Source organism: Qipengyuania sp. L-5Y (assembly GCF_056859455.1).
On record NZ_JBSXOM010000032.1, the window covers coordinates 451457 to 509127 of the forward strand.

Annotated in this window: 55 protein-coding genes and 1 other RNA gene (2 of these 56 running past the window's edge); 33 read left to right on the forward strand and 23 right to left on the reverse strand. The window is 61.9% G+C overall.

The genetic code is table 11. From position 1 onward, the window contains the following. The 3 genes from AC13F2_RS15910 to AC13F2_RS15920 all read left to right on the forward strand — a co-directional run. A protein-coding gene (locus tag AC13F2_RS15910) for a hypothetical protein (protein WP_482964873.1) crosses the window boundary here: on the forward strand, window positions 1-600 show its 3' portion. The gene continues 174 nt to the left of window position 1, outside the view; 600 of the gene's 774 nt are visible here — the last part of the coding sequence; its start codon lies off the left edge, out of view; its stop codon occupies window positions 598-600. Between the two features lie 247 nt (window positions 601-847). Beyond that, entirely contained in the window at window positions 848-1060 is a 213-nt protein-coding gene (locus AC13F2_RS15915; RefSeq protein WP_103024320.1) for a cold-shock protein, read from the forward strand. A gap of 90 nt (window positions 1061-1150) precedes the next feature. After that, a complete protein-coding gene (locus tag AC13F2_RS15920; protein WP_196845741.1) occupies window positions 1151-1366 on the forward strand; it encodes a hypothetical protein in 216 nt (71 codons plus the stop codon). A gap of 81 nt (window positions 1367-1447) precedes the next feature. Here AC13F2_RS15920 and AC13F2_RS15925 read toward each other — a convergent pair whose 3' ends face one another. Further along, a complete protein-coding gene (locus AC13F2_RS15925) occupies window positions 1448-3544 on the reverse strand; it encodes a malate synthase G (protein WP_482964872.1) in 2097 nt (698 codons plus the stop codon). A gap of 134 nt (window positions 3545-3678) precedes the next feature. Between AC13F2_RS15925 and AC13F2_RS15930 the strand changes: the two genes are divergently transcribed. The 4 genes from AC13F2_RS15930 (at window position 3679) to AC13F2_RS15945 (ending at window position 7546) form a co-directional block, all read left to right on the forward strand. Beyond that, on the forward strand, window positions 3679-4887 hold the full coding sequence (locus tag AC13F2_RS15930) for a hydrolase (RefSeq protein ID WP_482964871.1): 1209 nt from the start codon (window positions 3679-3681) through the stop codon (window positions 4885-4887). Beyond that, window positions 4884-5900 carry an arginine N-succinyltransferase gene (locus AC13F2_RS15935; protein WP_482964870.1) on the forward strand — a complete coding sequence of 339 codons (1017 nt, stop codon included), beginning with the start codon at window positions 4884-4886 and terminating at the stop codon, window positions 5898-5900. Before AC13F2_RS15930 ends, AC13F2_RS15935 begins: the two co-directional genes overlap by 4 nt. Beyond that, the gene (locus AC13F2_RS15940) at window positions 5897-7150 is read left to right on the forward strand and encodes an N-succinylarginine dihydrolase (protein WP_482964869.1); all 1254 of its coding nucleotides are present in this window, start codon (window positions 5897-5899) and stop codon (window positions 7148-7150) included. The genes AC13F2_RS15935 and AC13F2_RS15940 overlap by 4 nt, the downstream gene beginning before the upstream one ends. Window positions 7151-7294: 144 nt before the next feature. Beyond that, window positions 7295-7546, forward strand: a complete 252-nt coding sequence (locus AC13F2_RS15945; RefSeq protein WP_482964868.1) for a hypothetical protein — start codon at window positions 7295-7297, stop codon at window positions 7544-7546. Between the two features lie 54 nt (window positions 7547-7600). On the opposite strand, the gene ssrA is transcribed toward AC13F2_RS15945, so the two are convergent. Further along, window positions 7601-7944, reverse strand: a transfer-messenger RNA (tmRNA) gene (gene ssrA / locus AC13F2_RS15950). Window positions 7945-8023: 79 nt separating this feature from the next. Then, on the reverse strand, window positions 8024-8500 hold the full coding sequence (mscL, locus tag AC13F2_RS15955; protein ID WP_103024313.1) for a large conductance mechanosensitive channel protein MscL: 477 nt from the start codon (window positions 8498-8500) through the stop codon (window positions 8024-8026). A gap of 151 nt (window positions 8501-8651) precedes the next feature. Between mscL and AC13F2_RS15960 the strand changes: the two genes are divergently transcribed. The 5 genes from AC13F2_RS15960 to AC13F2_RS15980 are packed head-to-tail and all read left to right on the forward strand — an operon-like array spanning window position 8652 to window position 12136. Further along, window positions 8652-9275, forward strand: a complete 624-nt coding sequence (locus AC13F2_RS15960) for a LemA family protein (RefSeq protein ID WP_103024312.1) — start codon at window positions 8652-8654, stop codon at window positions 9273-9275. 11 nt (window positions 9276-9286) lie between these two features. Continuing rightward, complete coding sequence (locus AC13F2_RS15965; RefSeq protein WP_482964867.1) at window positions 9287-10129, forward strand: TPM domain-containing protein; 843 nt, start codon at window positions 9287-9289, stop codon at window positions 10127-10129. Beyond that, window positions 10129-10803, forward strand: coding sequence for a TPM domain-containing protein (locus tag AC13F2_RS15970; protein WP_482964866.1), 675 nt, complete (start codon window positions 10129-10131; stop codon window positions 10801-10803). The genes AC13F2_RS15965 and AC13F2_RS15970 overlap by 1 nt, the downstream gene beginning before the upstream one ends. 2 nt (window positions 10804-10805) lie before the next feature. After that, window positions 10806-11351 carry an NUDIX hydrolase gene (locus AC13F2_RS15975; protein WP_482964865.1) on the forward strand — a complete coding sequence of 182 codons (546 nt, stop codon included), beginning with the start codon at window positions 10806-10808 and terminating at the stop codon, window positions 11349-11351. 2 nt (window positions 11352-11353) lie between these two features. Continuing rightward, on the forward strand, window positions 11354-12136 hold the full coding sequence (locus tag AC13F2_RS15980) for an SDR family oxidoreductase (RefSeq protein ID WP_103024308.1): 783 nt from the start codon (window positions 11354-11356) through the stop codon (window positions 12134-12136). Between the two features lie 105 nt (window positions 12137-12241). Here AC13F2_RS15980 and AC13F2_RS15985 read toward each other — a convergent pair whose 3' ends face one another. The 3 genes from AC13F2_RS15985 to AC13F2_RS15995 are packed head-to-tail and all read right to left on the reverse strand — an operon-like array spanning window position 12242 to window position 12730. Beyond that, the gene (locus tag AC13F2_RS15985; protein WP_196845731.1) at window positions 12242-12463 is read right to left on the reverse strand and encodes a PspC domain-containing protein; all 222 of its coding nucleotides are present in this window, start codon (window positions 12461-12463) and stop codon (window positions 12242-12244) included. Then, window positions 12460-12576: a recombination protein F gene (locus AC13F2_RS15990; protein ID WP_196845730.1), complete on the reverse strand. Its 117-nt coding sequence runs from the start codon at window positions 12574-12576 to the stop codon at window positions 12460-12462. The genes AC13F2_RS15985 and AC13F2_RS15990 overlap by 4 nt, the downstream gene beginning before the upstream one ends. Window positions 12577-12610: 34 nt before the next feature. Continuing rightward, window positions 12611-12730: a recombination protein F gene (locus AC13F2_RS15995; protein ID WP_103024306.1), complete on the reverse strand. Its 120-nt coding sequence runs from the start codon at window positions 12728-12730 to the stop codon at window positions 12611-12613. Window positions 12731-12961: 231 nt separating this feature from the next. On the opposite strand from AC13F2_RS15995, the gene recF reads away from it, so the two are divergent. Then, window positions 12962-14041, forward strand: coding sequence for a DNA replication/repair protein RecF (gene recF, locus AC13F2_RS16000; protein WP_482964864.1), 1080 nt, complete (start codon window positions 12962-12964; stop codon window positions 14039-14041). Here recF and AC13F2_RS16005 read toward each other — a convergent pair. Beyond that, window positions 14038-14739, reverse strand: coding sequence for an arylesterase (locus AC13F2_RS16005; RefSeq protein WP_482964863.1), 702 nt, complete (start codon window positions 14737-14739; stop codon window positions 14038-14040). The two genes, recF and AC13F2_RS16005, sit on opposite strands and share 4 nt — an antisense overlap. Window positions 14740-14786: 47 nt before the next feature. On the opposite strand from AC13F2_RS16005, the gene AC13F2_RS16010 reads away from it, so the two are divergent. Together AC13F2_RS16010 and AC13F2_RS16015 are read left to right on the forward strand one after the other, a co-directional pair. Further along, entirely contained in the window at window positions 14787-15476 is a 690-nt protein-coding gene (locus AC13F2_RS16010) for an ABC transporter ATP-binding protein (protein ID WP_482964862.1), read from the forward strand. After that, window positions 15473-17980, forward strand: coding sequence for an ABC transporter permease (locus AC13F2_RS16015; RefSeq protein ID WP_482964861.1), 2508 nt, complete (start codon window positions 15473-15475; stop codon window positions 17978-17980). Before AC13F2_RS16010 ends, AC13F2_RS16015 begins: the two co-directional genes overlap by 4 nt. A gap of 209 nt (window positions 17981-18189) precedes the next feature. On the opposite strand, the gene AC13F2_RS16020 is transcribed toward AC13F2_RS16015, so the two are convergent. Further along, window positions 18190-20856 carry a TonB-dependent receptor gene (locus AC13F2_RS16020; RefSeq protein ID WP_482964860.1) on the reverse strand — a complete coding sequence of 889 codons (2667 nt, stop codon included), beginning with the start codon at window positions 20854-20856 and terminating at the stop codon, window positions 18190-18192. A gap of 258 nt (window positions 20857-21114) precedes the next feature. Here AC13F2_RS16020 and typA point away from each other — a divergent pair, with 258 nt between their 5' ends. Continuing rightward, complete coding sequence (gene typA / locus AC13F2_RS16025) at window positions 21115-22935, forward strand: translational GTPase TypA (protein WP_482964859.1); 1821 nt, start codon at window positions 21115-21117, stop codon at window positions 22933-22935. A gap of 127 nt (window positions 22936-23062) precedes the next feature. On the opposite strand, the gene AC13F2_RS16030 is transcribed toward typA, so the two are convergent. Then, window positions 23063-23905, reverse strand: a complete 843-nt coding sequence (locus tag AC13F2_RS16030; protein WP_103024302.1) for an outer membrane protein — start codon at window positions 23903-23905, stop codon at window positions 23063-23065. Between the two features lie 211 nt (window positions 23906-24116). Here AC13F2_RS16030 and putP point away from each other — a divergent pair, with 211 nt between their 5' ends. Both putP and ggt read left to right on the forward strand, forming a co-directional pair. Next, on the forward strand, window positions 24117-25598 hold the full coding sequence (gene putP, locus AC13F2_RS16035; RefSeq protein WP_482964858.1) for a sodium/proline symporter PutP: 1482 nt from the start codon (window positions 24117-24119) through the stop codon (window positions 25596-25598). A gap of 40 nt (window positions 25599-25638) precedes the next feature. Continuing rightward, the gene (gene ggt / locus AC13F2_RS16040; protein WP_482964857.1) at window positions 25639-27420 is read left to right on the forward strand and encodes a gamma-glutamyltransferase; all 1782 of its coding nucleotides are present in this window, start codon (window positions 25639-25641) and stop codon (window positions 27418-27420) included. Between the two features lie 30 nt (window positions 27421-27450). On the opposite strand, the gene AC13F2_RS16045 is transcribed toward ggt, so the two are convergent. Genes AC13F2_RS16045 through AC13F2_RS16055 form a run of 3 tightly spaced genes read right to left on the reverse strand, consistent with a single transcriptional unit; the run spans window position 27451 to window position 31006 of the window. Beyond that, the gene (locus AC13F2_RS16045; protein ID WP_482964856.1) at window positions 27451-29637 is read right to left on the reverse strand and encodes a TonB-dependent receptor; all 2187 of its coding nucleotides are present in this window, start codon (window positions 29635-29637) and stop codon (window positions 27451-27453) included. 20 nt (window positions 29638-29657) lie between these two features. Next, a complete protein-coding gene (locus AC13F2_RS16050; RefSeq protein ID WP_103024298.1) occupies window positions 29658-29852 on the reverse strand; it encodes a hypothetical protein in 195 nt (64 codons plus the stop codon). After that, entirely contained in the window at window positions 29849-31006 is a 1158-nt protein-coding gene (locus tag AC13F2_RS16055; protein WP_482964855.1) for a PepSY-associated TM helix domain-containing protein, read from the reverse strand. Before AC13F2_RS16055 ends, AC13F2_RS16050 begins: the two co-directional genes overlap by 4 nt. Window positions 31007-31171: 165 nt before the next feature. Between AC13F2_RS16055 and AC13F2_RS16060 the strand changes: the two genes are divergently transcribed. Continuing rightward, window positions 31172-31840, forward strand: a complete 669-nt coding sequence (locus AC13F2_RS16060) for an extensin family protein (RefSeq protein WP_482964854.1) — start codon at window positions 31172-31174, stop codon at window positions 31838-31840. Here the strand turns inward: AC13F2_RS16060 and AC13F2_RS16065 are convergent. The 7 genes from AC13F2_RS16065 to AC13F2_RS16095 form a co-directional block, all read right to left on the reverse strand. Further along, a complete protein-coding gene (locus AC13F2_RS16065) occupies window positions 31837-32505 on the reverse strand; it encodes a response regulator transcription factor (protein ID WP_482964853.1) in 669 nt (222 codons plus the stop codon). The two genes, AC13F2_RS16060 and AC13F2_RS16065, sit on opposite strands and share 4 nt — an antisense overlap. 106 nt (window positions 32506-32611) lie before the next feature. Further along, window positions 32612-33358, reverse strand: coding sequence for a proteasome-type protease (locus tag AC13F2_RS16070; protein WP_103024294.1), 747 nt, complete (start codon window positions 33356-33358; stop codon window positions 32612-32614). Between the two features lie 22 nt (window positions 33359-33380). Then, complete coding sequence (locus tag AC13F2_RS16075; RefSeq protein WP_196847940.1) at window positions 33381-34196, reverse strand: transglutaminase family protein; 816 nt, start codon at window positions 34194-34196, stop codon at window positions 33381-33383. After that, window positions 34196-35140, reverse strand: coding sequence for an alpha-E domain-containing protein (locus tag AC13F2_RS16080; protein WP_103024292.1), 945 nt, complete (start codon window positions 35138-35140; stop codon window positions 34196-34198). Before AC13F2_RS16080 ends, AC13F2_RS16075 begins: the two co-directional genes overlap by 1 nt. Before the next feature lie 16 nt (window positions 35141-35156). Then, on the reverse strand, window positions 35157-36584 hold the full coding sequence (locus tag AC13F2_RS16085; RefSeq protein ID WP_103024291.1) for a circularly permuted type 2 ATP-grasp protein: 1428 nt from the start codon (window positions 36582-36584) through the stop codon (window positions 35157-35159). Between the two features lie 81 nt (window positions 36585-36665). Beyond that, the gene (locus AC13F2_RS16090) at window positions 36666-37433 is read right to left on the reverse strand and encodes an esterase/lipase family protein (RefSeq protein ID WP_221598613.1); all 768 of its coding nucleotides are present in this window, start codon (window positions 37431-37433) and stop codon (window positions 36666-36668) included. Between the two features lie 55 nt (window positions 37434-37488). Next, entirely contained in the window at window positions 37489-38034 is a 546-nt protein-coding gene (locus AC13F2_RS16095) for a DUF3617 domain-containing protein (protein WP_482964852.1), read from the reverse strand. A gap of 97 nt (window positions 38035-38131) precedes the next feature. Between AC13F2_RS16095 and uvrB the strand changes: the two genes are divergently transcribed. The 3 genes from uvrB (at window position 38132) to AC13F2_RS16110 (ending at window position 42547) form a co-directional block, all read left to right on the forward strand. Continuing rightward, a complete protein-coding gene (gene uvrB, locus AC13F2_RS16100; protein WP_103024288.1) occupies window positions 38132-40327 on the forward strand; it encodes an excinuclease ABC subunit UvrB in 2196 nt (731 codons plus the stop codon). 69 nt (window positions 40328-40396) lie between these two features. Next, window positions 40397-41914, forward strand: coding sequence for a S10 family peptidase (locus AC13F2_RS16105; protein WP_482964851.1), 1518 nt, complete (start codon window positions 40397-40399; stop codon window positions 41912-41914). A gap of 54 nt (window positions 41915-41968) precedes the next feature. Then, entirely contained in the window at window positions 41969-42547 is a 579-nt protein-coding gene (locus AC13F2_RS16110) for a hypothetical protein (protein WP_103024287.1), read from the forward strand. Here AC13F2_RS16110 and AC13F2_RS16115 read toward each other — a convergent pair. Next, window positions 42495-44600, reverse strand: coding sequence for a protein-disulfide reductase DsbD family protein (locus AC13F2_RS16115; protein ID WP_482964850.1), 2106 nt, complete (start codon window positions 44598-44600; stop codon window positions 42495-42497). The two genes, AC13F2_RS16110 and AC13F2_RS16115, sit on opposite strands and share 53 nt — an antisense overlap. Window positions 44601-44625: 25 nt before the next feature. Here AC13F2_RS16115 and AC13F2_RS16120 point away from each other — a divergent pair, with 25 nt between their 5' ends. Further along, complete coding sequence (locus AC13F2_RS16120) at window positions 44626-45840, forward strand: FAD-dependent monooxygenase (protein ID WP_482964849.1); 1215 nt, start codon at window positions 44626-44628, stop codon at window positions 45838-45840. Here the strand turns inward: AC13F2_RS16120 and AC13F2_RS16125 are convergent. Genes AC13F2_RS16125 through hemC form a run of 3 tightly spaced genes read right to left on the reverse strand, consistent with a single transcriptional unit; the run spans window position 45837 to window position 48389 of the window. After that, entirely contained in the window at window positions 45837-46724 is an 888-nt protein-coding gene (locus AC13F2_RS16125; protein ID WP_482964848.1) for a hypothetical protein, read from the reverse strand. The two genes, AC13F2_RS16120 and AC13F2_RS16125, sit on opposite strands and share 4 nt — an antisense overlap. A gap of 52 nt (window positions 46725-46776) precedes the next feature. Further along, window positions 46777-47463, reverse strand: coding sequence for a uroporphyrinogen-III synthase (locus AC13F2_RS16130; RefSeq protein WP_482964847.1), 687 nt, complete (start codon window positions 47461-47463; stop codon window positions 46777-46779). Continuing rightward, on the reverse strand, window positions 47460-48389 hold the full coding sequence (gene hemC / locus AC13F2_RS16135) for a hydroxymethylbilane synthase (protein WP_482964846.1): 930 nt from the start codon (window positions 48387-48389) through the stop codon (window positions 47460-47462). Before hemC ends, AC13F2_RS16130 begins: the two co-directional genes overlap by 4 nt. A 45-nt stretch (window positions 48390-48434) precedes the next feature. Here hemC and tsaD point away from each other — a divergent pair, with 45 nt between their 5' ends. The 10 genes from tsaD to AC13F2_RS16185 form a co-directional block, all read left to right on the forward strand. Then, on the forward strand, window positions 48435-49463 hold the full coding sequence (gene tsaD, locus AC13F2_RS16140; protein ID WP_482964845.1) for a tRNA (adenosine(37)-N6)-threonylcarbamoyltransferase complex transferase subunit TsaD: 1029 nt from the start codon (window positions 48435-48437) through the stop codon (window positions 49461-49463). Continuing rightward, a complete protein-coding gene (locus tag AC13F2_RS16145) occupies window positions 49460-50467 on the forward strand; it encodes an NAD(P)H-dependent glycerol-3-phosphate dehydrogenase (protein WP_482964844.1) in 1008 nt (335 codons plus the stop codon). Before tsaD ends, AC13F2_RS16145 begins: the two co-directional genes overlap by 4 nt. Next, complete coding sequence (locus AC13F2_RS16150; RefSeq protein WP_482964843.1) at window positions 50464-51966, forward strand: lipopolysaccharide biosynthesis protein; 1503 nt, start codon at window positions 50464-50466, stop codon at window positions 51964-51966. The genes AC13F2_RS16145 and AC13F2_RS16150 overlap by 4 nt, the downstream gene beginning before the upstream one ends. Before the next feature lie 297 nt (window positions 51967-52263). Further along, on the forward strand, window positions 52264-53748 hold the full coding sequence (locus AC13F2_RS16155; RefSeq protein WP_482964842.1) for a vWA domain-containing protein: 1485 nt from the start codon (window positions 52264-52266) through the stop codon (window positions 53746-53748). Between the two features lie 24 nt (window positions 53749-53772). Then, a complete protein-coding gene (locus tag AC13F2_RS16160) occupies window positions 53773-54531 on the forward strand; it encodes an OmpA family protein (protein ID WP_103024410.1) in 759 nt (252 codons plus the stop codon). A 110-nt stretch (window positions 54532-54641) separates the two neighbouring features. Further along, a complete protein-coding gene (locus AC13F2_RS16165) occupies window positions 54642-55127 on the forward strand; it encodes a hypothetical protein (protein ID WP_196847928.1) in 486 nt (161 codons plus the stop codon). Between the two features lie 63 nt (window positions 55128-55190). Then, window positions 55191-55553: a response regulator gene (locus AC13F2_RS16170; RefSeq protein WP_234003206.1), complete on the forward strand. Its 363-nt coding sequence runs from the start codon at window positions 55191-55193 to the stop codon at window positions 55551-55553. A gap of 166 nt (window positions 55554-55719) precedes the next feature. Beyond that, complete coding sequence (locus AC13F2_RS16175; RefSeq protein WP_482964917.1) at window positions 55720-56895, forward strand: acyl-CoA dehydrogenase; 1176 nt, start codon at window positions 55720-55722, stop codon at window positions 56893-56895. Next, a complete protein-coding gene (maiA, locus tag AC13F2_RS16180) occupies window positions 56895-57536 on the forward strand; it encodes a maleylacetoacetate isomerase (protein WP_482964916.1) in 642 nt (213 codons plus the stop codon). Before AC13F2_RS16175 ends, maiA begins: the two co-directional genes overlap by 1 nt. Before the next feature lie 21 nt (window positions 57537-57557). After that, window positions 57558-57671: the start of a fumarylacetoacetate hydrolase family protein gene (locus AC13F2_RS16185; RefSeq protein ID WP_196847926.1), read on the forward strand. Its footprint extends 897 nt past the window's final position; 114 of the gene's 1011 nt are visible here — the first part of the coding sequence; it begins with the start codon at window positions 57558-57560; its stop codon lies beyond the right edge, outside the window.

Below are 57671 nucleotides of genomic sequence, written 5' to 3' on the forward strand. Positions count from 1 at the left end.
GTGTGGACCTATTGGTGGAACCCACGAACGCAGGTTTGCATAACGGTATCGACGGTCAACGGTCGCTACGAGGCAATCACCCCCTCGCCCGCGCCGGATTGCGGCCAGGCCCAGGCTCGCCCGACCACTCTTCCGGACAGACCGGTCCGCCCCATGCCAGTTCCCTCCAATCCGGATGCAGCGGCTTCGAACCTCGGCCTGATATGCTTCGGCGAAGGCCAGCGGCCGCAGCTCGCGACGAAGTACGGCTACACCTGGGACGACAAGAAGGAGCGTTATACCTACGGCAATCGCACGGAACTCGCCGCAGAAGACTTCGATGCATCCGTGAGTATCCAGTTGTGGGACGGGGGCGGCCGGATCCGGCTTCCCAAGAAACTCATCCCGCCGCTCCACTCGCGCGGTCAGGATGGCTGGTGGAACCTCGACGCGGTCGTCGCCACGCGCGACACGATCACGGCGCAATATCGTCTCAACGGGCTCAACAAGCCCAGGCTTTCGATCGACCGCAGAAGCGGACGCATCTCGATCCGGGGGGCCTCCGATTATGCTTTTTCCGGGACTTGCGACACGGTGGATAGCGAGCAGCGGCGCTTCTGACGGCTGCTCCTGTCCCGCCGCCGATCCAGGCCCGGGAATTGAAAATTAGGTAATCCGGCCCGCCCGTGCTACAACGCAGTTGCTGACGTCGAATTATGCGACGGACTTCGGATTTTGACGACCGCCGCTTGCTTTCGATAGCCCCGGCGCAAACCAGACGACGACTTCCTTTCATCGGACGATTCTAAGCACGACCTTGCCGCATGCTGCGGCGGGGCAACCCCATGCGTTCTTGAAAGGAACTATCATGAGCAAGACCGGAACCGTAAAATTCTTCAACACCGACAAGGGCTATGGCTTCATCCAGCCCGACGACGGTTCGGACGACAGCTTCGTTCACATCAGCGCCGTACAGGCTGCTGGCATGAACTCGCTCGATAAGGACCAGCGCCTTAATTACGAAGTCGAAACCGGCCGTAATGGCAAGGCCAGTGCGATCAATCTGTCGGCTGCCGACTAAGCACCTGCCAAGGTCTCTTCCGCGTGCTCGTGCGACCCTGCACGCGGAAGGGGCACCCTACCCGATGACCACACTTTGCGGAGCGCTATCATGAGCCAGACATTCGAATTCTACGATACCCGTGCCCGCGAAGCTGCCGTCGAAGCAGAAGCGGCCACGCTCGACAACGTCAAGGAACGCAGCCTTCGCGCTGAAAAGACCTGGCGCGGCTTGGCCAATCAGGCCCGCAAGGTGAAAGCGGACCGCGAAAGGCACGAGAGCGAACGCCTCGCCGCCCGCCAGCTGGCCGAAAGCGCCAGCCAGTAACAGGCGCCCTATCGGGCCGGAGCGCGTCAGCTGGAAGCTTTGCTCCGGCATACGGTCCGCCCCGTTAGCCGACGTTAGCGTCTACCCCGACGCTTTCGCTTTCCGGCGCCAGGCATGCAGCAGCGGTTCGGTGTAACCGCTCGGCTGCTCGACACCCTTGAAGATCAGATCCTTCGCCGCGCTGAAAGCGGGACCGTCCTCGTTTTCCAGCAGCGGCCGGTAGAAGGGATCGCCAGCATTCTGGCCGTCGACCTTGGCGGCCATGCGGCGCAGGCTGTCCATCACCTGCTCTTCGGAAATCACGCCGTGCAGCAGCCAGTTGGCGATATGCTGGCTGGAAATGCGCAGCGTCGCGCGGTCTTCCATCAGGCCGACATCGTTGATGTCCGGGACCTTGGAACAGCCGACGCCCTGATCGATCCAGCGCACCACATAGCCCAGCAATCCCTGGCAATTATTGTCCAGTTCCTCTCGGATTTCGTCCTGCGACCAGTTCGTGCCGTCCGCCAGCGGAATGGTCAGCAGCTCGTCCAGCTTTGCCGCGGCGGGCAGGCCCTTCTGTATCTCGAACACGTCCTCGCGGTGATAATGGATCGCGTGCAGCGTCGCGGCGGTCGGGCTCGGCACCCAGGCCGTGTTCGCCCCGGCGCGCAAATGCCCGATCTTCTCGATCATCATTTGCCCCATCAGATCGGGCGCGGCCCACATGCCCTTGCCGATCTGTGCCCTGCCCGACAGGCCGCATGCCAGACCGATCCCGACATTGCGCGCCTCATAGGCCTTGAGCCAGGCGGAGTTCTTCATTTCGCCCTTGCGCATCATCGGCCCCGCCCGCATTGAGGTATGGATTTCGTCGCCCGTGCGGTCGAGGAAGCCTGTGTTGATGAAGACGATCCGGTCCTTCACCGCATGGATGCAGGCGGCGAGATTGGCCGATGTGCGCCGTTCCTCGTCCATCACGCCGACCTTGATCGTGTGCCGTTCAAGCCCCAGCAAATCCTCCACCGCATCGAACAGATCGTTGGTGAAAGCGCATTCTTCCGGCCCATGCATCTTGGGCTTCACGATGTAGATGCTGCCGCACCGCGAATTGCCATGGCGGCCCAGCTTTGCCACGTCCTGCGCGCCGATCGCGCTGGTGACGACGGCATCCATGATGCCTTCGGGGATTTCCTTCCCGTCCCAGCGCATCGCCGGGTTGGTCATCAGATGCCCGACATTGCGCACGAACATCAGGCTGCGGCCGGGCAGCGAATGCTGCGCTCCCTTGTCGTCGGTCCAGACCAGATCGCTGGCGAGTTCGCGCGTGACGGTGCGCCCGCCTTTTTCGAAACTTTCGGACAGGTCGCCGCGCATGATGCCCAGCCAGTTGCGATAGGCGACGAGCTTGTCCTCGGCATCCACTGCCGCGACCGAGTCCTCGCAATCCGCGATCGTCGTCAGCGCCGCTTCGAAAACGATATCCGCAATGCCGAGCCGGTCCGTCTTGCCGACCTGGCTGTCGGGGTCGACGACCAGTTCGATATGCAGCCCATTGTGCCGGAACAGCGGCCCACGATCCGTCCTGCCGATGTGCTGTGCCGGATCGGCGAGTTCGATGGCATCGAGGTCTGCGAGATCGGACCAGTCACCGCTGGCGAGCGGCACGATCTCGTCGAGCAGCCTGCGCCCTTCGGCAATCACCGCAGCGCCGCGCTCCTTGTCGTAGCCGCCCGGCTTCGCAGGCGGCGCATCCAGGACGTCGGTACCGTAAAGCGCATCGTACAGGCTGCCCCAGCGCGCATTGGCGGCATTGAGCAGGAAGCGCGCATTGAGGATCGGAACCACCAGCTGCGGCCCCGCCATGGTCGCGATCTCGGGATCGACGTTCTGCGTGCCGATGGTGAAATCACCCGGTTCGGGGACGAGATAGCCGATCTCCTGCAGGAATGCGCGATAGGCGCCGCTATCGTGCGGCTTGCCCGCATGCTCGCCGTGCCAGGCATCGATCTGCGCCTGCAAATCCTCGCGCCTGGCAAGCAAAGCGGCGTTGCGCGGCGCGAATTCCTCCAGCAGCGCGGCAAAGCCCTGCCAGAACCCGTCGACATTGCGGCTCAGCGGGCCCAGCACTTCGGTTTCGATGAAATCGGCAAGCTTGGGGTCGGCTTCGATCCCGGCGCGCGTTACGTATTGTGTCATGAAACTCCTCGGGGGCAGATGCAGTCGTGGCAATGTCGGACCCGGGGAGGAACGGCACGGTCTATGCCGCCAGCCGTTGATCAATGCAAGGCGCGGGGTGGACTCGGGCTTGCTCGGGATTAAGGACGTTGCACATGAAACCTGATATTGCACCGCAAGCCCTGCTCGACATGATCGATGCCGATACGATGCTGCGCGAAGTGCAGGACTGGGCGGCCATCAATACCGGCACTGCCAATATCGAAGGGCTGGATCGCATGGCCGGCATCCTGGCCGATGCTTTCAGCGTCCTGCCGGGCGACGTCGAACTGGTCGACCCTGCGACCGTAACCGCCATATCCGCCGAAGGGCGCGAATTCGAAAAACCGCACGGGCGGCATATGGTGTTGCGCGTCCGGCCCAATGCGGAACGGCGCTTCGTGCTAACCGGCCACATGGACACCGTCTTCCCCGTCGATCATCCGTTTCAGGAGGTCAGCTGGATCGACGATGACACGATCAACGGCCCCGGCACTGCCGATATGAAGGGCGGCCTCGATGTCATCCTCCATGCGCTGAAGACGTTCGAGACGATGGAGTGCGCCCGGCGGGTCGGATACGATGTGATGATCAACTCGGACGAGGAAACCGGCAGCCTCGCCAGCCGCGCTCTGATCGAGGAACTGGCCCGCGGCAAATATGCCGCGCTCACCTATGAACCCAGCGCCCTGCCCGATGGAACGCTGGCCCATGCACGCGGCGGTACGGGCAATTATTCGATAACCTTCACCGGCAAGTCCGCCCACGCCGGGCGCAATCCGCATGACGGGCGCAATGCCCTCGTCGCAGCATCCGATCTCGTGTTGCGGATCAAGGCCCTCGAGGCAGACGACATCACCGTCAACCCCGCCAAGATCGAAGGCGGCAGCGCGAACAATGTCGTGCCCGACCTTGCCATCCTGCGGTTCAACATTCGCCCCAAATCGACCGACGCCATGAACCGCTTCGATGGGCAGCTCGATGCGGCTCTCGCTGCCATCGAGGCCGATCATGAGGTCGGTATCCACCGTCACGGCGGGGTGACCCGTCCTCCCAAGCCGGTCGATGAAAAGGCACAGCGCCTGTTCGATCTCGTCAAAACATGCGGCGCGGAACTCGGACAGGACATCGGCTGGAAATCAACCGGCGGCGTATGTGATGGCAACAATATCGCGGCAACCGGCGTACCCGTGGTGGACACGATGGGCGTGCGCGGCGGCGCCATTCATTCGCCCGACGAATTCATGATCGTTCCTTCGCTTCGCGAACGCGCCGCGCTTAGCGCGCTGGTTCTCGCCAAGCTATCTTCCGGAGACCATCTGTGACCTTTCGCCTGCGCGCCGCGCATATCAGCGACCTCGAACACCTCTACGAGATGGCCAAGCTGACCGGCGGCGGTTTCACCAATCTGCCGGCCGATCGCGCAGCGCTGACCAAGAAGCTTGAACGGGCGGATTATGCCTTTTCGCGCGACGCCGACGAACTTGGCGACGACCAGTTTACGCTCGTGCTGGAAAATACCGAAACCGGGCAGGTGCGCGGCACCTGCCAGCTTTTCAGCCAGGTCGGCCAGCAATGGCCGTTCTACAGCTATCGCCTCAACACGCTGACCCAGCACAGCCAGGAACTCGATCGCACCGTGCGGGCCGAACTCCTCAGCCTCGTTACCGACCTTGAGGGGTCGTCCGAAGTGGGCGGTCTGTTCCTCCACCCAGGAGAACGCGCAGGCGGGCTCGGCCTGCTGCTGGCACGCAGCCGCTATCTGTTCATCGCCATGCACCGCCACCGCTTCGCCAATCGCATTTTGGCTGAGTTGCGCGGCGTGATCGACGATCGCGGTGGCTCCCCCTTCTGGGACGGCGTGGCCGGCCGCTTCTTTGGCATGACCTTTCAGGAAGCCGATTATTTCAATGCCATCAACGGCAATCAGTTCATTGCCGATCTGATGCCCAAGCACCCCGTCTATGTCGCCATGCTGGATGACGAAGCGAAGAAGGTAATCGGCGTCCCCCACCCGTCGGGCCGCGCCGCCATGCGGATGCTGGAGAACGAAGGCTTCGCCGCGGAAGGCTATGTCGACATCTTCGATGGCGGCCCTTCCATGACGGCACGCACCGACAATGTGAAAAGCATCGCCGGTTCCACTCCGGGCCGGGTCTCCGCGACCGATCTCGACATCGGCGAGCGCGCGCTGATCGCCACCGGCACGCTGGGCACGTTCCGCTGCGCCTACGGCATGCGGGAGACAGGCGAGGACGGATCCGTCGCCATCGACGCGATCTGTGCCGAAACACTCGAAGTCGGCGAAGGCGACGAGGTGTGGAGCGTGGCGCGATGAACAAGCTGGTCGAAATCAATTTCGACGGGATCGTCGGACCCAGTCACAATTATGCCGGCCTCAGTCTCGGCAATATTGCCAGCGCCAGCCACAAGGGCAACGCTTCCTACCCGCGCGCGGCAGCGCTGCAGGGGATCGCGAAGATGCGCGGCAATATGGAGCGCGGGCTAGCACAGGGCTTTTTGCTTCCCCTTCCCCGGCCCAATTTCGGTCTGCTGCGCGATCTGGCGGTAGGCGATGATACCAACCCGGCGCTCATGGCCGCTGCATGGTCGGCCAGTTCGATGTGGACTGCCAATGCCGCCACCGTCAGTCCCGCGCCGGATACCGGCGATGGCCGCTGCCATCTGACGCCAGCCAATCTGGTCACCATGCTGCACCGCGGCCAGGAATGGCGCGATACGCAGGCGCAGCTGAAGATCGCATTCGGTGATCAGCGGCATTTCGCTGTACACGATGCGGTCCCGTCCAGCTTCGGCGACGAAGGTGCGGCCAATCACATGCGGTTTTGCGACAGTCATGATGCACCCGGGGTGGAGGTGTTCGTCTATGGCCGGCCCGGCGGGCGCTTTCCCGCGCGCCAGCACGAACAGGCAAGCCGCGCCGTCGCCCGGCTGCATGGCCTCGAGCCCCGGTGCTGCGTCTTCATCGAGCAGAACCCGGCGGCCATCGAGGCCGGGGCGTTTCACAACGACGTCGTCGCCGTCGCGAACGAGAAGGTCCTCTTCACGCACGATCAGGCCTTTGCCGACCAGATCGACGCCTACGAAGCCATCCGCGCCGTCTTCCCCGACCTCCATGTCGTCGAAGTGCCGGAAAGCCAGGTTTCTCTCGAAGAGGCGATCCGCACCTATCTCTTCAATGCGCAGCTCGTGACATTGCCCACCGGCGAAATGGCGCTGGTCGTCCCCAGCGAATGCCAGGAAAGCGCCAGTGTCTGGTCGTGGTGCGAACGCATGCTCGCGTCCAACGGTCCGATCCGTCACGTCATCCCCGTCGATGTGCGCCAATCAATGGCGAATGGCGGCGGCCCGGCCTGCCTGCGGCTGCGCGTAGTGGCAGATCCTGCGACGGTCGACGCGCGGTTCATGCTGGACGAGGCGAAGGCCGAACGGATCGAGGCGGTGATTGCCCAGATGTGGCCGGAAACAATTCAGCCCGATGAAATTGGAACCGAAGCTCTCGCAGCGAAGGTCATCGAAGCGCGCGAAGCCCTGCTGGCCGTGTTGTCGCTGGACGAACTGGCATAATTTCCACCGCCCCAGATTGGGGCGCGTAGATACATCGTCGGGCACTTTTACACTTCTTCGCGCATTAACTAGGCGAACCCGCAGATTCGCGCCGCTGGCACGCGAATTGCATCGCGGGGCGTTAAGAAACGGAGTGAGGCGCGCGTGCTGAGGAAGGTGAAACGGCTGTTCGTGATCAAGACGCGCTTCGAAGCCTATCTGATCATCTTCGCCCTGGCACTTGGCGCAATGACCCGCGGCGCCGATTACACGCTGCAATATCCCGGCGTGGGCGGCTATCTGCTCTTCGCAGCGACATCGGGCGCAGTCTTCCTCGGCGGCGCGAAGATCCTCGACGCCTTGCGCTACGAACGCGAAGCGCAGGGAGCAGCGCCGGGTGAACCCGCGTCCGAATAAAGCCGATCGATGAAATGGGTGGGGGTTTCTGTTGCTAGCTACCCCCGGAGCCCCGGAATCCGCTTCTGTTGCCCGGTGGGTCCAACCGCGCTTTAGCTTTGTAAGATCAGGGCGTTAGCCCATCAGATTACGCTGCGAGAGCGAGTGCTTCGTTATCGTTGGCACTTGTGTGTTGTGAACAGTTTTACGGGTTACTCAGCCCGGGCGAAAACACTGCCTTTCAGCACACGTCGATCCTAGTTCGGCCCCGTCATAACCCGCCGGTAAAGGCGGTTTGTGGTGGAGCCGCCGGGTACTGCCCCCGGGTCCGTTGTACCTATTACACAGCGCAGTTTATCGCCATATCCGGCCGAAGCCGACAGCCCCTATATAGCGATGCGGAGCTTAATGTGAAGTGAGCGGAGCGCGCCTTTTGCCCTGGCAGTGTCGCGCCCCGCCCTTTCTTCGAACCTACCCCTTCGGATGCAGCCCCTTGCCCTAGGCCGCGCCGCCATCCTTGCGCAGTTCCGCCAGGATTTTCTTCAGCACGTCGAGTTCGGGATTCGTCGGCACGTCTGCGTTCGTCGAGCTGTCCTCGGTCGCGGCGGCCTTGCGCTGCATGTCTTCGGTGATCTTGTTCACGCTGCGAACGAGCATGAAGAGCGCAAAGGCGACGATGAAGAAATTGATCACGGCGGTGATGAGCGCACCGTACCCGATCATCGCCACGCCCGCTTCCTTGAGCTGCTCGTAATTGTCGAGCGCGCCTTCATAGCCTTCGGGTATCTCGCCCAGCTGCAAGAACCAGTTGGAAAAATCGATGTCGCCGAAGATCCAGCCGATCAGCGGCATTATTATGGCTTCGGTCAGCTGCGTGACGATACCGCTGAACGCGGCGCCGATCACGACACCGACTGCCAGATCGACAACATTCCCGCGCGCGACGAACTTCTTGAATTCTTTTCCCAAGCTCATGGCGGTATGATTCCCTTAACCCTTAAAACTGGCGCCTTCCCTGCCATGATGGTTTGGCAGTCACAAGCGGGCGTTAATCTTGAACCGGCGCCATGGTGTGCTATCTAGATAAAGCAGTACGTCCCCCGACTCCCTAAGAAGGATTCTTGAAATGAACCGATTCGCCGCTTTCCGTGCCTCGATCGTCGCCGCCGCTGCGCTGGCGATATCGGCCTGCGGGATCAACTCGGTGCCTGCTGCTGAAGAAACGGCAAAGGCCAAGTGGGCCGATGTGGAGGCCGCTTTCCAGGAACGCGCCAATCTCGTTCCCAACCTCGAACAGATCGTGATGAGCTCGGCCGAGCAGGAGCGTGCGACGCTTGAATCGGTCATACAGGCCCGCGCATCCGCCACCCGTCCGGAAATCCAGCTCGATGGCAACGATCTGAGCGATGCGGACAAGATGGCCCAGTATCAGCAGGCGCAGAACACCTTCGGCGGCGCGCTGTCGCGGCTGATGGCCAATGTGGAAGCTTATCCCGAACTGCGCAGCCAGGACAATTTCGGCCGCTTCATGACCCAGATCGAAGGTCAGGAAAACCGGATCCGCGTCGCCATTCGCGACTATAACGAAGCGGTGCGCGCCTATAACACGACGATCCGCACCTTCCCCGATACCATCGGCGCCAACATCATTCACGGTGCAGAACCCATGGTTCCCTACGAAGCCGTGACCCAGGGTGCAGAAGTCGCTCCAACCCTGGACATGCGTTCGGATAGCAGCGCCGCAAACTGAGCGGCACAAACATGCGCCTGCTTCTCTCAGTAATCCTGCCCGTGGCGGCGGCGCTGGGCTTTGCCCCGCCCGCCGCTGCCCAGACCTTTCCCGAACGCGGCACGGCGCCGGTGGTGGACGCTGCGAACATCATCGATGACGCAACCGAAGCCGCTCTGACCGAAAAGCTGGACGCGTTCGAGCAGCGCAACCAGCGCCAGTTCGTGATCGCGACGATCCCCGATCTCGAGGGTTATGATATTTCCGACTATGGCTATCGCCTTGGCCGCGAATGGGCCCTGGGCGATGCGGAGCGTAATGATGGCATCATTCTGATCGTCGCTCCGAACGAGAAGAAAATGCGCGTCGAGGTCGGCTACGGCCTGGAGGGCGTCATCCCCGACGGGCTTGCTTTCGAATATGTCGAAGGGATGAAGCCATATTTCCGCGACGGCGATTATTCCGGCGGGATTAGCTGGGGTGCAGACCAGATTATCAAACAGCTCGAACTGCCTCCTGAAGAAGCGGCCAAGGTTGCCCAGCAGGTGAGCGAACAGCGCGAAAGCGACGGCGGATTCCCCATCGGTGCGCTGATCTGGCTAGGCTTTATCTTTTTCTTCTTCGTCCTGCCCATGCTGAGCGGGCGCGGCCGGCGGCGGCGTTATCGCAAGGGACCGTGGGGCAATGCCGCACGCGACATCATTCTCTGGGAAGCCGGCAAGGCGATCGCACGCGGTCTCACCGATGACGACTGGGGCGGCGGTGGCGGCTGGGGCGGAGGCGGCGGCTTCGGCGGAGGCGGTGGCTTCGGCGGCGGCGGCTTTGGCGGCGGCGGTGGCAGTTTCGGGGGCGGTGGCGCCTCCGGGGGGTGGTAATGGGCTATCTTTCTCAATCCGATCACAAGATCGTATCCGATGCCGTCGCGGCGGCCGAACTTACCACCAGCGGCGAAATCGTGACCGTTCTGGCCGATCGCAGCGATGGCTATTCGGATGTCGTGCTGGTGTGGGCCGTGGCGCTGGCCTTCACGGGCATGAGCCTGTTTGCGGTGATCCCGCAGCCCTTCATGGATCTATGGGATTCGCTCGTCGGTGGCTGGATGCACGAATGGACGACCGGCGAACTCGCCAGCATGACCATCGCCCTGGGGCTGGTCTCCTTCACGCTGGGATGGCTGTTGCTGAGCTGGGACCCGCTGCGCTTCGCCCTTACCCCCGGCCCGGTCAAGAGTGCCCGCGTTCACAGCAGCGCAATCAGGCATTTCAAAGTCGGCGCGGAACAGCGCACGCATGGCCGTACGGGCGTACTTCTCTATCTGTCCATGCGCGAACACCGCGCCGAAATCGTTGCCGACCAGCCCATTGCCGCAATTGTGCCGGCAGAAGTCTGGGGCGAAGCGATGGCGGACATGCTGGAAGAACTCAAACAGGGCCATATCGCGGAAAGCCTGGCCATCGGGGTACGCGACGTCGGTATGGTACTGGCAGAGCATTTCCCGCGCGCCGATGACGATCGCAACGAGCTTCCCGACCGACTGATCGAAGTCTGACCATGCCCGTACCCGATCACGATGCGGACGAGAAGATCGTCTGGCAGGGCAAATACATCACCGCCAAAACGCGCGGTCGATGGGAATATGTGGGTCGTCCCCGCAACATCCGCGCGGCGGTGATCCTTGCCGTCGACGAAGACGACCACGTGCTTCTGGTGGAGCAGTACCGGGTGCCGCTTGGCCGGCCCTGTATCGAGCTACCGGCGGGTCTCATCGGCGATGAGGCTGATTTCGAAGGTGAAGACCCTCTCGTTGCTGCCGGGCGGGAACTGGTAGAGGAAACGGGCTACCGCGCCGATGTGCTCGAAGATCTGGGCACGTTCTGGTCCTCTCCCGGAATGGTCAGCGAAAGCTTCACTCTGGTCCGCGCCAACCAGCTGGCGAAAGTCGGCGAAGGCGGCGGGGTCGGCGGAGAGAACATCACCGTTCACCGTGTCGCCCTATCCGACATTGCCGCTTTTACCGCCGCCAAACGCGCCGATGGTTGCGGGATCGATGTGCGCGTGCTCTTGCTGCTGGGACAGGGAATATTGGCAGGAGAGTGACGATGGCAGGACGGTGTGCAGGCAAGCTGGCACTGGTGACAGGCGCGGCGCAGGGACTCGGCCGGGCCCATGCAACCCGGCTGGCCGAAGAGGGCGCGCGGGTGCTGTGCACCGATATCAACGGTGATGGCGCTGCCGAAACCGCCTCGCTCATCAATGCGGATCTGGGTGACGGCACCGCCCATGCGATCCGGCACGACGTTACCGATCCCATTGACTGGGAAGCCGCCGTGGACGCTGCGCGCGAGAATATCGGCGGTCTCAATGTCCTGGTGAACAATGCCGGTATCGGCGTGGGCGGCAATATCGAGACCTGCGATTTCGACGATTGGAAGCGCTGCTTTGCGATCAATGTCGATTCCATTTTTCATGGTTGCCAGAAGGCGCTGCCGCTGATGCGCGAGCATGCACCCGGCTCGATCGTGAACATTTCCAGCATTGCGGGGCTGATCGCCAGCGACACCATGCCCGCCTACAACTCGTCCAAAGCCGCGGTCTGGATGCTGACCAAATCGATCGCGCTGCACTGTGCGAAGAAGAATATGCAGATCCGCTGCAATTCCGTGCACCCGACCTTCGTCGATACGCCGATCCTCGATGGCACGGCGCTCAATCACAATCTCGACAAGTCTGTATTGCTGGAAAAGCTGGCGCGGCAAATTCCGCTCAAATTCGTGGGCGAGCCCAACGATATCGCCAATGCCGTGGTCTATCTCGCCAGCGACGAGAGCCGCTTCATGACCGGTGCCGAGCTCAAGCTCGATGGCGGCATTTCCGCGATGTAATTCCACGACTGCAGAATCAAGAGAGGGGCCATGCGGCCCCTCCCGGTTCTCTATGTGTGAGCCACGGCCGGCACGAGAGCCGGGACGGTTGGCGTGGGGCCGTGGTCAGTCTGCGATCAGTGCGATCGCCAGGTAAAGCAGGATGAAGCTGCCAAATCCGAGCAGTGTTCCTGCGACGAAGCCGAGGCGGACCCAGGTGGCGTCGATGTCGAAATAGCGCGCGATGCCGGAACAGACCCCCATCATCTTGCCATTCGTGCGATCAAGCGCGAAGCTCTTGGCTGGACGGACGGCATCGTCCCCTTCGCGGAATTTCAGATTGCTCATGCGATAAGTCCATTGGGCGATGCAGGTACGATGGCGGTGGCGAAAAAGAGGGCTGAAAGGGCCAGTGAAAAGGCGGCTGCGAAGAGCTTGTGGCCGTTGTCAGAGTTGAACATGTTTTCCTCCTGAAGAATGTGGGCGGTTGGCCGATCAGGCGACGAGACCGGCGGGGCTTGCGGGGACGATGGCGGCGGCCATGAACATTGCCGAGACGCCCAGGGCGAAGACGGCGGCGAGTGCACGGTTGCTGGCATATTCGAAGATGGACATTGTGTTGCTCCTTGATCCTTGGTTCGTTTTTCCCGGACCATCCGGGATGCCAAGTACTTTGCAACGGGTGTGCCAAACTCGAAAAATAGCGGAATTCCGTCAATTCTTCCTGAACCATGAGAGCAGACGTCGTTCACCAATCCGAAAGGTTGGGGAATTTCCCCAACTGTTGGAAATGATATGTTTTGAAGTGGCGGGCATGGCGACGGCGCGCTATCGAACGCTCACCTCATGGCGCTCGATCGCATCTCCCTGACCGACTTTCGCAACCACGGTTCGACCGAACTGGGCGATACCGCGCAATTCAATCTGCTCGTGGGCGAAAACGGTGCGGGAAAGACCAATATTCTCGAAGCGCTTTCCCTGCTTGCCCCAGGGCGCGGCCTGCGCCGCGCTGCCATGGGCGACATAGTCCGCAATGGCAGCGATGCTGGCTTCGGCGTGGGGGCCAGCCTGCTGCAGGATGGTGAAGCCGTACGGCTCGCCACATATTCGGAAAGCGCCAACCCGGGCCGCCGCCGCGTCCGGATAAACGGGGCGGAAAGCAGTGCGACCAGCCTCGGGGAATGGCTCGCAGTGACATGGCTCACTCCCGCCATGGATGGCTTGTTCACCGGCGCCGCCGGCGACCGCCGCCGCTACATGGACCGGCTGGCGCTTGCGCTCGAACCAGCGCACGCCAGTCATGCAGCCCGCTACGAAGGTGCCCTGCGCGAACGCAATCGCCTGTTATCCGATCTGCGAGAGCCTGAGAGCGCATGGCTCGATGCCATCGAAGCCCAAATGGTTCAGCATGGCTCCGCCCTAATGGCAGGCCGCGCGCGGCTCGTCGAAACACTGGCGGTAAGGCTGGCGGAAATGCCTGCCGAGCCGTTTGCTCGCCCCGCCCTTACCTATGCCCCCAGCGCGCCCGATCATTCGGATGGTCTGTCGCAAGCGCTCTATGACAACCGCAAGCGCGACCGCGCCGCACAGCGCACCCTGCTCGGCCCGCATCGCGACGAGCTTGAAGTCATCCACGCAGCCAAGCGGGTCCCCGCTGCGCAAAGCTCGACAGGTGAACAGAAAGCGATGCTGGTCGCCATGACGCTGGCCCATGCCGGGCTGGCGGCACAAGGGCGAGCAGGTTTGCTCTTGCTGGACGAAGTGGCCGCGCATCTCGATCCCGTTCGCCGCGCCGCTCTTTTCGAACAATTGCGCAGCAGTGGAGCGCAGGTCTGGATGACTGGAACCGAGCCAGCCCCTTTCAGCAGCATAGCGACGGAATCCGCCGTCTGGGCTGTAACGGCGGGCTCAGTGACGCGCGCCTAGGGCTTGGGCGGCAGCGCCTTTTCCACATCGCCCATGGTATTGCGCACCAGCGCCGCAATTCCATCAGCCGTGGGATGGATGCGGTCGTCGAGGAAGAGGCTACGGTCCTCATAGATGCTCTCGAGCCAGAACGGGATCAAAGCCGCATCGTATTGGCTGGCAAGCTCGCTATACAGGCTGTCGAACTGCTGCTGGTATTCCGGCCCATAATTCGGCGGCGCCCGCATGCCCATCAGCAGGACAGGGATCTCTCGCTGGCTCAGTTCCTGCAGCATCGCCTCGAAATTGGCGCGTGTCTGTCCAGGCTGGATACCGCGCAGCATATCATTGCCGCCAAATTCGAGGATGACCAGATCGGGTTTGACCTCCTGCGCATCGAGCGTGAAGGCCAGCCGCTGCAGACCGGCTGCACTGGTATCTCCCGAAACGCCGGCATCGATCACCCGCGCGTTGATTCCGCCCTTGCGCAGTGCATCTTCAAGCTGTTCGGGATAGCCCTCGTTCTCTTCCAGCCCATAGCCTGCGAACAGGCTGTCGCCGAAAGCCAGTATGCGCCTCTCCGGCCCTTCGACAGCGATATCGGCCGCAGGGGTTTGCTGGCTCGCTTCCGTTTCGGTTGATGGCGCCACATCTTGCGCACCACCGCAAGCGGACAGTGCCATGGCGGCGAACAGGATCGACAAATGCCGCAAACGCATCGGCGAGTTTCCTTGTGCAGTTTTCCGCTCCATGCCATCGCAGTACCGTGACGAACTCTCAAGCAGCGATTTCCGCCCGCAACCTCACCCTGACTCTCGGCTCCAGCGATGCTCCCGTCGAAATCCTTCGCGGGATCGATCTCGACATTGCGCGTGGATCGACTGTCGCACTGCTCGGTCCTTCCGGCTCGGGCAAAAGCTCGCTGATGGCCGTTCTTTCCGGCCTCGAGCGTGCCAGCGGAGGAACCCTGCTCGTGGCGGGCGAAGATTTCGCGACGCTGGACGAGGACGCTCTTGCGCATGCCCGGCGCGGGCGCATCGGCATCGTGTTGCAGGCGTTCCACCTGTTACCGACCATGACCGCGCTGGAAAACGTCGCCATCCCGATGGAACTGGCTGGCGAACGCGACGCCCAAGCGCGGGCCAAAGCCGAACTCGAAGCGGTTGGCCTTGGCCACAGGCTGGATCATTACCCGCAGCAATTGTCGGGCGGCGAACAGCAGCGCGTCGCTATCGCCCGTGCAATCGCCCCGCGTCCCGACCTGATCTTCGCCGATGAGCCTACCGGCAATCTCGATGCCGCCACGGGTCACGAAATCGTGGAACTTCTCTTCAACCGCCGCGCCGAAACCGGAGCGACATTGCTCGTCATTACGCACGATCCCGAACTTGCCGAGCATTGCGAGCGCGTGCTGCAGCTCGGTGATGGCCGCATCGCCAGCGACACTGCGGCGTGACCTGGGCGATTGCCTGGCGGATCGCGCGCCGCGATCTCAACGCTCGCTTTCGCGGCTTGCGCCTTCTGCTCGTTTGTCTGTTTCTCGGCACGGGAGCATTGGCGGCGATCGGATCGCTGACCGCAGCGATCGAGCGCGAGATCGAAACCAACGGCCGGACCTATCTCGGCGGCGATCTGCAGATCGAACTCTGGCAGCGTGATCTCACCGATGAAGAACGCGCTGCACTCGGTCAGCTCGGCGATGTTTCAGCCGGAACCCGCATGCAGGCCATGGCGCGATTTGGCGAGCAGGCCGCACCGATCGAACTGAAGGCCGTCGATAAGGCCTATCCGCTTTATGGCGATTTGACCCTCGAGGACGGCCGTACGGTGGGCGCTCCAGGTTCCGACGAAGCCTGGCTGTCGCAGGGCGCAGCCGATCGCTTGGGCGTCGCGCCGGGCGACACTATCGACATCGGCACGGAGAAGTTGTCGATCGGCGGGATCATCGCCGATGAACCCGATCGTCTCGGTGAAGGTTTTCAGTTGGGTCCGACGATCATCGTGGCAGAGGATCTACCCACCCGCGCAGGGCTGATCGCGCCAGGATCGATGTATCAGTCCAAGACTAGGGTTCGTTTCACGCAAAGCCGCGATACCGAGGCGGTCGGCGAAGAACTGAAGCAGCAATTCCCCGACGCCGGCTTCGATATCGACACGGCGGACCGGGCAGCACCCGGCACCGACCGGTTCGTGGACCGCATGAGCGAATTTCTGACGCTTGTCGGCCTCGCGGCACTGGTCATTGCCGGTATCGGTATCGGAGGGGGCGTCACATCCTATCTCGACGCCCGCAGGCAGGGGATCGCCACCCTCAAGATCCTCGGCGCCACCAGCAATGACATCGCGCGCATATACGCACTGCAAATCGTCGCGGCTACGCTGGCGGGCAGCCTTGCAGGGATTGCCGCCGGCATCGCCATCGTTCCGCTTCTGGCAACGGCGTTGCAGGGTCTGCTGCCCGTTTCCAGCGGAGTGATCATCGATCCCGGCGCGATCGTGTTGGCATTGACCTATGGTATGCTGGTGGCGCTGGTATTCGCGGCCCCGCCCTTGCTGCGCGCCCGCAATTTCCCGGCCATGGCGCTGATGCGCGCCCGCGTCGCGCCGCTGGCGCGCGATCCCCGCGCACTGGTTTTGGTCGGCGGGGGTCTCGCCGCCATCGTCGCCCTGGCCCTGCTGACATCCGACAACCCCATGCTTTCGGGCAGCTTCCTGGCCGGAGCCGCCGCCATACTCGGCCTGCTCGCCTTGCTCGGCCTTGGCATTCGCCGGCTCGCCGCCGCCCTTCCCCGCCCGCGCAACCCGGTCGCGCGCAATGCGCTCGCCAACCTACATCGCCCCGGCTCATCCACCGGCGCGCTGGTAACCGCCCTCGGTTTCGGACTTTCAGCCTTTGTCCTGCTGGCAGCGGTTCAGAGCGCCATCGACGGCAATATCGCCAAACGCGTGCCGGACCGTGCGCCCGACTATTTCGTGCTCGATATCCCGCGCGATCAGGTCGACGAATTCGAGACGTTGGTCCGCAATGCGGATCCGGGCGCAAGCTGGCGCACGGTCCCTGCACTGCGTGGCTCCGTCCTCGCATTCGGCTCCGAAGGGGCAATGACCCGCACCGCTGATCTGGACGAAATTCCGGACGGCGCGTGGGCCCTGCGCGGGGAACGCGGCCTGACCTATGCCGATCGTCTGCCGGAAGGCAACGAGTTGACCGAAGGCACGTGGTGGGGCCCAATGTATGCAGGCGAGCCGCTGGTTTCGGTCGACGAGGATTTTGCCGACGCCGCCGGCCTGAAGGTCGGCGACATGCTGACCTTTGGCGTACTCGGCGTAGAGCGGACCGCCCGCATCGCCAATCTGCGCCGCATCGACTGGGAAAGCATGGGCTTCAACTACGTCTTCGTGCTCAGCCCCAACGCCCTTCAGGATGCGCCGCATAATCTCGCGGCGACCGTCGAGCTCAGCCGGGGCACGCCGACCGGCCCGCTGTTGCAATCGCTGGTGGCCGCCCTACCCTCGACTTCGGTGATCGAGGTTGGCGGTGTGCTGGAACAGGCGCGGACCATCCTGGAACAGGTCGGCTTTGCCACACTCGCCGCCGCCAGCGTCGCGGTCCTCGCCGGTCTTGCCGTTCTGCTGGGCGCCATTGCCGCCGCGCGCGCGGCGCGGACGTACGATACCGTCATCCTGAGGGTGCTAGGTGCCGATCGCCGCCAGATCATTGCTATGCAATTGATTGAATACGTCGCCTTGGCGGCAACGCTTGCGGTCGTGGCGCTTGGCATCGGCAGCCTTGCTGCATGGTTGGTCATCACGCAGTTGTTCGAATTCGACTGGTTGCCGGATTGGGGCCAAGTGCTCGCTGTGCTTGGCCTCGGCGTCTTCGTCGTTCTGGCCTTCGCTCTTGGCGCTTCGATGCCGCTACTGCGTGCCAAACCTGCGCAGGCGTTGCGAGACCTCTAAGAGCCAAGGCGATCTAAAAAAAAGCCCCGCGAGAACGCGGGGCTCCAAGATAAAGCGCTCGGTGCAATGCACGAGCCCTTCGGGTCGCATCTGCGATATATCACGCATCCAGCTGGACTACCGCGTAATGCGTATATGCTGTGCCGAAATGGGACAAAAGAAAAAGGGGGCCGCGCGGGCCCCCTTCTCCATTCCAATTTTTCTTGCGATCAGAAGCGATAGCGAACCGTGGCGCCATAGGTGCGCGGCTGGTTGGGATAGCCCGAGATCGTACCCGGCTGTGCAACACCCGGGAATATCTGCGACAGATAGCGCTGATTGGTCAGATTACGGACAAAACCGCTGATTTCGAACCCGTTTTCGAGCGCGAGGGTCAGCGACCCGTTCACCTGATTCACTTCGCGGCGATAGTTGCGCGCAAGGGCGATCGGATCCGGAGCGTCCGGTACGCCGTCGAGGATCTGAGTATTGCTCTCGTGATAGTAGTCCAGGCGGCCAATCAGCAGATTGCCCGTATTGCCGAACTCGTGCGTGTAGGTTGCCGAAGTCGCAATGGTGAATTCCGGAACACCGGCGACCTGCTGTCCGGAAAGGTCACCAACGACCGATCCGGGGAAGCTGTCATACTTCGAATCCAAATAGGTCAGTGCGAAGGTGAACACGAGCGGATCGATCGGCGTGAGCGTCGAATCGAATTCGAAACCACGGACCGACTGCGATCCGGCGTTGACCAGCGCGAAACCTGTGCCGGTGAAGGCGTTCGACTGGAAACCGTCGATGGTCTGATCGAACAATGCCAGGTTGAAGGCCATCCGGTCGAAATCGGCCTTGAGGCCCACTTCGTAAACTTCCGATTCCTCCGGAGCCGCGAAGCGCGAACCAGTAGAAAGGTTCGGCACCGCAATACCGGCATCGCGGATCGGCGAAGATGGCGCGAGGATGGTCGAACCGAAAGGACCAGGCGTGTAATCGGCGTTGGTCGGGCGGCTGTCGCGTGACAGGTTGACCGAGCTGGCCTTGAAGCCCGTCGCATAGGTGAAATAGGCATTCAGGCGATCGCTGACATCGTAAGCCACACGAAGCGTGTAGCTCAGATTGTCATCATTCGTCCTACCCGGCTCTACTGCGTTGGGCACCGCCAGGAACGGCGGCAGGAACTGCAGCGCCTGGAGGGGGAGCAACTGGTTACAGGCGGGCGGCGGCGAACCGGCCGAGCACGGCGTGGTCGCAATCGTTGCGATCTGCTGGAAGCCGGCCGGCTGGGCAGCAGCGAACTGCTGGATCACGCCGGGCGTCACCTGCGAGGTGGGGATCTGCAGCGCCTGCGCGATACCGCCAACGATGACAGCATCGACGAAGTTCACATTCGCCAGCGGATCGAAGGAATCCTGACGGAGCGAGAAATCCTTCTTGTCGTCGGTGTAGTTGAAGCCGGCGGTGAGGGTCAGGCGATCCGTCACTTCGAAATCGACCTGGCCGAAGACCGAGTAGGATTCGTTATCGAGCGTGAAGAATTCTCGGGTCGAAGGACCTTCTGCGAAGGTAGCGCCGACCGGAATGCCGAGCTGCGATTCAACGAAGGACAGCGTCCCGGGAGTGCCGCCACCTGCCAGCAGATCGAAGAACGCGCGTGCATCTTCGCCATTGTCGAGACCGCTGTTCTGCTTTGCCTTCTCGTTGAAGTAATAGCCACCGAGCAGGAAGTTCACCGGACCGTCGAAGTCGGACGCGACGCGCAGTTCCTGCGTGAAGGTGTCGACCGCCTGGTTGCGGAACTCGCTGACCACGGCCGCGCTGGAGAAGTCCACGTCCTGCTGGTTGAACGCGCGCAGTTCGCGATAGGCCGTGATCGACGTCAGCGTCAAAGAGCCGAGGTCGAGGTCGGCCTGGACCGAACCGCCATAGTTCTCGATGTCGTTGACCGGCAGCGTGTCGAGGAAGGCACGGTCGGAAAACACGTCTTCAACTGCCAGCTGGCCGCCAACGGCGAACAGCAGCGGGACGGTCGGACCGGCAAGAACGTTGCCGGCATAGCAGCACAGTTCGTCGATCTTGGAATAGTCGCCGATCGCGCGAATCCTAAGCGGGCCACCATTGTCGAACAGCAGCTGGCCGCGAACGACGTAGCGATCGCGTTCATTGATCTTTTCATCGAGGTTCACGACGTCGACGAAACCGTCGCGCTTGTTGTAGGTACCGTCGAGAGAGAAAGCGATCGAGTCCGTAAGCGGGCCGGTAATGTCGGCCTTGGCGACGATCTGGTCAAAATTGCCGTAGGTGAAGCTGGCCGAACCGCCGAACTCGAACTGCGGCTCACGGGTAACGACCGAGATGACGCCGGCGCTGGCGTTCTTGCCGAACAGCGTGTTCTGCGGTCCGCGCAGCACTTCGATGCGGCTCACATTGGCGAGGTCGTTGATCGAGGATGCCGAGCGCGAACGATAGACGCCGTCGATGAATACGCCGACGGACGGTTCAATACCGACGTTGTTGGCGCCGTTGCCAAAGCCGCGAATGATGAAGGTGGTGTTTGCCGAACTCTGGAGCTGGCTGACGCGCAGCGACGGGGCAACCGTCTGAAGGTCCTGCAAGTCGCGGATTTCCGCACGCTCCAGCGTTTCGCCGCTGGTCACGCTGACCGAGACGGGCGTTTCCTGCAGGGTCTGCTCGCGCTTGGTGGCGGTAACGATGATGACATTGCCGGTCGAGGCATCGGCAGCATCGGGGATGTTGTCGCCGTCGCTGTCGGTCTGCTGCTGGACCTCCTCCAGATCTGTATCTTGTGCCGAAACGCTCGCCGGGATCGCAACAGCAGCTACCCCTGCAAGCATGACGGTACGGACGGTCGCGGTGCGGCCGAAAGCGGTGAATTTCATGAAAGGTCCTCTTCTCTCAAGACGTATCTTGGTCCGCTGCGCGGCTCCCAAAATGCGCGCATGCAAGGGCGCAACTACCAGACTCCCCCGCCCTCTCAAGCATTTAGCGGACCAACGCCATAGCTGACTCGACGACTGTGCCTTTCGCGCTACACCGCAACACCTTGCCGCATTGCAGCATCTCCGCTAGGGGCGCGACCGAAACAAGCAGTGCCACTGGGCGTTGACGCTACGGCACCCTAATCGAAAGCACACTTCATGTCCCGCGACCTGCGCAACGTGGCGATCATCGCCCACGTCGACCATGGCAAGACCACTCTTGTCGATCAGCTTTTCCGCCAGTCCGGCACCTTCCGCGAAAACCAGCGCGTGGAAGAACGCGCGATGGATTCGAACGACCTGGAAAAAGAACGCGGGATCACGATCCTTGCAAAGTGCACCAGCGTCGAGTGGAACGGAAAGCGCATCAATATCGTCGATACCCCGGGCCACGCCGACTTCGGCGCCGAGGTCGAGCGTATCCTTTCGATGGTCGATGGCGTCATCCTGCTGGTCGACAGCGCCGAAGGCCCGATGCCGCAGACCAAGTTCGTTACCGGCAAGGCACTCGCCCTCGGTCTGCGTCCGATCGTCGTGGTCAACAAGATCGACCGTGGCGATGCGCGTCCCCAAGAAGTCCTCGACGAAGTCTTCGACCTCTTCGCTTCGCTCGATGCCAATGACGACCAGCTCGATTTCCCCAGCCTGTGGGCTTCGGGTCGCGATGGTTATGCCAGCGATGACGAACACGCCCGCGACGGCAATCTAGAACCGCTGTTCCAGTTGATCGTCGATCACGTACCCGCGCCGGGCCTCGATGCGGAAGCGCCTTTCAGCTTCCTCGCCACTCTGCTCGACCGCGACAATTTCATGGGCCGTGTTCTGACCGGACGCGTTCAGTCGGGCAAATTGAATGTCAACGATCCGATCCATGCGCTCGATTCACAGGGCAATGTGATCGAAGTCGGCCGCGCGACGAAGCTGCTGAGCTTCGATGGCCTCGACCGCGTACCGGTCGATAGCGCCGAAGCGGGCGACATCATCGCTCTTGCAGGTCTGGAAAAGGCCACGGTGTCGAACACCGTCGCAGATCCGAGCGTAAAGACGCCGATCGAAGCCCAGCCGATCGATCCGCCCACGCTCGCCATGCAGTTCTCGGTCAATGACAGCCCCCTCGCCGGTCGCGAAGGCAGCAAGGTCACCAGCCGCATGATCCGCGATCGCCTTTACCGCGAAGCGGAAACCAATGTCGCCATCCGCATCACGGAAAGCGAAGACAAAGACAGTTTCGAAGTCGCCGGTCGCGGCGAACTCCAGCTCGGCGTGCTCATCGAGACGATGCGCCGCGAAGGGTTCGAACTCGGCATCAGCCGCCCACGCGTGCTGTTCCGCACCGAGAATGGTCAGCGCATGGAACCGTTCGAGACGGTCGTCATCGACGTGGACGACGAACACTCCGGTACCGTCGTCGAGAAGATGCAGCGCCGCAAGGCAGAGCTTACCGAGATGCGCCCGTCGGGCCAGGGCAAGACGCGCATCACCTTCTCCGCTCCCAGCCGCGGCCTCATCGGTTACCACGGCGAATTCCTGTCCGACACGCGCGGCACGGGCATCATGAACCGCCTGTTCGAGAAGTACGATACCTATCGCGGCCCCATCGAAGGACGCCAGAACGGCGTGCTTATCTCGATGGTCCCGGGTGAAGCAGTCCCCTATGCGCTTAACGCTCTGGAAGACCGCGGCGAATTGTTCATCCGTGGCGGCGCCAAGATCTATGAAGGCATGATCATCGGCGAAAATGCCAAGCCGGACGATCTCGAAGTGAACCCGATGAAGTCGAAGCAGCTCACGAACTTCCGTTCGACCGGCAAAGACGACGCCATCCGCCTGACTCCTCCCCGCGTCATGACGCTGGAACAGGCCATCGCCTATATCGATGACGACGAAATGGTCGAAGTCACGCCCGAGAGCATTCGCCTGCGCAAGGCGATCCTCGATCCGCATGAACGCAAGCGCGCCAAGCGCGCAGCGCAGAGCTAAGCTCTTCGCCGACGCTGCCGCCGGCATCGGCTACGGAAAGTAGCGCGGCGGCAGCAGCAAATCGGGCATACAAAAAGGGCGGCCGCAGCGATGCGACCGCCCTTTCTATTTTAGCTTGTGACCTGGATCAGAAGCGGAAGTTGAGACCCGCACGGAACGAGTTCACTTCGAGCTGACGTCCGGTCGAACGCAGGTTCGTTTCGCCCGAGTCGAGCAGGAACGGGTTGGTTGCAGGAGCCGAACCGGCGCCGACTACAACGTAATAATCGTCCTTTTCGAAGTGGGTACGAAGGTATTCCACGTTCAGGCTGATGCTGTCGGTCAGGTAGATTTCTGCACCTGCGCCGTACTGTGCACCCCACAGCCACTCATCGCCGTTCACCGGGGTGAAGCTGTTGGCAGTGTTGGTCGTGGTGAATTCGTGATCGATCCGGCCATACGTCACACCACCGGTGGCGTAGAGAAGACCGCGGCCATCACCGGGCGAGATACCGAGGCGTGCGCGAAGAGCGCCAGCATAATCGATCTCACGGGCAATGGTGTAGCTCGCAGGCGTCGTGCTGAACCCGGTGGTGTAATCGGTAGCGTTCGACTTCGAACCCTCCAGCACCACACCGGCTACGAACATGTCGCCAATGCGACGGTCCATACCGATCTTGATGGCGTAGCCCAGTTCCTGTTCGTCGTCGCTGCAGGTCGGCGTAGCCGGACCAGCATTCGGCCGACCGTTGCACAGACCGGGAGAGAACGCATCTGCACCGGTAATGGTGCGCACGACATCGTTGTATTCACCGTCGCCGTCGGTGTCGAAAGCCAGACCTTCGTCCTTGCCATCGTCGATGGATTCGACGCTGAGCGTGCCGCCGACATAGACGCCGTTGAAGTAGTCCGGATTGCTGTCCTGCGCGAAGGCAGGCTGAGCGATTGCGCCCGCCAGAACGGCGGTTGCCAGAAGTGTCGATTTTTTCATTGAGAAACCCTGTAACTGTTTGACCCTGTTGCAACACAGACGCCCGAGGCTGGCCCGCGTTCCCTTGCTAAATGCAGCTTTTCTGAAGTGTCGCTTTCAAGTCACACTCGGGTTTTCGCATCGGCGCGGTATCGATGACGCACAGCGGCGGTTTTCCACCCGAAACCCGTGCAGTGGCCATTGGTCCGCGGTTCTGTTAAAGGGCGCACCCATGCCAACGGGAACATATATTTCACTCGCCTTATATTTTATTCTCATGATCGCGATCGGTCTGTGGGCCTGGAAACGCTCCACCGACACCAGCGAAGGGTATCTCCTCGCCGGTCGCAATCTGCACCCTGCAGTTGCTGCGCTTTCGGCTGGCGCTTCGGACATGAGCGGCTGGTTGCTGCTCGGCCTACCCGGCGCGCTGTATGCCAGCGGCCTGGTCGAAGCATGGATCGGCATCGGTCTTTTCATCGGCGCACTGGCCAATTGGTTCATCGTGGCGCCGCGTCTGCGCGAACAGACCGAGAGCTATGGCAATGCGCTGACCATTCCGGAATTCCTCGCCAATCGCTTCCCAGACAGGGCCGTGGCGCTGCGGGTCGTGTCGGCTTTGATCGTGGTGGTCTTCTTCGCGGTATATACCGCCGCAGGACTTGTCGGTGGCGGCAAGCTGTTCGAAACGAGCTTTGCAGGACTGTTCGGCGATGTGGGCATGTCCGATTACATGTTGGGCATCTGGATCACGGCGCTGGTCGTGCTTGCCTACACCATGGTTGGCGGTTTCCTGGCGGTGAGCCTGACGGACTTCGTCCAGGGCCTCATCATGGTCGTCGCGCTGGTTGTAATGCCCCTGGTCGTGATGTTCGGCGAAGGTGGCAGTGCGGGCGGTTCGCTCACGCAGGTTCCTGTTGAAGGCTTTCTCAGTCTTACCAACGGCCTGACCGTTCTTGGCTTCATCAGCGCTGTAACCTGGGGTCTTGGCTACTTCGGTCAGCCGCATATTATCGTGCGCTTCATGGCAATCGATACGGTGGCGAAGGTTCGGCCCGCTCGTAACATCGGCATGACGTGGATGGGCGTAGCCCTGCTCGGCTCCATCGGCATCGGGATCGCGGGCCGCGCCTTTACGCAGCGCAATGGCATTGTCGTCGAAGATCCCGAAACGATCTTCATCGTCCTGGCGAACCTATTGTTCCATCCACTGGTGACCGGCTTCCTTCTCGCTGCGCTACTGGCAGCCATCATGTCGACGATTTCCTCCCAGTTGCTGGTCGCCTCCAGTTCGCTGACCGAGGATTTCTACAAGCTCTTCTTCCGCAAGAATGCCTCCGAACGTGAGAGCGTGAATGTGGGGCGCATCTGCGTCGCTCTCGTGGCGATCGCGGCCATCATCATAGCCAGCGACCCCGAGAGCGAGGTGCTCGGCCTCGTTTCCAACGCATGGGCCGGCTTCGGCGCGGCGTTCGGCCCGCTTATCATCCTGTCGCTGACGTGGGATCGCATGACGGGCACGGGTGCAGTCGCCGGTCTCGTTACCGGTGCTGCCGTTGTCATGGCCTGGATCGCGCTCGGCTGGAATTCGGCCCTGCCGGGAATGGATCAGGGCCTGTACGAGATCGTGCCCGGCTTCATTGCCGCCTGGATTGCAATCGTCATGGTGAGCAAGGCAACGTCGGGAACGACCGACCGCCCCTTGCCAGCCTGACACGCTTTCTTCACACGTCTCCCAAACGGAGGAGACGAATATGAAAGCGTTACTGGCCGGCGCTGCCGCCCTTGCCCTGACCGTGAGCCCTGCCACCGCGCAGGTCTCCGCGGATAAGCCCTCTGTCGAACAGCAGATTGGCGCCGGCGGCCGTCCGGTCGGCGCGAACTGGTCGCGCAGTCCGGTAATCGCACAGCATGGCATGGCGGCCACCGCGCATCCCCTTGCCACGCAAGTCGCGCTCGACGTTCTCAAGGATGGCGGCAACGCGGTCGATGCGGCGATTGCCGCCAATGCCGCGCTCGGCCTGATGGAACCCACCGGCAACGGCATAGGCGGCGATCTGTTCGCGATCATCTATGATCCCAAGAGCGGAAAGCTTTACGGCATCAACGGTTCGGGCCGCAGCCCCAAGGGCCAGACGCTCGACCAGCTCAAACAGAAACTGAACGGCGCCGACGCCCTGCCTCCCTATGGCGCATTGCCGATTACCATTCCGGGCACGGTTGATGCGTGGTTTGCCATGCACGACCGGTTCGGCAAGCGTCCGATGGCCGATAACCTTGCACCTGCCATACGGTATGCCCGCGAAGGTCACCCCATCGCCCCGGTCATCGGCATGTATCTCGACCGGGCGTTCAAGGCCTATTCCGCGCGCGAGGATGAATTCGATTTCTCCAATGCGCGCAAGGTCTGGTTCGCCGACGGCGCCCCCGAGGCTGGTGAGATTTTCCGCAACCCCGACCTTGCCAATACGCTCGAGACCATCGCCCGCGAGGGGCGTGACGCCTATTACGATGGTGCGCTCACCGATGTCATGGTGGACTATCTCCAGGCTCAGGGCAGCGCCTTCACCCGCGATGATTTCGCCTCCCATCACAGCGAGTGGGTCGAGCCTGCCTGTGCGGAATACAAGGATGGCTACGAACTGTGCGAACTGCCACCGAACAGCCAGGGCTTTGCTGCTTTGCAGATGGTCAACATTCTCAAGAATATCGACCTGTCGCAGTGGGAGCGTGGCAGTCCTGAAGCGATGCACTATCTCGTGGAAGCGAAGCGCCTCGCTTACGCTGACGTTGCACGTTTCTACGCCGATCCGGATTTCAGCCCGTTCCCGCAGGCCTTGCTATCGGACGAATACGGTGCGGAGCGGTTCGGACTCATCGATCCGGCTCGTGCCACTCCGGAATTCGGACCGGGCGAGCCGAAGCTTGAGGGTGAAGGCGATACCACCTACATGACAGTGGTGGACGGCGATGGCATGATGGTCAGCCTTATCCAGTCGAACTATCGCGGCATGGGCGGCGGGCTGGTTGCGCCCGGCACCGGCTTCATGTTCCAGGATCGCGGCGAACTATTCAGCCTCGATCCGGCGCATCCCAATGCCTACGAACCCGGAAAGCGCCCCTTCCAGACGATCATCCCGGCGTTCGTGAAGAAGGATGGCCAGCCCTACATGACCCTTGGCCTGATGGGCGGCGGCATGCAGCCGCAGGGCCATGTGCAGGTACTCGTCAACATCGTCGATTACGGCATGAACCTGCAAGAAGCAGGCGATGCCGCGCGCTTCAACCACGATGGTGGCCCACAGCCGACAGAGGCGCTGAACGGTCCCTTTGCCGACCCGCTCGGCACCCTGTTCGTCGAACCCGGCATTCCTGCCGAAACGGTGGAGCGGTTGCAGGCCATGGGCCACAAGGTCGAAGTGATCGACAACGGCATCATGTTCGGCGGATATCAGGCAATCGCCCGCGATCCCGAAACCGGCGTGCTGACCGGCGCAACCGAAATGCGCAAGGATGGGCAGGCCAGCGGGTACTGATCCCGCGCCGGCCTTCCCTTTCCGGCAACCTTAGAAGTCGATCGAGACCGATCCCCGGAAGGTACGCGGGCGCCCCTGCAGCAGCCGCGCCGTGTCTCCCGATGCGAACGCACTGTATGACGAGCTCCAGAACCGTTCGTCGGTCACATTGTCGACGCCGAAGCGCAGGGTGATCGGCGCGCCGCCCGCTGCAAGCACATAGCGGGCTCCGAGGTCGAGCGTGGTCCAGTCGTCCAGATAGCTGGTATTGGTCACGTTTGCAGCCTGCTCACCCGTATGGATAGCGCGTCCGGTCAAGGTGAAACCGGGCACGAAGGGCACGTCCCATTCGACATTGGCGTTCAGGGTGTAGTCGGGCACACCCAGCGCATCGTTGCCTTCGTTCACGCCTCCAGGGGTACGCTTGAGCTTCGCATCGACCACCGACCCGCCGGCTATCAGGCGCAGTCCATCTGTCGGCTGGACCGTAAAGAACAGCTCGATCCCACGGTTGCGCTGCTCCCCATATCGGCCGAACCGCAGCTGCCCCGGCACGTCGGGATCAACCGCGAGATAGCTGCTGGGCTGTTCGATCGTGAATAGCGCAAGGCTCGCCTGTACACGGTCCAGCCCGATCTTTCCGCCGACTTCATATTGCACGGATCGCGCCGGTGCGAGCGCCTGTCCACCATTTGTAACCGGCAATTCTCCCGATCCGGGATTGTCCGGATCGATGCCGCTGACAGGCGCGCGGGCGCCAGGTTGCAGCCCCTCGATGCGGTTGGCGAACAGCGAAATCCGCTCGGCCGGCTTGACCACCAGGCCGACAACCGGGGTGATCGCCGAGGTGCTGAGCCGGCCCGTGAAGTCGCCGGTCGCAACGTCGTAGTTCTTCTGCGTGATTTCCTGAAGCCGCAACCCGCCCGTCAACAGGATGCGATCGTTCCAGAAACCGATGGTGTCGGAAGCAAATGCGCTAAGCTGAACCGATCGCGAATTGAGCTTTGGATCGTCCAGATCCCCGCTGGCAAAAGTGCTGACAGGGGAAATGGGCGCGTCCACAGGGTCGTAAAGATTGGTGTCGTACCCCGCGCGGAAATCGAAGGCGGTACGGAATTGCTGCCAGTTGATATTGCCGCCGAAGTTGATTTCGTGCGTCACGGCCTCGCCCAGTTTGACGCGCAGCCCCGCTTCCACTGCCTCATTGTTGATGCGCGCGGGAATGATGGACGGGCCGATCGTGCCAGCACCCGTTTCGGCATCGGTTATGGTGATCCCGCCGTAAGTGCCCTCTTCATTGCCATCCAGCGCGCCGCCACTGACATAAAGCATGGCATTGTCGGCTACATCGTATTCGATGCGGGCAAGGCCGAAAATGTCCTGCAGCTCGGTACGGGCGAAAGACGGACCATAATTGAGATCCGCCTCGGGCACTTTGGGAATTGCGCCGTTGCCGATCACTACCTGCGGGCGAAGATGGTTCACCTCATAACGCTGATAGGCGCCATCCAGCGTGACCCGCAGATTATCGGTAGTCCAGTCGAACGATACGCCGCCAACGATTGTGCGGCGAAACTCGTCGTTCACTGCGACATCGCCGCTGCGATAGGCACCGTTGACCCGCACACCGAACTGGTCATTTTCGCCAAACCGGCGGGCAATGTCTGCGCTGCCGCCGAAATGGCTATCGGACAGATAGCTTGCCGTGACGCGCGTCAGCGGGCTGTCACCTGCACGCTTCAGCTGCAGGCTCACATTGCCGCCGATCCCGGTTCCGCCCGGCGCCGCGCCATTCAGAAATGCGTTCGCCCCGTTCAGCACCTGAACACCCGAATACAGCTCGGGCGCGATAAGCTGGCGCGGGCTGATGCCGTAAAGACCGTTCATCCCGATATCGTCGCCGTAAAGCGGGAAACCGCGGATCACGAACTGTTCCGCTGCATTTCCGAACGCGTAGGTAGTCCGGATCGAAGGGTCGTTTTCCAGAACCTCTCCCAATGTCAGCGGTTGCTGGTTCAGGATCAGGCTTTCATCGAATGTGCGCACCACGAACGGAACGTCCAGAGCATCCTTGGCGCCCAGAACTCCCAGCGTTCCGCCCGAGATGACTTCCGTCTGATTGGCACGCTGGGCGGAAACGACGATCACTTCCTGTGACGTCCCCTCCTGCGCCTGCGCAGGGGCAGCAATGACCGCGGCAATGGCAAATGCCGGAAGCGGGAGGAGGTGCAATTTCATCATTGGTTCTTTCATCGGTTCTAGCGGGAAGTACGGCGCACCAGCGCCGCGAAAATGACGGCCGGGGCAATGCCGACCAGGATCCAGGCTAAAAGGTCACGCGCGCCATCGCCGGTCAGTCCGAGTACGAGTCCGGCGATAGAAGCCACGCCGATCGCAATCGGCCAGCGAAACACCGTGGCAGTGCTCTGACGATGCCGCGTCCTGTGGCTCATGCGGGCATCTCCTTGCGTGCACCAAGGGCGATCTCATCGACGCGGCGGTCGATCTCCCCGCCGCGGCGGCGTAGCCACAGAAAGATGCCAGTCCAAAGCACCCAGATCGTTGCCAGCGTCAGCAGCGCCCACAGGATTTTGAGCGGCAAGCCACCATAATCGCCGAAGTGGAGCGGCTTGGACATCATCAGTGCCTGATTGATTGCAGGCATGGTCCGCGCATCCGTGAGTTCGCCCGTCGCAGCATCGACTAGCGCCGGGGTCAGCAGGTGTTCCGTGACAGGGCGGTCGCCCTGAAAGAAAATCGCATAGTGATGACCGGAACTCCACGATCCGCCGGGAAATCCGATGAACTGCGGGTTACGACCGGGCAGCGCGTCCTGCGCCGCAGCCATGGCCTTGTCGATCGAACCGTAATCTGCGGGCGCCAAGGGCTGCGAACTGGCATAGGCGGCCGTCATTTCCGCAATTTCGCCATTGCGCCACGCGTCCGTCAGCGGATCGGCAAAGGCATTGATCGCACCCGTCGCGCCTACGACGAGCGCCCAGACCAGCGTTACGATACCAAGGAAATTATGCCGATCGAGCCGTTTGACGCGCAGGCTGCGTCGCGTGCGCAGCGTGCCGAACCGCAGTCGGCGCATGAATGGTGCATACAGTACCGTGCCGGATATCAGGGCGACGATGAAGCTGATGCCCATTACGCCGAGAAAAAGCATCCCGGGCAGGCCGAGAAACATGTCCGTATGCAGTTGCAGCAGAAAGTCGAGCAGCGGATTGACCGGCGCAGGCCCCAGCGCTTCGCCTGTAACGCGATCGAGAAATTGGAGATGCATGTCACCGCTTGCCGCATCCGGCGCCGGACCGGTCGTAACGGTCAGCAGCGGGCTGTCCTGACTGAACGCCATGAACAGAGGGACTTCACCGGGACGTTCCGCCAGGGCGCGGTCCAGCATCGTATCCAGCGGTAGTCCGCCTTCCGACGAAGCGACGCCCGACAGCGATTTCTCCGTATCGAAGCCCATGGCGGCATCCATCTCGTCGTGAAAGATCAGCGGCAGTCCGCTCACGCACAACATGAGCAGGAACGCCGTCGGGATGAGGCTGCTCCATTTATGGATCAGATACCAGATTCGGATAGTCGTGCGGCTCACGCCCCGCCCGTTACGAACTCATGGACGGATTGGCAATGATAATCATTCGCAATAGCATGGCTGCGTGTTTGCGTTGCCGAATTTCTACACTTGCGGCGCTTCGGTGCATCTCTTTTCAAAGTCCGTTAGGACGAAATTAACCATGTCTGGGAAATACATTCCTCGATGCGATTGCAGCCTGCCTTCTTAGCCTTTCTCCTTCTGGCCCTGACGGGTTGCGGCGCAGTACCTGGTTCCAAGCCGATTGAACGGGTCGCGCGGCAGGCAGGGTCCGTCCCTGTTGCGGTTGCGCGACCCGAAGTTCGCCAGTGCCAGGCCGAATTGGGGCAGACGGGGTCGCGCTTCTCTCCTTTGACGGACAGGTTTTACGGAGCTGGCTGCTCGACCACGAACAGCGTGAGCCTGCAGGGCGTCGGCGGCGACCGGGGCGAATTTACTGTTACCAATCTGGGCGCTGTGGCCTGTCCGCTCGCCAATACCTTTGCCGCTTGGGCGCGGTACGGAGTCGATCGTGCAGCACGCCAGATCCTTGGCAGCCCGCTGGTTCGCATCGAAACCATGGGCAGCTACTCCTGCCGCAATGTCGCCGGAACCGGCCGTTTGAGCGCCCATTCGCGCGCCGAAGCGATCGATGTATCCGCTTTCGTCCTGGCCGATGGACGCCGTATTTCGGTATTATCGGGCTGGAATGCCTCGCGCCAGGAACGCGAATTCCTGCAGGTCATCCATAAAAGTGCGTGCAAGCGCTTCGGCACCGTACTGGGTCCCGATTACAATCGGGCGCATCACGACCACTTCCATCTGGAGCACGGAACAGGAAGTTTCTGCCGTTAGGCCGCGTTGGCCCCGATCTCTGGTGTTGGATCGTCACCCAGCCGCGCTTCGAAAAACAGCTTCACTGCCTTGGCCAGATGATCGGCATCGAGCTTCGTCATCATGTTGGCCCGGTGGATTTCCACCGTGCGCGGACTGATATGGAGCTCGCGCGCAATGACCTTGTTGCTGCACCCTTCGGTCAACCAGTCGAGCACCTGCCTCTCGCGCGGAGACAGGTTGGCGATCCTGTCGCGCGCTTCCGCAATTCTTCGCCGCGCCATCACGTGATTGTCGGCATCGGTCAAGGTGCGCGAAATCGCTTGGGTGACCCTTTCGCCGCGCAGTGGCAGCTTCATATAGTCCAGAACGCCCGCCTTGATCGCTTCCACAACATGGGTCGGTCGCGGTTCCTGGGGCGTTGCTATGACAGGGATCCAGTACCCTTGGTCTGACAACGCCTTGAGGACGTGCGCAGCGCTTTCGCCCTCCGGATCGTCATAGGCCAGGACTATGCCCGATTGAGGGGGACGCTCCATGAGCTCGGCGACATTAGCATAGATTTCGGAATGAAGCCCAAGACTGTAAATCAGATGAGCCTGCTCCGCCCTGCATCTGCTATTACCACCTACGATATGTACCGTATGCCGTTCGTTCATGATTGACGAGGTGAGGGAATCCGGCACCGACCGTATATCCGTAATATTACGGGTGCGGATTATTACCGAGGCCAAAGACCCCTGATTGGGTAATTTTACCTAGTCGATACGCTATAGTAAAACCCTGTTTTCGTTAATCTTCTCGGTAAAAGCTGTAATCCGGCAGGGAGTGAAAAGCGTTTTTGAGCGCGTCGCCCCAGCTCGAAGAGATCGCCTGGAAGTACGGATCGTCATGCGTGATGCGATGTTCGTGCTTCGGTTTGAACCCGTTGCGTTCGATCACCTGCAGGTCCAGCGGCAAACCGACCGAAAGGTTCGCCTTCAGCGTGGAATCGAAACTGACCATCAGCAGTTTCACCGCATCTTCCATGCTCATTTCCGGATCATAGCCGCGGATGATGATCGGTCGGCCGTATTTGGTCTCGCCGATCTGGAAGAACGGGGTGTCCCGGCTCGCCTCGATGAAGTTGCCTTCGGGGTAGACCATGAACAGCCGCGGCTCCATGCCGGCAATCTGCCCTGCGACGATGATCGACGCCGTGAAGCGCCCCCTGCCCTTCACCCCGTTCGAATCCTGGCGTTCCGCGATGATCGTTCGCAGCAGCTTGCCGATTTCGGTCGCGACCTGGAACATGGTCGGCGATTTGAGGATGATGTTGTCCCGCTCGTCCGGTTCCTTCATCCGTTCCTCGAGCTGGCTGATGACCGCCTGCGTGCTGGCCAGATTGCCGGCCGTCAGCAGCGTGATGATCCGCTCGCCCGGGACGTTCCAGGTGAACATCTTGCGAAAGACCGAGATATTGTCGACGCCGGAATTGGTGCGCGTATCGCTCATCAGGACGAGTCCCTTGTCGAGCATCATGCCCACACAATACGTCATCTGGATTTTCCTCTCGGCAGAATTACTGCTGCACTTGCTGCTGCTCTACCGCCACATCGACTTCGAGCACGGTTGACGTCGTGCCGAAACTGATTCCGGTCACAGGCGCGGCATCGCGATAATCGCGGCCGGTTGCAACCCGTACATATCGTTCGTCCGGGCTGATCCCGTTGGAAATATCGAATCCGACCCAGCCAAGTTCATCGACATAGGCTTCCGCCCAGGCATGGCCCGCCTCCTGCTCGACCCGGTCGTTCATCATCAGATAGCCGCTGACATATCGCGCCGGAATGCCCAGCGAACGGGCGATACCGATGAAGATATGCGCGTGGTCCTGGCACACGCCGTTTGCCGCCGCATAGGCTTCTTCGGCGATGGTGCGCGAATGGGTCGTCCCGGTCTTGTATTCGACCCGGTCGAGGATCGCGCCGGACAGGTGATGCAACGTATCGAGGCGACTTTCGCTGCGCTTGCCCACTTCACCGGCCAGCTTGCGCATTCCGGGGCCTGGCGTCGTCTGCGGTGTCTGCGCCAGAAAGCTCCACAGCGGAAGATGTCCTGCATGGCGCCCGATCACGCCCGCGTGATCGTGGGTATCCACCCGCCCGCGGCAGGTGACGGTCACCTCCTGCGCCCCGGTTTCGACCGAGACCAGGTTTACCGTGTTGTGATGCTGGTCCTCGTAAACGAACTCGGGATGGGCATTGTGATATTCCATCTCCCATTCGAGGATTTCCTGCCCCTGCGTCTGCTTCGGGGTCAGCCGCAGGCGCTGCAACGCATGAACCACGGGCGTGTCGAATAGATAGCGAGTCGTATGACGGATAGAGAGGCGCATCAGGCAAGGAACCTGTAATCTGTGGCGATCGCTTGTCCGATCGCGACGTTCGACGCCATGAAGTCGACAAGGAACTCGTGCAGCCCCTGATCGAAGACGTCCTCGATGGTAAGGTCGGCTATTCGCGTATCTGCCTCGCGCATCAGGCTGTTGCTGACGCCTTCCTGGCCGTGCAGCCGGGCCAGCGCGGCAAGGTTGGCGCGCAGTTCGGAATGGCAGAACGCCAGGCTGCGCGGGAATCCGTCGTCCAGTATCAGGAATTCGCAGATCCCGCGGGCATCGATCTGTCCGGCGTTGAGCCAGCGATAGGCGCGGTCCCCGGAGACGGATCGCAGGACCTGATCCCACTGCCCTGTATCCAGGCTCGATCCGACGTAGGAAAGCGACGGCAGCAACAGGTAGTATTTGATGTCGAGGATGCGGGCGATGCTGTCGCCGCGCTCGATGAAGGTGCCGGCCTGCGCGAAGTGGTACCCTTCGTCGCGCAGCATGGAACCTTCCATCGCCCCGTGTGCCAGCGTGCCGGCGCGCCGGATGGTGGCGACCGTATCCATGACGCGGTTCTCGCCCACCGGCTTCGCCAGCTGGTCCTTGATCTCCAGCCAGGGTTCGTTGATCGCTTCCCACAACTCGCTGCTGATCGCATTGCGCGCCTGCCGCGCGTTCTGGCGAACCTGCCCGAACATGGCGAGGATCGAAGACGGATTGTCCTTGTCCCGAAGAATGTGGTTCCAGGTCTGCATGCCCGTATATGTCGCATGCTTCGCCTCGTACCCGACCCGCTGACCGGCCGTGGCGATGACCGATCGCCATTCCTCCTCCGCCGTCACCAGATCGCGGGTCAGCGCCATGCGCAGACCGGCATCGAGAAGACGCGCCGTGTTTTCCGCCCGCTCGAGATAGCGGAACATCCAGAACAGGCCGTTGGCAGTCCGCCCTAACATGATGAATTCCCGCGCATCAGTCTTTCAGCACCCAGGTATCCTTGGTGCCCCCGCCCTGGCTTGAATTCACGACGAGCGAGCCTTCCTTAAGCGCGACACGCGTGAGCCCACCGGGCGTAATGTCGATCTTGTCCGGTGAAACCAGCACGAAGGGCCGCAGATCGACGTGGCGCGGCACCAGCCCCTTCTTCGTAAAGATCGGGCAGGTCGAAAGCGCCAGCGTCGGCTGGGCAATGTAATTCCACGGCTTGTCGACGATCTTGCGCCGGAATTCCTCGATTTCCTTCTTGGTCGCGGTCGGACCGATCAGCATTCCGTACCCGCCGGAACCGTGCACTTCCTTCACCACCAGCTCGGCCAGATTGTCGAGCACGTATTTGCAGGATTCCTCATCTGCGCAGCGATGGGTTTCGACATTGGGCAGCAATGGCTTTTCGCCGGTATAGAACTCGACGATTTCGGGCATGAAGGAATAGATTGCCTTGTCGTCGGCAACGCCCGTCCCCGGCGCATTGGCAATGGTCACGCCGCCGCTGCGATAGACATCCATGATGCCCGGCACGCCCAGCACGCTGTCCTCGTTGAAAGTCAGCGGATCGAGGAATTCGTCGTCTACCCGCCGGTAAATCACATCGACGGGCTGGTAACCATGGGTGGTACGCATCGCCACTCGACCGTCGACTACCCGCAGGTCGCTTCCTTCGACCAGCTCAGCACCCATCTGGTCGGCCAGAAACGCATGCTCGAAATAGGCGGAATTGTAGATGCCCGGCGTCAGCACCGCGACGACCGGTTTGCCGCGCGTGCAATCGGGCGCACAGGCAGCAAGGCTCTTGGCCAGGCGGCGTGGATAGTCCGATACCTGCTCCACCGGGACGCGCATGAACAGCTCGGGGAACATGGCCATCATCGTCTCGCGGTTTTCCAGCATGTAGCTGACACCGGACGGCGTGCGGGCATTGTCCTCCAGCACGTAAAATTCATCGGGCCCGGTGCGCACCAGGTCGATACCGACGATATGGGTGTAAATCCCGCCGGGCGGCGTGAAGCCGACCATGTGGGGCAGCCATGCCGCATTATTGCTGAACAGTCGTTCGGGTATGCGGCCCGCCCGGATGATCTCCTGCCGGTGGTAGAGATCGTGCATGAATGCGTTGAGCGCCGATACGCGCTGTTCGATCCCGCGCGTAAGCTTGCGCCACTCGGCCGCGCTGATGACGCGCGGCACCATGTCGAACGGGATCAGCCGCTCTTCGGCTTCATTCTCGCCGTACACATTGAACGTGATGCCAGTCTTGCGGAAATTGGTCTCGGCTTCGGCATGTTTGCGCCGAAGCAAGGCATTGTCCTGTCCGTCAAACCATTGGCAATAGCCTGCGTAGGCATCTCTCACGCCGCCATCCGGCTTGCGCATTTCGTCGAAATAATCGGCGCTGCCGGTCATGGGTCCCCGAACTGGATGTGCATGTCGTCCCTCGACAAGACGACGCGAGGGCAGGAAGCCCCCCTTCAAGGGAACAAGTATCTAATCCCTATCCAGTTCCCCCAGCACGGCTTCGACCGCTTCATTTGTCAGGACGAAGCCCATGTGCGAACAGCGCAAAGCGCGTGCACGGTCACGCTCTCCCGGCTTGCCGCAGGCAGCGCGCGGATCGACGATCCCGTCGCACGGGCTCCAGAAAGCTACCGTTTCGACGGGGGGTTTCTCATGGACGACGGTATCGATCTCGGGTTCATCGACCCGGTGGCCGGCAATCGCCTGATAGGCACGCCAGCCATTGTTCGCTCGCGGGCTGCCGGAAAACGGCGATCCCATCGTGACGACCTTGGCGACCTTGTCAGGATGGGCCTTTGCCAGTTCGCGCGCCATGACGCCGCCCAGGCTCCATCCGACCAGATAGATGGGCGTGCCGGTCCGGCGATAGATATCGACCAGACGGCGCTCGACCATCTGGAACCGCGCCTGGGTGGCGCCGAAATTATAGCCCAGCCCCCATTTCTTGGTGATGTGCCCGGCCTTTTCCAGCTTGCGTGCCATCCACCGCATACGGATGGGATGGGCGCCAAACCCGGGCAGCAACATCACGGTCTTCGGGGTCTGGGCCGCCGGGATCTCCAGCGGCGGGCCTACCAGACGGCGCAACGGTTCGATCGGCCACAGGAATTCCCGCAGCATCAGCTGCCAGCGCGGTCCGCACGCGTCGTCGGGGCATGGCTCGGCGGCCAGCGCCCAACGTCGCGCGATTTCCTCGCGGTGCGTGATCACGGTGTCTTTGAACGGTAACGTTGCCATCACCGCGTAATAATGCGCGAAGCCGATTAATGGCTCCCGAATTTCAATTCGTCATTCAAGCGTCGCAATCACCCAGGCGCTGCTGCGAACTTTTCATCGTCATGGTCATGGTCTGACCGTCCGGCCCTTCGCCGTTCATGGTCATGTTCATTTCCGACGATGTTTCGGTGCCGGTTCCCGTCATGACCATGCGGGCCGTGCCCTGCCCTTCCGCCTTGCAGTTCATGACCGCATCGATGCTGCCGCCCTCGACATCGAATTTTTCGAATGTGCAATCCGAATTGCTGTCCTGCGCCTGCCGGGCCATTTCCTCGAAGCCCTTGTCCGCTTCTTCCTTGGTCAGGCAGTATTCGTGCGATTGTGCTTCCTTGTCGAACATGCTGCGCATCATGTCCTGCACCTGCTCGGGCGCTCCGGGCATGGATACGTCGACGAATTCCACCGTGGCGCGATACTTGCCCGGCTGCGGTCGGACCATGTCGGCCGACCTTGCGGCTGCCTCTTCCATACTGATCTCGCCATCGCCATCGGCGTCCGCATTGCTGCCTCCACAGGCGGCGAGAGTCAGGCTGGCGGCAGCGGCAATCACGAAACGGCGCATCGAATATTCTCCCGAATTGGTGCCCGAAAGCTAGCAGTCGGATCGCCCTTGGCAAGCACCGTTGCGCCTTGCTCCCATGTTCCCCATATGTGCGCATATGAGTGAACTCGTCATCCGCCGCGGCCTCGAAGAACCCGACACAACCGGCGAATTCGTCCCTCACAAACCTGCCCGCCCGGAAAAATCGATGGGCGGCAAGAAGTTCAAGCTCGTCAGCGAATATACGCCGGCCGGCGATCAGCCCACTGCGATTGCCGAACTGACGGGCGCCGCCAAGGATGGCGAACAGACGCAGGTGCTCCTCGGCGTTACCGGATCGGGCAAGACATTCACCATGGCCAAGGTGATCGAGGAATTGCAGCGCCCCGCGCTGATCCTCGCGCCGAACAAGATTCTGGCTGCGCAGCTCTACGGCGAATTCAAGAGCTTCTTCCCAGAAAACGCCGTCGAATATTTCGTATCCTATTACGACTATTACCAGCCCGAAGCCTATGTCCCGCGGTCCGACACCTACATCGAGAAGGAAAGCTCGGTAAACGAAGCGATCGACCGGATGCGCCACTCGGCAACGCGCGCCTTGCTTGAACGTGACGACGTGATCATCGTCGCCTCCGTATCCTGCCTCTACGGTATCGGTTCGGTCGAAACCTATTCCGCGATGATCTTCGACATCAAGAAGGACACGCAGGTCGACCAGCGCGAGCTCATCCGCAAGCTCGTGGCTTTGCAGTACAAGCGCAACGATGCGGCTTTCGCACGCGGCAATTTCCGCGTCCGCGGCGACAATCTCGAAATCTTCCCGTCCCACTATGAAGACATGGCCTGGCGCGTCAGTTTCTTTGGCGACGAGATCGAGGAGATCAGCGAATTCGACCCGCTGACCGGCAAGAAGGGCGCCAGCCTCGACAAGGTGCGGGTCTATGCGAACTCGCACTACGTCACGCCGGGGCCGACGATGAAGCAGGCCTCCGAAGCTATCAAGTTCGAATTGCAGGAACGGCTGAAGGAACTGCACGAAGAAGGGCGGCTTCTCGAAGCTCAGCGCCTCGAACAGCGGACCAATTTCGATCTCGAAATGATCGCGGCAACGGGCAGTTGCGCCGGGATCGAGAATTACAGCCGCTTCCTCACCGGCCGCCTGCCCGGCGAACCGCCGCCGACCCTGTTCGAATATCTGCCTGAAAACTCCCTGCTGTTCGTCGACGAAAGTCACCAGACCGTGCCGCAGATCGGCGCGATGGCGCGCGGGGACCACCGCCGGAAGATCACCTTGGCCGAATACGGTTTCCGGCTGCCGTCGTGCATCGACAATCGCCCGCTGCGGTTCAACGAATGGGACGCGATGCGCCCGCAGACCTTCGCGGTCAGCGCCACGCCGGGCACGTGGGAAATGGAACAGACCGGCGGCGTTTTTGCCGAACAGGTCATCCGCCCCACCGGCTTGATCGACCCTCCGGTCGAAATCAAGCCGGTCGAAGATCAGGTTCAGGACTGCATCGAAGAATGCAAGGCGACGGCCGCCAAGGGCTATCGCACGCTTGTCACCACGCTGACCAAGCGCATGGCGGAAGATCTGACCGAATTCATGCACGAAGCGGGCGTTCGCGTGCGCTACATGCACTCCGATGTCGAAACGCTGGAGCGTATCGAACTGATCCGCGACCTGCGTCTCGGCGTCTACGATGTGCTGGTTGGTATCAACCTTTTGCGCGAAGGTCTCGACATTCCCGAATGCGGGCTCGTCTGTATTCTCGATGCCGATAAGGAAGGCTTCCTGCGCAGCGAAACCAGCCTCATCCAGACCATCGGCCGTGCCGCGCGAAACGTGGAAGGCCGCGTCATCCTTTACGCCGATCGCATCACCGGCAGCATGGAACGGGCGATGGCCGAAACCGACCGGCGCCGGGAAAAGCAGCGCGAATACAACGAAGAACACGGCATCACGCCGCAGACGATCAAGCGCCAGATCGCCGATATCGTCGCCCATACCGCCGCACAGGACGGCGTCACCGTCGATACGGGCGATGACGAGCGCAACAATCTCGTCGGCCACAATCTGCGGGCCTACATCGAAGATCTCGAAAAGCGCATGCGTACGGCTGCTGCCGATCTCGAATTCGAAGAAGCCGGGCGCCTGCGTGACGAAATCCGCCGCCTCGAGAATGACGAGCTCGGCCTCGGAGACGAGGAAAAGAAAGCTCCGCGCGTCGGTCGCAGCGATGCCGGGCGTCCGGGAACGCGCAAGACGCGCTACGGAAAGACCCGCTATAAACGGATGGGCGGCAAACCCTGATCGACGGACGTATTTGACGCGGCTTCGCCTCCCCCCTCATAGACTGTCCGACAAGGGGGACCGAACACCGTGACAAAGAACCGTATTCTCGCCGGCCTGTGCGCCGCCACCGCCCTGACGCTGGCCCCGCAGGCCGTCGCTGCACAGGACAGCACCGACGCCGCGGCGGCCGCCGAACAGCCCCTCACCATCGAACCGCAGGTCCGCACCCGCGACATGACGGGCACGTTCGGCGGGCAGCGCGTTTCCTACAGGGCCACCATCGCCGAGACCGTGCTCAAGGCCGACGACGGCAAGCCGGAAGCGGTCATCGTCACCACCAGCTACGTGAAGCAGCCCCGCGACACCGCGCGCCCCGTCTTCTTCCTCTTCAACGGCGGCCCGGGCTCGGGCTCGGTATGGCTGCAAATGGGTGCCTTTGGCCCCAAACGCGTCGCGATCCCCTCCGACGCGCGCGACGATGGCGCGCCGCCCTACCCGCTGCTCGACAACCCCGACAGTCTGCTCGACGTCGCCGATCTCGTCTTCATCGATCCCCCCGGGACCGGCTTCAGCTATCTGACCGACGGCACCGATCCGAAGAAGTATTACGGGCTGGAGCCCGACGCAGAGGCGGTCGCCAAGGTCATACGCCTGTGGCTCAACAACAACGGCCGCTGGAACAGCCCGAAGTATCTTGGCGGCGAAAGCTACGGCACCACACGCACCGCGATGGTAGCCCGCGAACTGGAAGGCGCGACGTACAACGACGTCGGGCTCAACGGGCTGATCCTGATCTCGACGATCCTCGATTTCGCAGGACGCGAGCCCACACCGGGCAATGAGCTCGCCTATGTGGTCACCCTGCCCAACATGGCGGCCGCGGCCTATTATCATGGTAAGGTCCAGGCCCCCTCGGTCGAAGCGATCGTGGAGGAAGCGCGCCAGTTCGCGATCGGGCCGTTCGCAACCGCGCTGCTCAAGGGACAGGATCTTCCCGATGCGGAACGGGCATCGGTCCGCGCCGAACTGTCGCGCCTGACCGGCCTGTCCGAGCAATATCTGGACAATGCCGACCTGCGCGTGACGGACCAGCGTTTCTACAAGGAACTGCTGCGCGACCGGGGCCTCACCATCGGGCGGCTCGATTCTCGCTATACCGGCCAGGATTACGACAATGCAGGCGAGTACCCTGACGACGATCCCAGCTTCTACGGCATCGATGCAGGCTATACTGCGGCAATCAACAGCTGGGCACGGGACACATTGGGTTTCGAAACCGATCGCGAATACCAGTCCATCGGTCGAGAACCGGGCCGCAACTGGCAGTGGACGCTCAATCAGGGACGCGGCGCCTATCTCAACGTCGCCCCCTTCATCGGGCAGGCCATGCGACAGAACTCCGGCCTCAGGACTTTCGTCGCGCAAGGATACTACGATTTCGCCACGCCCTTTTTCGGTGCGGAATACTCTTTGAACCGGACGGGCATTCCGCAGGACCGGGTGGAGTTCCATTATTACGATGCCGGCCACATGATGTATGTGCGCGACGAGGATCGGGCCAAGCTGTCGAGCGATATTCGCGCCTTCATTCGCAGCGGACGCTGAGGATAGCTTCGGCTGGCAGCTTGAACGCCGTCACGCCTGTGTCATAGGCCAAAAATGCGTCGCACACTCGCCCTCCTTCCGCTCGCGATTCTGGCCGCTTGCAAGCCGCCGGCTTCAGACGACTATATCGAGCGTGCGAGGATCGACGAGCCCGCTGAAGGCCCATCGGAACCGATCGATTCCCCCGACACGGACGACGCGATCTGGGCACCGGCCGAAGAAGGCGCACGGCTGCTCTACGGCAATCCCGGCGAACATCCCCTGTTCGCGATCGAGTGCCTCAGCGACGGCACCGAGCCCATGCTAGGCTATACGCGCTTCGCCCGGGCGGATGCCCATGCCAAGGCGATCCTTGCCCTGATCGGCAATGGCCACGTTTCGCGGCTCAATATCGATGCTGTGCAGATCGGCGATATATGGCGCTGGGAAGGCGCCATAGAAGCGGACGACCGGCGGCTCGACGCGTTGACCGGACGGCGCGAGGTAGAAGCGACGGTGCCCGGCGCGGGAAGCGTCATTCTCAATGCGAGTGCGTTGCCCGGCGAATTGGTCGAACGCTGTCGCAATCTTACCGAACCGCTTACTGCGGAGCAGCCGATGCCTGCGCCTTCTTCACCAGAAGATCCGGCGTAAGCACCTGCGGCAACTGCTCGGCATCGCCGCCGGGTTCGTACCAAAGATAAAGCGGCACGCCGGCGGCCCCCTGCTCGTTCAGCATCCGGCTGATTTCCTCATCGGGCTGAGTCCAATCTCCGCGCATGGCAACGACCCCGGCCCGCTCGAAAGCAGCTCGAGTAGCCTCGCGTTCGATGGCTACACCCTCATTGACCTTGCAGGTGACGCACCAGTCGGCGGTAAACCATACGAACACAGGCTTGCCCGCCGTTCGCGCCTCGGTCAGCGCCGCTTCGCTATACTCGACCGGATCAAGCAGGCTTGCCTCGGACGCCGCCTGCGCTTCGGGCTTCGGCAATACCACTATGCCCAAAGCCATCACGGCAAGCAGGGCCACCATCGCCATTCGCGCGCTGCCGCGACCGGCCCGTTGAAAACGGCCGATCACCGCCAGACCGACAAGCACGAGCACGGCCAGCGATGCCACGAGCGCCAGATATCCCGCCCCCCCGATCCGCCACACCAGCCATGCCAAGGCGATTGCCGTGAGGCCCATGGGCAAGGCCATCCAGCGACGGAAGGTTTCCATCCAGCTTCCCGGTTTCGGCAAACGGCGACGGATAGCGGGAACGAAGCCAATCAGCAGAAACGGTAGCGCCAAACCGACGCCAAGTGCGACAAAGACCAGCAAACCATAGATCGGTTGAATAACGAGCGCAGTACCAAGCGCCACGGCCATGAATGGTCCCGTACAGGGTGTCGCGACGAAAGCGGCCAGCAAGCCGGTCGAGAACGAGCCGCCGCGGGACGGCGCTCCGCCCGAAATCGCTACTCCCGGCACTTCGAATAATCCGGCGAAATTGGCCGTGATCGCCAGCGACAGCAAGAACAGGCCGACCACGACGACTGGCTGCTGCAACTGGAATGCCCAGCCCACCTGTTCACCCGCCGAACGGAGTAACAGGATCGCAGCCCCCAACCCAGCACAGGCGCTCACTACGCCGGCTGTATACGCAAGAGCATCGCGCCGCGCCCCGCGTTCTTCGCCACCGGCCTTGGCCAGTGCCAGCGCCTTGAGGCTGAGGATTGGAAAGACGCAGGGCATGACGTTCAGCAACAGACCGCCTGCCAATGCAGCGAGAAGCAATTGCCAAAGCACCGGTTCCGCATCACCGCCACGGATCGGCTTTGCCCCTTCTAGCGGCACGTCCCCCGGCTGCGCAGTGAAGCGCACTCCGCGACCCTCGCCCAGATCGAGTATGCCGCCGATCGTTGCGGGTCTTGGATCGGCACCCGGGTTGGCACTGCTTGTCTGTGCCAGGCGCTCGATCGGAATTTCTGCAACCAGTAGATTGCCTTCGCTGATGAAAGTTTGCGTCGCGGTGTAAATGGGCCTGTCGCCCTCACCCAGTTCGCCCGTGCCGAGAAAAACATGCAGATCGCCGAGCGCTGTTTCGGACGGAATGGGAATTCCAACACGCAGATGCGTCGCCGTGAATTCGAAATGCGCAGGGCTGTCGAGTTGCGGCACGATGGCGGATTGCCAACCGGCAAAGCGCGGATCAGCCGAAATGCTCGAGGGATCCAGTGAGAGCCTCGCCTGCTGGGGGACGCAAATAGTATCCGTGCAGGCGAGATAGCTCGCCGTAACCGCGATCGGACCGGCCTTGCCCACGTCAGCGCCCGACGGCACCGAAACCGGTACCAGCACGGCGTATTCGCCCTCGTACACGTGGTTCATAAGGCCGCCGATTACCAACCGATGCGGCAAAGGGTACAGCGCGTCGCCCGCCTCCCATCCGTCCGGCAGCTGCCAGTCGAGCTGCATACCGAGGCCGGCATCGCCGGGGTTGGACCAGTAGCCGTGCCATTCGGGCGTCGATGGTGAAAAATGTAGCGCGACCATCCACGTATCGCCGGGCACCGGCGCACCGTCCGCCGCGATTTCCACCGGCATCCGGTCGCTGCCGGGCCCGCGAATTTCCTGTTGCGCACTGGCCGGCAGCGCGAGCGCCAGCAAAACCAGCATCGCCAGTGCGGCAAACCGCTCCATAATCCTTGCGTGGGTCACGTCCGCCGCTCTAGGGACACACCCTATGACAGACAAGCGAGACCTGCTGATCCTGGGCGGCGGCCTGGTGGGCATGACACTGGCGATGGCCGCTGCGAAAAAAGGGCTGTCCAGCCATCTTGTCGATCGGGCCGATCCGGCGAGCCTGACCGCAGAAGGTTTCGACGGTCGCGCATCCGCGATTTCCACCGCCAGTTGGCGTCTTTTTCGTCATCTCGGGCTTCACGAAGTCCTTGAGCCGCATGGGTGCGACATCGCAGCCATCGCCGTCCTGGACCAGATGAAATCCGGTCGGCTGGACTTCAGGCCTGAACCGCACGAGGGCACGCTGGGCCGGATGTTCGCCAACCGCCAGTTGCGCCTTGCCCTGCACGAAGCGGCAGCGAAAGAACCATTGATCGAATGGCATGCACCGGTTGAAATCGTCTCACGCGAGCGGGGCGAGTTCGGCGTGTCGGCCACCCTTGGTGATGGCCGCGTACTCGAAGCAGCCTTGATGGTTGGTGCCGAAGGCCGGGGATCGCCCAGCCGCGATGAGGCAGGGTTCAAGATGGCGAGCTGGGATTACAGCCACCGCGCCATGATCGCCGGCCTGGACCACAGCAAGCCTCATGAGAACGTGGCATGGGAGATATTCTACCCTGACGGTCCCTTCGCTCTGCTGCCCATGCTCGATGGACCGGCCGGCCAGCATCGCAGTGCACTGGTGTGGACGGTCGACGAGAAGGATGCGGCGGGTGTATTGAAACTGTCCGATCGCGCCTTCCTGGCCGAAGTCCACAAACGCATGGGCGACCTGCTCGGCGAACTGACGCTCAACAGTGGACGGTCGTCCTATCCACTCAGCTTCCAGCATACAGCGAAAATCGTAGAGCATCGCCTCGCGCTGATTGGCGACAGCGCGCATGGTATGCACCCGATTGCGGGTCAGGGTCTCAATCTCGGCCTCCGGGACGTCGGAGCGCTGGTGCAAGTGCTCGACGAGGCAATCCGGCTCGGTCTCGATCTTGGGGATGCACAGGTGCTCAAGAAATATGAAGAATGGCGGGCGCTGGATGCGCTGATGGTCATGGGCGCGACCGACAGCCTGACACGGATCTTCGGTGTACCCGGCAAATCGGCAAGCGCCGTACGCCGTCTGGGCATGGCAGGAATTCAGCGTTCGGGCTGGCTCAAGCGCTTCTTCATGGACGAAGCCCGCGGTATTTCGGGAAAGCTTCCCGAACTGCTCAAAGCCTAGCTTTCGTCAGCGGGGCTCGGCTGTTCGATCCTGTTCCCCGCCCCGTCGCGTAGCCGGCGAGGCTCAAGCACCGCAGCGGTTTCGATAAGATCGAGCGCACGCTGCACAGCGGCATAGCGCTCTGCGTCGCGGATCCAACCTTCCGCGCTGCTGGCGCCGGGCAGATTGCGAACCTCGGCAATAGCAGAATCCGTCCGCCCGCTTTCGAGGAACAAACGCGCCCGATCAAGCCGGCGCTGCGGTTGCGGAGACGGCGCGCTTTCCCGGCGCACAACGAATAGCTGCGAGAGTTCCTCGCTCAGGCGCGCAAAGCCGAACTGACCGTTGGTTTCCGAAAGCCGCGGCGAAAGTCCTTCAAGCCGCGCTATCAGCTGGTCCAGCGTAATCGGATTGCGGCTGGTGCGGATGATCGTGTCCACTGCATTGGGCATCGCATCGCCAAAGCGCAATCTCAACTGGTCGGAGAGGTAACCGAGCTCCGCGCCTTTTTCGAGAGCGCGGCGCGTGGCGAAGGCGATCAGCAATCCTTCAGCGCGGGCCGTGTTGCCGGCTGCGGCCTGAGCCTGCAGGTCCAGCCGCGCGAGCCGCTGCTCCGCTGCAGCCAGCCGGCTGTCGATACCGCCCTGCTGTTCGGCAACACGCTGTACCGCTTCCCGTGCCGCCTGGCTTGCCGTCGCCTTGGGGGTCGGTACGGGAGACGAAGCCGGACTGGACAGCGTTTGCGGCTTGGATGGGGCGTTACCCGTTGCGGCGGGCGCGCGGTCCGTCATGGAGTAGACGGCATAACCTGCCAAGGCCCCGCCCAGCAGGAAACTTGCAAGCACGGCCACAAGCACGGGCTTCGCCGAAGGCCCCTTGCGCCGGGTACTGGTGTAATCGTTCATGTGCTTCCGTTCTGCGACCCACTCGTCCCGCTGACGCGGACCCTCCAGCCCATTACTCGTCGGTCTGGCACAAAGCTCGCGCCAAGGCCAGTAGCTCGCTGTCTCCGGGGGCGTCTGCAATTTCGACGGATCGCCAACCCTCGCCCGCCATTTCCGCGACACGGGGCCCGATCACTGCCAGATCGACTTGCGATCGGTCCATTTCATGGCGGTCGAATTCAACCTGCAGTCGCTCGGCCGCGGCGCCGGAATGCAGCGCAACGACGCCGCCCGTGCGCAGCCGCGCGATATCGTCGTCCGTCATGCTTTGCGGGACAGCTCGATAGACGATCTTCGTCTCTATCCTGATCTTTTCCGGCAGGCGCAAGGTTACGCGGTCCTCGCCCGCAAGTCGCAGCAAATTGAGTTCGCGGCCATCCAGTTCGTCCAGCAGGGATTGCAATCCGCCCCGCCCTGTCCGGCCAATCAGAAAACCCGCATTTCGCGCAGCATCGGCGGTTGCATCGCCCACTGCGTGGACCGGCAATTTGGTCAGCCGGTCGATCTGCTTTCCGCCGTGACGGAACACATTGGCACTGCCAATCAGCAGGCCGTCGAACTGTTCGGGATCCGGCACTTCCCAATCGACGGGTTCGACCGTGAACAAGGGCGCTCCCGATACATCAAGGCCCATGTCCAGCGCCGTTTTCGAACTGACCGACCAGCCCGGCTCCGGCCGAAAGAGGAACAGTGTCTTCATGTCGCTTCCCCGAAATGTTCGGCAACTTCGGGCGGCGCATTGTTCAGCAGCGTCCGCGCAAGTTCGAGGGGGGCCTGATCGTCGCCCACCTCGAATTCGGCGGCATCGGCAATACGCACTGTGCCATCGGGACTGAAGATTGCCGCATTCAATTCGATCAGCCCCGCAGATATCCGCGACAGCGCCGCGATCGGACTGCTGCACGATCCCCCAAGTCCTTCGAGTAGGCGGCGTTCCGCAGCGATTTCCGCATGACTTTCCACGTGATCGATGCCAGCCAGCAATTCGCGCGTTCGCGCGTCGTCACGCCGGCATTCAATCCCGATCGCGGCCTGCGCCGGAGCAGGCAACCAGACCTGTGGGTCTAACCGCACGCCGACATCGTCTTCTCCGAGACGATCGAGACCGGCCGCTGCCAGAAATGTTGCATCAGCCTCCCCCGCTTTCAATTTCGCCATACGCGTGGCCACATTGCCGCGAATGCCAACTACCGTCACGTCCGGGCGCAGATGCAATAGCTGTGCGGCGCGGCGCGGCGCACTGGTACCGACCCGTGCGCCTGCCGGAATTTCGGCTATCGAGGCAGCCCCCAGCAATCGGTCCGCCTTGTCCGCCCGAGGCAGGATCGCTGCGATAGCGATGACATCGGGTCGAATGGTTTCGACATCTTTCATCGAATGGACCGCGGCATCGATACGCTCTTCCACCAGCCATTGATCGAGTTCGCGGGTCCAGAGCGCCTTGCCACCGATCTCCGCCAGGGGACGATCCTGCACCTTGTCGCCGCTCGCCACAACGGGGACGAGTTCGACTGCCGATTCGTCCCAGCCATGAGCTGCGCACAGCCGTGCACGCGCCTCGTGCGCCTGCGCCATGGCAAGCGGTGAGCGGCGGGTTCCAAGTCGGAGAATAGGTTGGACTGGCATAGGGTCCGCTTGCCCTAGCGAGCCATGCCGCTAAGGGAAAGCGGGATGGCACTGGTTCTTGGCATAGAAAGTTCGTGCGACGAAACCGCAGTCGCACTCGTCGACAGCGATCGTCGCATCGTGGCGCAGCGCATCGCATCGCAGGATGCGGAACATGCGCCGTTCGGCGGCGTCGTGCCGGAAATTGCCGCGCGCGCCCATGCCGAACGGCTTGCTCCGATGATCGACGGCGTGCTCACCGATGCCAATATCGCGCTGACGGATTGCAATGCGATTGCCGCCACCGCCGGGCCGGGCCTCATCGGGGGGGTCATGGTCGGCCTGGTCAGCGCGAAGGCACTGGCAATGGCCACCGACATTCCCCTCATTGCGGTAAACCACCTCGAAGGCCATGCTTTGAGCCCCCGCCTTGCCGACGAAAGCATCGACTTTCCTTATGCCCTGCTGCTCGTATCCGGGGGCCACTGCCAGATCCTCAGGGTTGACGGCGTAGGCCAGTATCGCCGGCTGGCCACGACTATCGATGACGCGCTGGGCGAGGCTTTCGACAAGACGGCAAAAATCCTGAAGCTGGGATTTCCCGGCGGTCCGGCGGTCGAGCGCAAGGCGATGGAGGGTAATCCCCGCGCCGTTCCGCTCCCCCGTCCGATGGTCGGCAGCGGCGAACCGCACTTTTCCTTTGCCGGGTTGAAGAGCGCGGTCCTGCGCGCGCACGAAAGTGGCCGGTACGAAGTGGCCGACATAGCAGCCAGCTTCCAGCAGGCTGCCGTGGACTGTGTAACCGATCGGTTGCGTATCGCGCTTCGATCCATGATTGGCGTGGGTACGCTCGTTGTAGCAGGGGGCGTCGCCGCGAATGCCACCGTTCGGGGCGAATTGGAAAAGCTCGCAGCCGATCACGGCATGCGCTTCGCGGCCCCGCCGCCAGCACTATGTACTGATAACGCGGCAATGATCGCGTGGGCAGGGATCGAACGCCTCGGACAGTCGGACCCCCTTGATATTTCCGCCCGTCCACGCTGGCCGCTCGACCCCGAAGCGGAGCCGGTACGCGGCGCAGGAGTAAAGGCATGAGTGGCGGGCAACACGGTCGCGTCGGCGTTCTCGGAGCGGGCGCTTGGGGCACGGCGCTTGCCCAAATGCTGGCGAGCGATGGACGGGAGGTGCTCATTTGGGCGCGCGAGCTAGAACTCGTCGACGAAATCAATTCGGCGCGCTCGAATTCGATTTATCTGCCGACTGCCACCTTGGCAGATACCATCCACGCAACCGGCGATCTGGTCGATATGGCCAAACTCGATGCTCTGCTTGTGGTGACGCCGGCCCAGCATATGGGCAATGTGCTCGCTGCCATGCCTGCTCACCCGCATGATCTCGTACTTTGTTCGAAAGGCATCGAAGCCGGCAGCGGGCGACTCATGAACCATGTCGCAAAGGATGTTGCCAAGGGCAGCGCCATCGCGGTCCTTTCCGGACCGACCTTCGCACATGAGGTCGCAGCGGGACTGCCGACGGCGGTAACCCTCGCCTGTGACGGCGGAGAGAAACAGTGGGACCGTATTTCTGCGATGATCGCACGGCCAACTTTCCGACCTTATTACTCCGATGACATTATCGGTGCGGAAATTGGCGGTTCTGTAAAGAATGTTCTCGCCATCGCCTGCGGCGTAGTCGACGGACTCGGTCTTGGCCAGAATGCACGCGCAGCTCTCATTGCTCGAGGCTATGCCGAAATGCTCCGTTTTGGCGAAGCACTCGGCGCTCGGGCCGAGACCTTGGCGGGATTGTGCGGTTTGGGTGATCTCGTATTGACTTGCTCATCCACTTCCAGTCGCAACTTCTCGCTCGGCAAGGCGCTGGGGGAAGGCAAGAGCGCCGATACTCTAATGGCGGATCGCCGCACCGTTGCAGAAGGTGCCCATACCGCACCCGTGCTCGTCGAACTCGCCGAGCAGCGGGGCGTTGCGATGCCCATTGTCGAAGCGGTGCACAGTTTGCTCGAGGGCGGAGCACCGCGCGAAGTAGTTTCCGATCTTTTGTCCCGGCCACTACGGGCAGAACAGGGACCTGCCGGGTGACAGCGGAAAAACCGGACGAAGACCTCTCCGCCTTGGCGAAAGGTGGGCGGCAAAATTTCTTCGGCTTCATTCTGCGCCTCGTCGCGCGTCTGCCGTTCCTCTTCATCGCGGGACGTCTCTACGGTCCAGACGCTTTGGGTCGCTTCGCGTCGGCGCTGGTCGTGGTCGAACTGGTCGCCTTGATCTGTGCAATGGGCGAAAAGAGGGGCCTCGCGCAGCGTCTTTCCGATGGCGAGGGAGTGCATCCGGCGAACCTCGTTTATGATGGGATGTTGCTCGCAGTCCTGTTTTCGGCGCTGGCTGCCGCGTTCTTCTGGTTCGTCCCGGCTCCCTTATTTCCCAGTGGAGAATTTACCGAACTCGATCGGTTCATCGTCCTCGCGATCCCCGGCTACGCGTTGACGGAAATCGTCTTGGCGGCGCAGGCGTACAAATACGATATTGCTACCACAGTTCGCGCACGCGCCGTGGTCGAACCCTGGACGATCTCGATCATGGCTGGGGCCTTCTATTTCGTGCCATCGATGAGCGAATCGGGACTGTCGATGGCATATCTGGCATCGATCTACGCAGGCTTGGCTACCGGGCTCTGGTCTTTCTTTCGCAGCTATGGCGCCCCGAAAGAATGGCGCCCCCACCCCACCTATATGAGCAAGATGACCGCCCGGGCGCTGCCACTAGCAACTGCAGATGCGATTGAATGGGGCACGCGGCGTGTCGACATCTTTATCCTTGGCCTCTTCGCGGCTCCTGCCGCAGTAGGCGTCTATTATATTGCCCAGCAGGTCGCCAGCCTGCCGCAAAAGCTCAAGACCAGTTTCGAACCGATCCTCGGCCCCGTCATTACCAAGAACCTGAAGACCAAGAACTACAAAGCCATCGCAAGCCAGATCTGCCAGGTTGGATTTTGGATCGTGGCGATGCAGGCAGGTATCGCGCTCGCACTGGGTGTCCCGGGTGAAGCGGTGATGGGGTTGGTCGGGCCGGAATTCGTCGGCGGGACGGGCGCCCTCGCATTCCTGCTCGCGGCAGAAGTCGTCGCTGCTACCGCTGTCGTATCGGAAGCGGTACTGGTTTATGTCGCCCGAGTGCGCAATTTGTGGATCTCGATCGCCACTATTGCACTGCAGGCCATACTGACGGTCGTGCTGATCGAGGCCATGGTTGCTGGCGGCTACGGCGAACCTTTCAAAGCAGCTGCTGCGGCAATTGCGCTCATGCTGGCTCTGGGCACCGCCAGCCTGGTCAAGGCCATGCTGCTGTCGAAAATTCTCGGCCAGCGGATCAACACCTTCCGCTGGCCGCTGGTATGGGCAGCAGCCCCCGCCGTCCTTGTTGGTTGGCTCGCCACGCGATTGCCCGAATGGGCCGAACTGATCATCGGCATCCCTGCAATCCTCGGCGTTTACGGTCTTATTATCTGGCGACGTGGCTTCGGGCCGGAAGATCGTGTCCTGTTCAAGCGCAATCTGGATAAGGAAGAAGCGGCTGCGGATTGAAGGCTTTCGTCGCTGACAGGAAACGTTCAGTCCGCATTAACCCCTTGATGATGTAACTCTATATCAAGCCAACTGTCTTGGGGAGGACATCATATGCGTTTCGCCAATCTTGCCACCGCTTGCGCTGCTGCCGCACTCATCGCGGGTTGTGCGTCAAAGCAAGGTGGCGAACAAATCGTCACAACCGGCGCCCGTACCACTGCTACGGATGGCAAACTTCCTCCGCCGCCACCCCCGCCTCCGCCACCTCCGCCATCGCTCATGGCGCCGCAGGCTGTGATAGTTTCCGGCTCTCGAATGGAGCAAGAAACGGCTCCGGATACAACTGAAACATCCATTGCAGACGCTAACTACCGCTATTTTCCGCCGGTATTCGTTCCGACGCCGCCCAGCCGAGACCGGTATGACGGTGAAGAGGTGTCGTCAGTAAAGGTTGTAGCCAACGAGCCCGTATCCACCTTCTCGGTCGATGTGGATACTGGCGCCTACACAAATGCGCGTCGCTTTATCTCGGAAGGAAGCTTGCCGCCAAAAGGCGCGGTTCGGACCGAGGAATTCATCAACTACTTCCGTTATGATTATGAACGCCCGGACAGCATCGCGCAGCCCTTTACCGTCAATACCGATGTCGCTGTAACACCTTGGAACAGCAGTTCGCGCCTCTTGCGGATCGGGCTGGCTGGCTACGAGATGCCGGAACAGGAACGACCGGCCGCAAACCTCGTCTTCCTGCTGGATGTATCCGGGTCCATGTCCAGCCGCGACAAGCTGCCGCTGGTCAAGACCGCCATGCGTCAGCTTGCCGGCATGCTGAGCGACAAGGACCGCGTCTCGATCGTCGTCTATGCAGGGGCCGCCGGTCTCGTTCTCGAACCCACGAATGACGAACGCAAGATCAAGGACGCGCTCAACCAGCTGGAAGCAGGCGGATCGACGGCCGGCGGAGCGGGCATCGAACTTGCCTATCGCGTGGCCGAAGCGAACCGGATCGACGGCGGCGTCAACCGCGTAATCCTGGCGACTGATGGTGATTTCAATGTCGGCACTTCGGACAGGGAATCTCTGATCGAACTGATCGAGAAAAAACGCGAAACCGGCGTCACACTATCTGTACTCGGCTTCGGCCGCGGCAATCTGAACGATGCGATGATGGAACAGGTCGCCAATAACGGCAATGGCAACTACTCGTATATCGACAGCGCGTTGGAAGCCCGCAAGGTCTTGGGCGATGAAATGGGCGCCACGCTCGTTACCATCGCCAAGGACGTGAAGATCCAGGTCGAATTCAATCCGGCAGTGGTCAGCCAGTACCGCCTGATCGGTTACGAAAACCGCATCCTGCGCGAAGAGGATTTCGACAACGATGCGATCGATGCGGGCGACATCGGCGCCGGCCATCAGGTCACCGCGATTTACGAGGTGGTTCCGGTTGGCGGCAAGGGTTGGATCCCGGCGCGTCGATACGAGGACCAGCCAGCTGCAAAGGCCAGCCAACTCGCCGCCGAAGCGGCCTTCATCAAGTTGCGGTACAAACAGCCCGACGGCGACACGTCCACGCTAATCACCAGCACGCTGCCCAGCTCATCTTTACAGACTACTCGCGCGCCAAGTGGTGATTTCGCATTTGCCGCTGCCGTAGCGGCATTCGGTCAGAAGCTGCGCGGCGATCCCATGTTGTCCGATTTTTCTTATCCGCAAATCGCCGCGCTTGCTGGTGAACAGACCGATTTCTGGCGGCAGGAGTTTGTTCAGTTGGTAAGGACGGCTGACGGGCTGGAATAGCGTCCTTGGCAGGAAGGGCGGATGATGGCTAAGAGCCATGCCATGCCGATCCGCCCATCCCTCGTCATCCTTGCCGGAGCCGTATTGACCGGCGCCAGCGCCTATCTGCTGGCCGAACCTATGGCACCCGGCTTCATCGAAGGTCTGGAAACAAAATCGGCGGCCGCTATCGAACAGGCAGGTGGCGGGAAGGTAACTGCGCGCTTTGCGACGGAAAGCGGTCTTCCCACGCGCCATCCCATCCTGTCTGGGGGCGAAACGCTCAACGATTCCACGCGCGCCGATGTCGCACAGGCCGTATACGCCGTGCCCGGCGTTGGCGGCGTCAGATGGAGCGATGGTTCCAGCAGGGCGGAAAGCCGCGAACAAGTCTATCAACCGCTGCACTGCCAGGAAGACGTCGAAGGGTTGCTGCGCAGCAGATCAATACGGTTCGAAGAAGCCAGCACCGCGCTTCTGCCTGCCAGTCAGGTCCTGATTGACGAGGTGGCCGAAGCGCTGCGACCATGTCTCGGCTCGCTCATCGCCGTGACCGGGCACACTGACCAGCAAGGAAGCGATGAGGTCAATCTGGCACTCAGCGTGGAACGGGCCGAGGTCGTTCGCGAAGCACTGGTTCGCCGCGGTATCCCCCGCGATGGCTTGCGGGCAACCGGAGTGGGTTCGCGCCAGCCCGTCGAAGGGCTGACGCCCAGCGACCCAGCCAATCGCCGCATCGAATTCTCCGTTATTCGCACAGAACCCGTCCGCCCCACCCCGGTCGACACTCCGGGAGCACGCTGACATGCCATTGTGGTTCGAACTCGCTGCCCTGATGATCGCCGCCTACGGTGCTGGGATCGGCATCGGTTGGGTCATCTGGGGCAATCACGACCAAGACGAGGAATAGATCGATGAACGAATTACTCCAGACCTACTGGCCCCTGATCGTTGCCGCACTGCTGGTCGGCTTGGTCATCGCCTGGTACGTGTTCGGTGCTTCTCGCCGCACGCGTGTGACCGGCGCCAGCCGCGATGTCCTGGACGAAGGTGCGGCACCTGCAGAACGTAACAAGGCGCTAATCGACAGCGCGCCTGCCGCAACTCCGATGCAGCCTGCTGCAGGTGTTCCAACGATGTCGACACCGGCACCATCGGCTGGCGACGACCTCACCCGGATAAAGGGTCTGGGTCCAAAGCTGGCCGCGACGCTGCAAGATATGGGCGTGACCACCCTATCGCAAATCGCGCAATGGGATGACGCAGAGATCGATCGCATCGATGCCAATCTTGGCCGCTTCCAGGGCCGCATCCGCCGCGACAACTGGGTAGACCAGGCTAAATATCTATCTGTCGGAGATGAGGCAGGGTTCGTCGAACGTTTTGGCAAGCTCTCCTGAAATTCGGAACGAATCGATTGGTGTGGTATTCCTTTACTTGGGTCGAACACGAGGAGACCAAGGATGGGACAGCGATTGCGCGTGCTCGTTGCCGAAGACGAGTTCATAATCGGCTGTGACCTGTGTCACACAGTCGAAGAAGCCGGTTATATCGTCGAAGGCCCGTTCGAAGATCTGTCCTCCACTATGCTGGCTTTTCAGAAGAACAAGCCGGACATCGCCATTCTGGACGTTCAGCTCGAAGACGGCATAGTCTACCCCCTCGCCGAGCAGATGATCGCCGAGAACGTGCCGGTGATCTTCCATTCGGGTGAAATGACCCCGGCAGAAGTGGCCCGTCGGTTCCCCAGCGCGCTGGCGTTAGCCAAGCCCTGTCCTCCGGCCGAAGTCATCGATTCGATCCAGCGCGCTACACATCACGGCTAACGGCCGTTTTGTGTTTCCCTGGGCCCCGCCCCGGGCGACGTTCGCTTCGGTGGCTTGATGCGTACGCTCGATGCGCATGCGATCCCGCTGATCGGCCACACCTCTTGCTCCCGCCATGCAACCCTGCCACTGGCAAGCGCATAACAGAGGAGATTACATGGCTGGAATGGTGCCGTTTGCCTGGGACGATCCCTTCAACCTCGACGATCAGCTGACCGAGGAAGAGCGGATGATCCGCGATGCCGCCCACGCTTTCGCGCAGGGCGAGCTGCAACCGCGCGTGATCGAGAATTTCAGCAACGAAGTCGACGATCCCGAACTGTTCCCCATGATGGGCGAAGCAGGCCTGCTAGGCGCGACCGTGCCCGAGGAATACGGCGGCGCCGGCGCCAGCTACGTCTCCTACGGCCTGATCGCGCGCGAGATCGAACGCGTGGATTCCGGATACCGTTCGATGGCCTCGGTCCAGTCGAGCCTCGTGATGTTTCCGATCCATGCCTACGGTTCCGAAGAACAGCGCAGGAAATACCTGCCCGGCCTCGCCAGCGGCAAGCTGATCGGGTGCTTCGGCCTGACCGAACCCGATGCGGGCAGCGATCCCGGCGGCATGAAGACGACCGCCAAGAAGGTCGACGGCGGTTATGTGCTGTCAGGCTCGAAGACCTGGATTTCCAACGCCCCCTTCGCCGACGTCTTCGTCGTTTGGGCGAAGAGCGAGGCGCATGGCGGCGGCATTCGCGGCTTCGTGCTGGACAAGGGGATGAAGGGCCTGTCCGCCCCCAAGATCGAAGGCAAGCTGTCGCTGCGCGCATCGACCACCGGCATGATCGTGATGGACGAAGTCGAGGTGGGGGAAGACGCGCTGCTGCCCGATGTGCAGGGCCTCAAGGGTCCGTTCGGCTGTCTCAACCGCGCCCGCTACGGCATCAGCTGGGGCGCGATGGGTGCCGCGGAATTCTGCCTGCACGCCGCGCGCCAGTACGGGCTCGACCGGCACCAGTTCGGCGTCCCGCTCGCCAGCAAGCAGCTCTACCAGCTCAAGCTCGCCGACATGGTGACCGAGATTTCGCTGGGCCTGCAATCCTCGTTGCGGGTCGGCCGTCTGATGGACGAAGGCAAATTCGCGCCCGAGATGATCAGCATCGTGAAACGCAACAATGTCGGCAAGGCGCTGGATATCGCCCGCAAGTCGCGCGACATGCACGGCGGCAACGGCATTTCGGAAGAATACCAGGTCATCCGCCACATGGTGAACCTGGAAACGGTCAACACTTACGAAGGCACGCATGATGTCCATGCGCTGATCCTGGGGCGGGCCATTACCGGGATCGCCGCGTTTTGATCCGCCTGCACGGCTACTACCGCAGCTCGACCAGCTACCGCCTGCGCATCGCGCTGGAACTGAAGGGGCTGGATTACGAATACGTGCCGGTGAACCTGCTGACGTCCGAACAGAAGGGCGCGGCGTTCACCGCGCGCAACCCCTTCGGCTCGGTCCCGCTGCTGGAAGTCGACGGCAAGGACTATGTCCAGTCGATGGCGCAGATCGAATGGCTCGACGAAGCCTTTGCCAATCGCCCGCTGCTGCCATCCGATTTGCACGATCGCTATGTCGCGCGCGAACTGGCCTATGCCATCGCCACCGAACTGCACGCGCCACTGAACCTTCCAGTGCTGAAATACCTGAAGGACGAATACGGCAAGTCGCAGGACGAGATCGGCGTGTGGTATCGCCACTGGCTCGCCCGCACGCTCGCCCCGCTGGAGGCGCGCCTGGCGCAGCTCGGCACGGGCGATTTCCTGTTCGATGCCCCCGGCTTCTTCGAAGTCTGCCTGCTGCCGCAGGTCTACAACGCAAGGCGGTTCGAATTCGATTTTTCGGACATGCCGCACATCACCCGGATCGAAAGCGCCTGCCTGCCCCTGCCGGAATTCCAGCGCGCCCATCCGGACAACCAGTCCGACAATCCCGAGAACACATAAGCCCCGAGAGGAACCCCATCCATGAAGCTCGCAACGATCCAGGACGGCACCCGCGACGGCAAGCTGGTGGTCGTGTCGAAAGACCTCACCCGCTACTGCGCCGCCGACAACATCGCCCCGACGCTGCAGGCCGCG

Coding starts and splice junctions, on each gene's coding strand:
- AC13F2_RS16090 (WP_221598613.1), bottom strand. CDS start 37,433: ATGGCAACGTTACCGTTCAAAGACACCGTGATCACGCACCGCGAGGAA.
- hemC (WP_482964846.1), bottom strand. CDS start 48,389: ATGCCAGTCCAACCTATTCTCCGACTTGGAACCCGCCGCTCACCGCTT.
- AC13F2_RS16020 (WP_482964860.1), bottom strand. CDS start 20,856: ATGAAATTCACCGCTTTCGGCCGCACCGCGACCGTCCGTACCGTCATG.
- AC13F2_RS16080 (WP_103024292.1), bottom strand. CDS start 35,140: ATGTTAGGGCGGACTGCCAACGGCCTGTTCTGGATGTTCCGCTATCTC.
- ggt (WP_482964857.1), top strand. CDS start 25,639: ATGAAAGCGTTACTGGCCGGCGCTGCCGCCCTTGCCCTGACCGTGAGC.
- AC13F2_RS15975 (WP_482964865.1), top strand. CDS start 10,806: ATGCCCGTACCCGATCACGATGCGGACGAGAAGATCGTCTGGCAGGGC.
- AC13F2_RS16075 (WP_196847940.1), bottom strand. CDS start 34,196: ATGCGCCTCTCTATCCGTCATACGACTCGCTATCTATTCGACACGCCC.
- AC13F2_RS15940 (WP_482964869.1), top strand. CDS start 5,897: ATGAACAAGCTGGTCGAAATCAATTTCGACGGGATCGTCGGACCCAGT.
- putP (WP_482964858.1), top strand. CDS start 24,117: ATGCCAACGGGAACATATATTTCACTCGCCTTATATTTTATTCTCATG.
- AC13F2_RS16145 (WP_482964844.1), top strand. CDS start 49,460: ATGAGTGGCGGGCAACACGGTCGCGTCGGCGTTCTCGGAGCGGGCGCT.
- AC13F2_RS15930 (WP_482964871.1), top strand. CDS start 3,679: ATGAAACCTGATATTGCACCGCAAGCCCTGCTCGACATGATCGATGCC.
- AC13F2_RS16175 (WP_482964917.1), top strand. CDS start 55,720: ATGGTGCCGTTTGCCTGGGACGATCCCTTCAACCTCGACGATCAGCTG.
- AC13F2_RS16155 (WP_482964842.1), top strand. CDS start 52,264: ATGGAGCAAGAAACGGCTCCGGATACAACTGAAACATCCATTGCAGAC.
- AC13F2_RS15995 (WP_103024306.1), bottom strand. CDS start 12,730: ATGTCCATCTTCGAATATGCCAGCAACCGTGCACTCGCCGCCGTCTTC.
- AC13F2_RS15985 (WP_196845731.1), bottom strand. CDS start 12,463: ATGAGCAATCTGAAATTCCGCGAAGGGGACGATGCCGTCCGTCCAGCC.
- AC13F2_RS16095 (WP_482964852.1), bottom strand. CDS start 38,034: ATGCGCCGTTTCGTGATTGCCGCTGCCGCCAGCCTGACTCTCGCCGCC.
- uvrB (WP_103024288.1), top strand. CDS start 38,132: ATGAGTGAACTCGTCATCCGCCGCGGCCTCGAAGAACCCGACACAACC.
- AC13F2_RS15970 (WP_482964866.1), top strand. CDS start 10,129: ATGGGCTATCTTTCTCAATCCGATCACAAGATCGTATCCGATGCCGTC.
- AC13F2_RS15980 (WP_103024308.1), top strand. CDS start 11,354: ATGGCAGGACGGTGTGCAGGCAAGCTGGCACTGGTGACAGGCGCGGCG.
- AC13F2_RS15965 (WP_482964867.1), top strand. CDS start 9,287: ATGCGCCTGCTTCTCTCAGTAATCCTGCCCGTGGCGGCGGCGCTGGGC.
- AC13F2_RS15960 (WP_103024312.1), top strand. CDS start 8,652: ATGAACCGATTCGCCGCTTTCCGTGCCTCGATCGTCGCCGCCGCTGCG.
- mscL (WP_103024313.1), bottom strand. CDS start 8,500: ATGAGCTTGGGAAAAGAATTCAAGAAGTTCGTCGCGCGCGGGAATGTT.
- AC13F2_RS16060 (WP_482964854.1), top strand. CDS start 31,172: ATGCGATTGCAGCCTGCCTTCTTAGCCTTTCTCCTTCTGGCCCTGACG.
- AC13F2_RS16045 (WP_482964856.1), bottom strand. CDS start 29,637: ATGAAATTGCACCTCCTCCCGCTTCCGGCATTTGCCATTGCCGCGGTC.
- AC13F2_RS16170 (WP_234003206.1), top strand. CDS start 55,191: ATGGGACAGCGATTGCGCGTGCTCGTTGCCGAAGACGAGTTCATAATC.
- AC13F2_RS16165 (WP_196847928.1), top strand. CDS start 54,642: ATGAACGAATTACTCCAGACCTACTGGCCCCTGATCGTTGCCGCACTG.
- AC13F2_RS16070 (WP_103024294.1), bottom strand. CDS start 33,358: ATGACGTATTGTGTGGGCATGATGCTCGACAAGGGACTCGTCCTGATG.
- AC13F2_RS16130 (WP_482964847.1), bottom strand. CDS start 47,463: ATGAAGACACTGTTCCTCTTTCGGCCGGAGCCGGGCTGGTCGGTCAGT.
- AC13F2_RS15925 (WP_482964872.1), bottom strand. CDS start 3,544: ATGACACAATACGTAACGCGCGCCGGGATCGAAGCCGACCCCAAGCTT.
- AC13F2_RS16125 (WP_482964848.1), bottom strand. CDS start 46,724: ATGAACGATTACACCAGTACCCGGCGCAAGGGGCCTTCGGCGAAGCCC.
- tsaD (WP_482964845.1), top strand. CDS start 48,435: ATGGCACTGGTTCTTGGCATAGAAAGTTCGTGCGACGAAACCGCAGTC.
- AC13F2_RS16160 (WP_103024410.1), top strand. CDS start 53,773: ATGGCTAAGAGCCATGCCATGCCGATCCGCCCATCCCTCGTCATCCTT.
- AC13F2_RS16050 (WP_103024298.1), bottom strand. CDS start 29,852: ATGAGCCACAGGACGCGGCATCGTCAGAGCACTGCCACGGTGTTTCGC.
- AC13F2_RS16120 (WP_482964849.1), top strand. CDS start 44,626: ATGACAGACAAGCGAGACCTGCTGATCCTGGGCGGCGGCCTGGTGGGC.
- recF (WP_482964864.1), top strand. CDS start 12,962: ATGGCGCTCGATCGCATCTCCCTGACCGACTTTCGCAACCACGGTTCG.
- AC13F2_RS16085 (WP_103024291.1), bottom strand. CDS start 36,584: ATGACCGGCAGCGCCGATTATTTCGACGAAATGCGCAAGCCGGATGGC.
- AC13F2_RS15990 (WP_196845730.1), bottom strand. CDS start 12,576: ATGTTCAACTCTGACAACGGCCACAAGCTCTTCGCAGCCGCCTTTTCA.
- typA (WP_482964859.1), top strand. CDS start 21,115: ATGTCCCGCGACCTGCGCAACGTGGCGATCATCGCCCACGTCGACCAT.
- AC13F2_RS16030 (WP_103024302.1), bottom strand. CDS start 23,905: ATGAAAAAATCGACACTTCTGGCAACCGCCGTTCTGGCGGGCGCAATC.
- AC13F2_RS16110 (WP_103024287.1), top strand. CDS start 41,969: ATGCGTCGCACACTCGCCCTCCTTCCGCTCGCGATTCTGGCCGCTTGC.
- AC13F2_RS15915 (WP_103024320.1), top strand. CDS start 848: ATGAGCAAGACCGGAACCGTAAAATTCTTCAACACCGACAAGGGCTAT.
- AC13F2_RS16005 (WP_482964863.1), bottom strand. CDS start 14,739: ATGCGTTTGCGGCATTTGTCGATCCTGTTCGCCGCCATGGCACTGTCC.
- AC13F2_RS15920 (WP_196845741.1), top strand. CDS start 1,151: ATGAGCCAGACATTCGAATTCTACGATACCCGTGCCCGCGAAGCTGCC.